Source organism: Streptomyces xantholiticus, assembly GCF_014651015.1.
Taxonomy (GTDB): Bacteria; Actinomycetota; Actinomycetes; order Streptomycetales; family Streptomycetaceae; genus Streptomyces; species Streptomyces xantholiticus.
On sequence record NZ_BMWB01000008.1, the window covers coordinates 1 to 57,158 of the forward strand.

The following is a 57,158-nucleotide window of genomic DNA, read 5'->3' on the forward strand; positions in this document are numbered from 1 at the left end:
ACCGCCGAAGAAATCCTCGAATCCCTCGCCCGCTTCTGCCGACGGATCTCCGGCGCAGGACACTAGACGGCATCGGCCAGTTCGGGCAGGCCCACCAGTTCCAGCAGGGCGAGCAGATCGGATCCGGCGTTGCGGAGCCGGAGCCGAGTGCTCTGCCGCCGCGCGGTGAGGTGCAGGCGGGCGAGGGCGTCCACGGTGGCCAGGTTCACCTGCTCGAGTCCGCCGATGTCGCAGAACACCTCGTCAGGAGGAACGCCGCCCGTCCCGTGGTGACGGAGCAGGCGGCTGAGCTCCTCGCAGAGGCGCGAAGCATCGCCGGGGGTGATCCTCCCGGTGATGCGCATGACAGCAGGCTCTATGGCGTCCACGTCAGGATGACCGCCGCCGCTCGGGGAACTCATCGCGGCGGCGGGCAGGACCCGGGCGGGACCGGCGGTTCGCACCGGTCCCCTTCGACCGCGGCAGGTCAGGCGATGCGGTCCAGCACGATGGGATTCGCGGTGAAGTCCGCGCCGGACTCGGCGATGTCGTAGGCGGCGTGCAGGGACCGCAGCGCGTAGTCGAACTTCTCGGGCGTGTCCGTGTGGAGCGTCAGCAGCGGCTGGCCGGCGGTCACCGTGTCGCCCGGCTTGGCGTGCAGCTCGACGCCCGCGCCGGCCTGGACCGGGTCCTCCTTGCGGGCGCGGCCGGCGCCGAGGCGCCAGGCGGCGATGCCGATGTCGTAGGCGTCGAGGCGGGTCAGCACGCCGGAGGCCGGGGCGGTGACGACGTGCTGCTCCCGGGCGACGGGCAGGGTGGCGTCCGGGTCGCCGCCCTGCGCGGCGATCATGCGGCGCCACACGTCCATCGCGGAGCCGTCGGCGAGGGCCTTCGCCGGGTCGGCGTCCTTGATGCCGGCGGCGTCGAGCATCTCGTGCGCGAGCGCGAGGGTGAGTTCGACGACGTCCGCGGGGCCGCCGCCCGCCAGGACCTCGACGGACTCGCGGACCTCGAGGGCGTTGCCGGCGGTCAGACCGAGCGGCGTGGACATGTCGGTGAGCAGGGCGACCGTCTTCACACCGCTGTCGGTGCCCAGCGCGACCATGGTGGAGGCCAGTTCGCGGGCGTCGTCGATGTTCTTCATGAAGGCGCCGGTGCCGACCTTGACGTCGAGGACGAGCGAGCCGGTCCCCTCGGCGATCTTCTTGGACATGATCGAGGAGGCGATCAGCGGGATCGCCTCGACGGTGCCTGTGACGTCCCGCAGGGCGTAGAGCTTCTTGTCGGCGGGGGCGAGGCCGTCGCCGGCCGCGCAGATGACCGCGCCGGTGGTCTCGAGGACGTTCAGCATCTCCTCGTTGGAAAGCAGGGCCCGCCAGCCGGGAATGGACTCCAGCTTGTCGAGCGTGCCGCCGGTGTGGCCGAGGCCGCGGCCGCTCAACTGGGGCACGGCCGCGCCGCAGGCTGCGACCAGCGGGGCGAGCGGGAGCGTGATCTTGTCGCCGACGCCGCCGGTGGAGTGCTTGTCGGCGGTGGGGCGGGAGAGCGAGGTGAAGTTCATCCGCTCCCCGGACGCGATCATGGCGGCGGTCCAGCGGGCGATCTCGGTGCGGTTCATGCCGTTGAGGAGGATGGCCATGGCCAGCGCCGACATCTGCTCGTCGGCGACCTCGCCGCGGGTGTAGGCGTCGATCACCCAGTCGATCTGCTCGGGGCTCAGCTCGCCGCGGTCCCGCTTGGTGCGGATGACGGAGATGACGTCCATGGCATTTCCTCCAGGTTGATCTGCCCGCGCTCTACGCGCATAGAAAGAGGGTAAGGGCGCGGCCCTTCCGCCGGCAGCGGAAGGGCCGCGAGGTGTTGCTCTTGCTCAGTCGAGATGGCCCGGCCCGAAGGCGTGCGGCAGCATCTCGGAGAGCGGCAGGACCCCGGCCGGGGTGTCCAGCAGCAGTCCGGGGCCGCCGAACTCGTACAGCAGTTGTCGGCATCGGCCGCACGGCACCAGCAGCTCGCCCCGGCCGTCGACGCATGTGAAGTGGGTCAGCCTGCCGCCGCCGGTGGACTGCAGCTGCGAGACGAGGCCGCACTCGGCGCACAGCCCGAGCCCGTACGAGGCGTTCTCGACGTTGCAGCCGGTAACCGTACGGCCGTCGTCGACGAGGGCGGCGACGCCGACCGGGTAGCCCGAGTACGGGGCGTACGCGTGCGACATCGCCTCGCGCGCCAGCGCCCGCAGGGCGTCCCAGTCGAAGCCGTCGTCCGCCGTCACTTGCCCTGGCCCTTGAAGTACGGCTGACCGTTGGCCTTGGGCATGCGCAGCCGCTGTGCGGACACCGCCAGCACGAGCAGCGTGGCGACGTACGGCGCGGCGTCGACGAACTGGCTCGGCAACTCGTCGGTCAGCGCGTACCAGGTGAACAGCAGCGCGGAGAACGCCGCGGAGACCACGGCCTGGACGTACTTCTTCTTGTAGAGCAGCCAGAACACCGCGATCAGCAGCAGGATGGCGAGCAGCAGCAGCATCGCGTGGACGTTCATCGCACCGCCGCGCAGCTTGAGGCTGTCGGTGAAGCCGAACAGGCCCGCGCCCAGTGCCATTCCGCCCGGCATCCAGTTGCCGAAGATCATCGCGGCGAGACCGATGTAGCCGCGGCCGCCGGTCTGGCCCTCCTGGTAGATGCCGGTGATGATCGCGAGGAACGCGCCACCGAGGCCGGCCAGACCGCCGGAGACGATCACGGCGATGTACTTGTACTTGTAGACGTTGACGCCGAGCGACTCGGCGGCGACCGGGTTCTCACCGCAGGAGCGCAGCCGCAGACCGAAGCTGGTGCGCCACAGCACCCACCAGGTGCCGGGGACGAGCAGCAGCGCGACGACGGTCAGCAGCGACAGGTTGGTGACCAGGCCGCCGAGGACGCCGGCCAGGTCGGACACGAAGAACCAGTGCTTGGCCTGGAGGTCGCCCAGGGCGTCGGAGAGCCCGGGGATCGTGATGCGCTCGATGGCGTCGATGCGCGGCGACTGCTTGGAGGAACCGCCCTCGGTCTCGGCGAAGGTGAAGTTCGACAGATAGCGGGTGAGGCCGGTGGCCAGGATGGTGATGGCGACGCCGGAGACGATGTGGTTGACCTTGAAGGTCACCGTCATCACCGCGTGCAGCAGACCGCCGAGCGCACCGCCGACGATGCCCAGCAGCACACCGGTCCACGGGCCCCACTGGTAGCCCGCCCAGGCGCCGAACCAGGTGCCGAGGATCATCATGCCCTCGAGACCGATGTTGATGACGCCGGCCCGCTCGGCCCACAGTCCGCCGAGGCCGGCGAGACCGATCGGCACGGCGAGCTGGAGCGCGCCGGAGACCTGGCCGATGGAGGTGAGGTCGTTCGCGCCGCTGATGACCCGCACCAGCGAGAACAGGGCGAGTCCGCCCGCGATGATCAGCAGGATGACGGGCAGGGACAGCTTGCGGCGGCCGCCGCCCTTCTTGGGCGCGGTGTTCGCCATGGAGACGGTGCTCGTCGACTCGCTCATGCCGCCACCTCCTTCTTCTTCCGGGCCTGCGCGGCAAGCTCCTCGCCGACCTTCTGCTGCTGACGGCGGAGCCCGTACTGACGGACCAGTTCGTAGGACACGACGACCGCGATCACGATCAGGCCCTGCATGATCAGCGCGATCTCCTTCGGATAACCCTCCAGGCCGATGCCTTCCGCCGTCTTGTCCAGGAAGGCGAAGAGCAGTGAGGCGAAGAAGATGCCGATGGGGTTGTTCCGGCCGAGCAGGGCGATACCGATGGCGGTGAAACCGACACCGACCGGGAAGCTCAGGCTGTACGTGTGGGTCTGGCCGAGCAGCATCGGCATGCCGGCCAGGCCCGCCATGGCACCGGAGATCAGCATGGCGGTGAGGACCATCTTCTTGGCGTCCACACCGCTCGCCTGGGCGGCGGACTCACTGGCGCCGGTGGCGCGCAGGTCGAATCCGAAGCGGGTGCGGTTCAGCACGAACCAGTAGACGATGCCGAGCGCGAAGGCGACGAAGGTGAAGCCGTAGATCGTGCCGCCGTCCAGCGCCAGGCCGGGGAACCAGCCGGACTCGGCGATGATTCCGGTGTTCAGGTCGTTGGAGCCCTCCGGGCGCACACCGAGGTTCGCCGGCAGGATCATCCAGGCGATCAGGCTGGTCGCGATGGCGTTGAGCATGATCGTGGAGACGACCTCGCTCACCCCGCGCGTGGTCTTGAGGACGCCCGCGATGCCGGCCCAGGAGGCGCCGACTGCCATGGCCACGAGCACGATCAGCAGGACGTGCAGCGGACCGGGCAGTTCCACCGCGGCACCGACGACTGCGGCGAGCATGACCGCGAGGCGGTACTGGCCGTCGACGCCGATGTTGAACAGGTTCATCCGGAAGCCGATGGCGACGGCCAGGGCTGCCAGGTAGTAGATGCCGGTCTGGTTGACGATCAGGACCTGGACGTCCGTGAACTGGATCTGGTCGATCATCAGCCGGTACGGCTCGAGCGGGCTGAGGTTGGAGAGCAGCAGCACCACCGCGGTGAGCAGGAAGGCCACGACCAGGGCGAGCGCCGGGCCGGCCAGGCCCAGGATCAGCCGGTCCTTGTCGAACTTCTTCATCGGCTCTCACCGTTCTCGTCGTGCTCGAGGTGGCCGGACGTGGCACCGGTCATGGCGGAGCCCAACTCCTCCGGGGTGATCGTGGCGGGGTCGGCGTCGGCGACCAGACGGCCGCGGTACATCACACGCAGGGTGTCGGAGAGTCCGATGAGCTCGTCCAGGTCTGCGGAGATCAGCAGCACGGCCAGACCCTCGTGGCGCGCCTCGCGGATCTGGTCCCAGATCTGCGCCTGCGCGCCGACGTCCACACCGCGGGTGGGGTGCGCGGCGATCAGCAGCTTCGGCGCGTGGCTCATCTCACGGCCGACGATCAGCTTCTGCTGGTTGCCGCCGGACAGCGAGGCGGCGGTGACCTCGATGCCGGGCGTGCGCACGTCGTACTCGCGCACGATGCGCTCGGTGTCCTGGCGTGCGGCCTTGAGGTCGAGCAGCCCCTTCTTGCTGTTCGGCTTCTCCGTCACATGGCCGAGGATGCGGTTCTCCCACAGCGGGGCGTCCAGCAGCAGGCCGTGCCGGTGCCGGTCCTCCGGGATGTAGCCGATGCCGCCCTCGCGGCGCTTGCGGGTGGCCGCGTGCGAGATGTCGGCGCCGTCGAGCGTGACGACACCGGCGTCGGGGTCGCGCATGCCCATCAGGGCCTCGATGAGCTCGGTCTGGCCGTTGCCCTCCACACCGGCGATGCCCATGACCTCGCCCTTGTGGATGGTGAAACCGATCCCGGCGAGGACCTCGCGAACCACGCCGTCCGGGTCGGTGGCCGTGAGCCTGAGGTCCTCGACCTTGAGCATCGGCACGTCCGTGACCGTCGACTCCCGGGTCTCCGGCGACGGCAGCTCGGTGCCGACCATCAGCTCGGCGAGCTGCTTGGTCGTGGTGCTCCTCGGGTCCGCGGTACCGACCGTCGTACCGCGGCGGATGACCGTGATCTCGTCGGCGACCGACAGCACCTCGCCCAGCTTGTGCGAGATGAAGATGACGGTCAGGCCCTCGGCCTTGAGCTCGCGCAGATTGTCGAAGAGCGCGTCGACCTCCTGCGGGACGAGCACGGCGGTCGGCTCGTCGAGGATCAGCGTGCGGGCGCCGCGGTAGAGGACCTTGAGGATCTCGACGCGCTGGCGGTCGGCGACGCCGAGCTGCTCGACGAGGACGTCGGGACGCACCCCGAGGCCGTACGCGTCGGAGATCTCCTGGATCTTCCTCCGGGCCCTGGCACCGATGCCGTACAGCTTCTCTCCGCCGAGAACGACGTTCTCCAGGACGGTGAGGTTGTCGGCCAGCATGAAGTGCTGGTGCACCATGCCGATGCCGAGGGCGATGGCGTCGGCGGGGCTCGAGAAGGTGACCTGGTCGCCGCCGACGGTGATGGTGCCCTCGTCCGGCTTCTGCATGCCGTAGAGGATCTTCATCAGGGTCGACTTACCGGCACCGTTCTCACCGACCAGGGCGTGCACGGTGCCCTGGCGGATCGTGATGTCGATGTCGTGGTTGGCGACGACGCCGGGGAAGCGCTTGGTGATGCCGCGCAGTTCTACGGCGGCAGGAGGGCTGGACGCGTTGATGACGCACTCTCCTTGGCGGGAAGGAGCGGGAAGGCAGGCGGAAGGGGCGGGCTGTGGTGGTCATGGGGGCGTGGCGAAGTTATCGCGCCGGAACGCCCTCTACGCGCGTAGCGCTCCCGAATACCAAAACCCGGGGGCCGGAAACCGGTCCGCGGGCCGTGGGGCTCACGCCCCGGGCCCGCGGACCTGCGGTACCGGCCGCTCGGTTACGGAGCGGTCTTGACCTTGATCTTGCCGGCGGTGATGTCGGCCTTGGCCTTGTCGACCGCCGCGATGACGTCCGTCATCTTGGTGAAGGCCGGGTTGGAGCGGGCCAGGGCGACGCCGTCGTCCTCGAGGCCGTAGCGGATCTCACCGGTCTGCGGCTTGCCGTCCTGGACCGACTTGATCAGGTTGAACACGGCACCGGAGACGTTCTTGGTGACCGAGGTCAGGATCTGGTTCTTGTAGGCGGCCAGACCCTTCTGGTTGTACTGGTCCGAGTCGACGCCGATGGCCCACTTGCCGGCCTTGGCGGTCGCCTCGATCGAACCGGAGCCCGCGAGACCGGCAGCCGCGTAGATCACGTCCGCGCCCGCGTCGAGCTGGCCCTGCGCGGCGGCCTTGCCGAGGTCCGGCTTCGAGAAGCCGCCGAAGTCCGGCGGCTGCGTCAGGTACTGGACCTTGACGTTGACGCCCTTCTTGGTGTCCTTGACGCCCTGGACGAAGCCCGCCTCGAACTTCTTGATCAGCGGGGTCTCCACACCGCCGATGAAGCCGACGGTGTTCGTCTTCGTCACCTTGGCGGCGGCGACGCCGGCCAGGTAGGAGCCCTGCTCCTCGTTGAACACAAGGTTGGCGATGTTCGGGCCGGTCTTGGAGGTGTCGTCGATGAGACCGAAGGTCGTCTTCGGGAACTTCGGGGCCACCTCCGCGATGGCGGGCGCGTAGGCGAAACCAACACCGATCACGGGGTTGTTGCCGGCCCGCGCCAGCGCGGTCAGGCGCTGGATCTTGTCCGGGTCGCCCTCACCCTCGCTGGGCTCGGCGTCGTTGCCCTCGATGTCGAGTTCCTTCTCGGCCTTTTCCAGGCCCGCGAAGGCGGCGTCGTTGAACGACTGGTCGCCGCGGCCACCGATGTCGTACGCGATGGCGGCCTTGCCGCCCTTGTCGTCCGAGCCGCTGGACTCGGACGACGACTTGCTGCCACACGCGGTGGCAGACAGTGCGAGAGCCGCGGACGCGATGCCCACGGTGGCGATCCTGGTGATCCGGCGCACTGGGGGGCTCCTTTAAACCTGACCGAAAGCGCCACTTCCGGCGCTGGGTTCGCGGCGATCGTAACGCGCGTAGATGTCAGTTAAAGACCCGTTCATCAGTCGTTATCGGATCGTCGCGAAGCCCTTTGGGATCGGCAGCCAGGTTATGCCCCGGCCACGGCCTCGCCGCGTCCCGGCGTGTCGCCCGGTCGGGGGCCCCTGGGGCGGGCGCGGGGCCCGCCCGCGTTGTCGGGCGGGGCCCGGGCCGGGTGCGTGGCGTTCTGGGGGCGGGCGGCGGGCCCGGCAGGCGGGGCCCGGGCCGGGTGCGTGGAGCCCTGGGGACGGGCGCCTCCGGGCGGGCGCGGGTCCGGGGACGCGCCCTGGGGGCGGGCGCCTCCGGGCGGGCGCGGGTCCGGTGGGCGGCGTCCGGCATCCGGGCGCCGGATCTGGGGCGGGGCCGGCCTGTGCGTATTACCTGGGGGGCGGGCCCGCGTTTTCCGGGCGGGGCCCGAGTCCGGTGGCCGGTGTCCGGGTGCCGCTCCGGGCCTGTCCGGTCTCTCGCGCCCCCCTGAGCCCCCGGTCCGGTGGTTTCGCTCCCGCAGGTAGATCGGTACGGGTGGGGAGATGCCCCCTTGCCGAGACCGGGCTCCGTACCCGTTCCGGGGGCTCCGCCCCGCACCCCCGCGCCCCCTTCGGGCGGCGCGGGAGGTATCGCATCCCGTCCGGGCCCTGGATACCGAGCGAAGCCCGATACCGGGGCGGATCCCCCGAAGCACCGTGCGGAGCGCGTTGGCGGGTCCGGACGGAGCCCGTTTCGGCCAGGGGGCGGGGTGGGCGCAGGCCCGCCCAGCGGAACCTGCTCCGGACCCGCCACGAAGGGAACGCAACGCCCCCGGATCCGACCCGGCGGGTCAGAGCGGCAGGCGCGCGTCCAGGACGGCCGCCGCCGTGAAGAGTTCGACGCCCACCGCGATCGCCGACTCGTCGACGTCGAAGTCGCCCCGGTGCAGGTCGCGGCGGACCGTGTCGCCCGGCACGCGCACGCCCAGGCGGGCCATCGCGCCCGGGACGTGCTCCAGGTACCAGGAGAAGTCCTCGCCGCCGAGGCTCTGTTCGGTGTCCTCGATCGCATACGATCCGCGCCGCGCCGTCTGCGCGTCGCGCAGCAGGTCGGTGACGACGGGGTCGTTGACGACCGGCGGGACCCCGCGGACGTAGTTGATCTGGGACTTGGCCCGGTGCAGCGTCGCGATCTCGTCGATGGCCGCGTGCACCAGGTCGGGCGCCTCGCGCCACCCCGGCAGGTCGAGGCAGCGGACGGTGCCGGAGAGTTCGGCGTGCTGCGGGATGACGTTGCAGGTGTGCCCGGCTTCGATGCGACCCCAGGTCACGGCGAGGCCGGACCGCGCGTCGACGCGGCGCGCGAGGAGGGCCGGCACCTCGGTGACGATCTTGGCCGCCGCGGTGACCAGGTCGGTGGTCAGGTGCGGGCGGGCCGTGTGGCCGCCGGGGCCGTCGAGGGCGACTTCGAGGCGGTCGCAGGCGGAGGTGATGGGTCCGGGCCGCAGCCCGATGATGCCCGCGTCGACCTTGGGGTCGCAGTGGACGCCGATGATCTTGTTGACACCCTCGAGCACGCCGGACTCGATCGCGTCGGCCGCACCGCCTGGCAGCACCTCTTCCGCGGGCTGGAAGATCAGCCGGACGGGCTGCGGCAGGGCCCCCTTCCGGTCGAGCTCGGCGAGCACGAGCCCGGCGCCGAGTGCGACGGTGGTGTGCACGTCGTGGCCGCAGGCGTGGGCGCGGTCGGGCACGGTGGAGCGGTAGGGGACGCCGGTCTTGGTGTCGGGGATGGGCAGGGCGTCGATGTCGGCGCGGATGGCGAAGAAGGGCCGTACGACGCCAGGAGCCGGCGTACCGATGTCGCAGATCAGGCCGGTGCCCGCAGCGAGGACCCGGGGCTTGAGCCCGGCCTGCTCGAGGCGCGCCTTGATGACGGCGGTGGTGCGGAACTCCTGGTTGCCGAGCTCGGGGTGCATGTGCAAGTCGCGCCGGAACGCGATCAGTTCGGCACGCAGCGACTCGGACAGCGTGCCGGGCAGTGCGATTGCGCCGGGCCGTTCGACTTCTTCTGACTCGCGGGACATCAACTGGTTCACCCAGTGAAGGGTATGCCCCTTCTCGCCTCAACTGCCGTGCGATCAACAAAACATCAGCCTCATAGGGGACAGGATTTTGGTCACACGGCGATTGGTTGCCTTTGATAGTGGGTAAACTCACGCGACTCGCTATTGAGTCGATCTTCCCCTTTCAGGCGGTGTCCGTCCGCTTACTGCGGCCTCTTCTCGGCTCTTCAGGCCGGTGCCGGCAGCCGCTGCACATCACGGGCCGTGCCCGTGACCCCGGCCAGGAAGCCCTGGGCGCGCGGCGAGGCGCTTTCCTTGAGCCATTCGGGCGCAACGTCGCAGACCGCCACCTTGATGCCCGTGCCCGCCAGGGCCAGCGGCAGGGTGTGGACGACGGTGGAGGGAAAGCTGAGGACCGTTGCTCCGATCGGGCCGCGCCGGGCGATCAGCTCGAGCGGCAGCTCCGGGCGGACCACCTCCAGGCCGGTCTCCACGGCGAGCCGGTGCAGTTTGTCCGCATTCTCCCTGCGGTGCGCGAAGTAGCGGGTGGCGCCATGGGTGCGGGCGAGTGCGGAGACCGCCTCCAGGTACTGCCCGAGATCGATGACGCCGGTCTCCACGAGGGAGGTGCCGACCAGGTCCGCGCCGCGGGTGATGGTCGGCGGGCCGAACCGGGAACGGGTCCAGGCGAAGACGTTGCGGGTGACCGTGATCCCCGGCTGCGGTTCGACCGGCATGGAGGTGAAGACCTCGACCGACCGGTCCTTCGACGGGCTGAGCCGACGCCGCGCCAGGAACGTCACCGGCGCGAGCACCAGCTCGCGGGGCCTGCGGCGGCCCCCGCGCCGGTGCCAGCGCACCAGCTGTTCGCCACGGGCGACCTGGGCGACGAACTCCATGGTCGCGGTGCCGTCGTCCACGACGGTCACGTCCTTCCTGCCGACCAGGGTCAGCAGGAGCTGTACGTACCGGGAGAACGGGTCGCCGATGACGATGCGCTCGGCACGGCGCAGTACCGGGGCGAGCCGGCGCAGCGTGCGCAGCGGGGCGCCCGCCCCGCCGCGCGCCTCCTGCCAGCGGACGGTGAAGCCGGCGTCACGGGCCAGCTCGGCCATCCGGCGCAGCTGGCCGCGGGACATGGGGTCGGTTGGCGACAGCACGACCACGATGAGGCTGTCGGGCCCGGGCGCGACCGGCGCGGCGTGGGCCCACTCCAGGACGTTCAGGAGCTGGACCGGACTCTCGACGAAGGCGAGATTCACTGGTTGTCACCTCGTGATGCCGGGCCGGCCTGCGGCCGGGTCCGTGGCTGACCGCCCCGGAGGGCGTTGGTTGCTTGCGGTCCGCGTGGCCGCGGGGTCCGGGGGCCTGCCCCGGACCCGGTGACACCCGCGCGAAGCGCGTCCGCGCGGTCGTCAGACCGCGGCCGGCTCACGGTCGCCCGCCTCGGCCACGACACCCGCGACGCGGCGCAGCTTCTTCATGGGGGCGAGTTCGGAGTCGTAGACCTTCTTGACACCGTCGCCGAGCGCCTCCTCGATGGTGCGGATGTCGCGCACGAGGCGGGTGAGGCCCTGCGGCTCGACGGAGGCGGCCTGGTCGGAGCCCCACATGGCACGGTCGAGCGTGATGTGGCGCTCGACGAACGCGGCGCCGAGGGCGACGGCGGCAAGGGTGGTCTGCAGACCGGTCTCGTGGCCCGAGTAGCCGATCGGGACGTTCGGGTACTCGCCCATCAGGGTGTTGATGACCCGCAGGTTGAGCTCCTCGGCCTTGGCCGGGTAGGTCGAGGTGGCGTGGCAGAGCAGGATGTTGTCGCTGCCGAGGACCTCGACGGCGTGGCGGATCTGCTTCGGGGTGGACATGCCGGTGGAGAGGATGACCGTCCTGCCGGTGGCGCGCAGTGCGCGCAGCAGCTCGTCGTCGGTGAGCGACGCGGAGGCGACCTTGTGGGCGGGGAGGTCGAACTTCTCCAGGAAGGCGACGGCCTCGGTGTCCCACGGGGACGCGAACCAGTCGATGCCGCGCTTCTTGCAGTGCTCGTCGATCTGGCGGTACTCGTCCTCGCCGAACTCGACGCGGTGACGGTAGTCGATGTACGTCATCCGGCCCCAGGGGGTGTCGCGCTCGATGTCCCACTGGTCGCGCGGGGTGCAGATCTCCGGGGTGCGCTTCTGGAACTTGACCGCGTCGCAGCCGGCTTCGGCGGCGGCGTCGATCAGGGCGAAGGCGTTGTCCAGGTCGCCGTTGTGGTTGATGCCGATCTCACCCGTGATGTAGACGGGGTTGCCGGGGCCGGCGGTCTTGGTGCCGAGGGAGCGCAGACGGGACGTGCTCATGGGGGTGGTTCCTTACTTCTTGGGGGACATGGGGGTGGATTCAGGGGTGTTGAGCGTCGGGCCGAGGAGCCAGGCGGCGATCTCGCGGATCGCCCCCTCGCCGCCGGGCGTGGCAGTGACGGCACGGGCGGCGGCGCGTACGGAGTCGTGCGCACTGGCGACGGCCACGGGCCAGCCGACGAAGTCGAAGCACCGAAGGTCGTTGACGTCGTTGCCGACGTAGAGCACCCGCTCGGGTGCCAGGCCCCGCTCCTCGCACCACTGCTTGAGTGCGAGGTCCTTGCGGTCGATGCCGTGCAGGACGGGGATCCGGAGTTTGCGGGCACGGGCGGCGACGACCGGGTTCTGCTCGGTGGACAGGATCAGCAGTTCCAGGCCGGCCTTGCGCAGATGGGAGACGCCGAGGCCGTCGCCGCGGTGGACGGAGACGATCTCGCGCCCGTCGGCGTCGATGAACACGCGGTCGTCGGTCTGTGTGCCGTCGAAGTCGAGGACGACGGCGTCCACGTCGGCGCGTCCGGGCACCGCGGCGGTGTCCAGCAGCGGCGCGAGCGCGCGGGCGCGGGCCAGGTCGTGCGGGTCGTCGACCTCGAGGACCCGCGCCGGGTCGGTGCGCACCAGCGCGGTGCGGCCGAAGAAGCGGTGCCCGGCTTCGCGGAATCCGGGCGCTGACATGGCGTACGCGGCGCCGGTCTCCAGGAAGTCCTGCGGGCGGTCCTGGCGGCGGGGCCGGAACGACGAGTCGTGGTTGACGCCGTAGCCGGTCCCGGTGGCGGTTTGCGTGGCGGTGTCGACGAGCACGGCGGCACCGCCGCCGGCCCGTTCCGCGCTCTTCTCCGCGGCGTCGGCCGCCTCGTCGGTCTCGCGCCACACGAAGCCGTGGAAGGGCGCCACGGTCACTGCGCTGTCGGCGCCGTCCAGGACGACGGCGCGGGCGACGCCCTCGATGTCCTCCCTGGCGATGAAGGGGCTGGTGCACTGTACGAGCAGCACCACGTCGACGGGCGCGCCGTGCACGGCCTCGTGGGCGTCCATGGCGTGCAGTACGGCCGACTCGCTGGTGGCGGTGTCCCCCGCGATGGCCGCGGGCCGCAGCACGACCTCGGCGCCTGCGCCGCGGGCGACGGCCGCGATCTGCGGGTCGTCGGTGGAGACCGCGACATGGGTGACGAGCGGGGCGTCGAGGCAGGCGCGGACGGCCCGCGCGACGAGCGGTACGCCGCCCACCGCGGCCAGGTTCTTGGCCGGGACGCCCTTGGATCCACCGCGGGCGGGGATCACGGCGAGAACGGTCATCGGTGGCTCCAGACGTTCTTGACGCTCTTGGCTCTTCTGGCGGGGCTCTTCTGAAACGTGGATGTCGGGGGTCACAGCTCGCCCATCCGCCGGATCACGGGCGCGACGCGCTGCACGCCGTGGCGGTACGCGCCGCGCGCCACCTCGCGTACGGCGTCGCGCACCACCCGGCGTACGCCCGTGACCTCGGCCTTCGGGGCGGCGCCGGCCAGCGGAGTGCCGTCAGGGGCGAGGTGGTGGCGGGCGAGGAGGGCCGGCAGGTAGCCGGGCGCGGTGGTCGGCGTGTAGTACGGCGCCGGTGCGGGCAGCGCGGGGACGAGCAGCAGCTCGGCGACCCGCTTGCGTGCCTCGTCGAAGGCGCTGTCGTACGAGCCGTCCGCCGCGACGCCCTGGCGCGAGAGCCAGCCGGCGTCGGGGGTGGGACGGTGGCCGCCGTCGAGCTGGTCCCAGGAGGCGAGCAGACCGGAGCCGAGGAAGTGGTGGTTGCCGAGGGCCTCGCGCACCCCGAGGTCGGTGAGCACGGCGGTGGGAATGCGGCGGTGCAGCGCTTCGAGCGCCGCCGTGGACGACACGGTGACCAGCAGATCCGTGCGGTCCAGTACCTCGCCCATGTGCCCGTACACCAGGCGGAAGTTTGGTGGCAGACCGCCGGGCAGCCTGTCCGCGAGCTTCTGGTACGGGAGTTCTTCGAGGTGGGTGGTGTGCTCGCCCGGCTTGGAGCGGAGCTTCAGCAGCACCTCGCGGTCGGGGTGGCGCCGGGCGTGCTCCACGAGCCTGCGCAGCAGGTACGTACGGTCGGCCCGGGACTCCGGCACGGACGGCTGGACGGCGAAGACGACGGTGTCGCGGCCGTCCTCGGCCTGGTACGGCGCGCCGCCGAGGAAGGGCAGCGCCGCCTCGGTGACGGCACAGGCGTCGGCGCCCACTCCCTCGTACACGGCGCGGAACCGCTCCGCATCGTGGCGGGAGTTGGCGAGGACGACATCGGCGCCGTGGCGCAGCAGCAGCCCGTCGGACAGCTTCTCGTAGACGACACCGACGTAGCCGGTGACGACGACGGGCCGGCGTTCGAGACCGAGTGCGGCGAGCCCGTGCAGCATGGCCTGGACTCCACCGCCCACGAGGGCGAGCACGACGACGTCGTACGTCTCGTCCTTCATCGCCCGCAGGAACTCGTTCCCCGTCACCTCGCGCAGATCGTCGGCGCGGACACCCACTTCCGCGAGCTGGCGGGCCGTGGGTGTGGCCCGGCCGCGCAGCAGAAAACCGCTCAGCGCGACGGAGGTGCTCGGTGCAATGCGGCGCGCGGTGAGCGCGCCCCATTTCCACCGGGTGTCGGAGTCGGCGAGTACGGCGACCCGTACAGCCTCGCTGGTACTTGTTGGCACGTCGAGGACGTTAGAAAGCCATTTGGTTTCACGGCCCAACTCGACTGCAACAAAGGGTTAACAGAGCGTCTACGGACGGCGAAGCAGGCCGGGAAACGGATGGGTTAACAAGCTGGCCGCCTGGCGTTCACCTGACATCCTTGTGTGCGTCGATGCGAATGACGCGTGGCCGCCTAACCTCACGCAGGTGGTTAAGCTCTCCGTCATCGTGCCGTTCTACAACGTGCAGACATATGCCCCCGACACACTGCGAAGCCTCATGGCGAATGCCCGCGCCGACTTCGAGTTCGTGCTCGTCGACGATTGTTCGACGGACGGGACTCCGGAGATCCTGCAGCGTGCGGAGCGTGAGCTTCCCGGCGCGGTCCTGGTCAGACACGAGCGGAACGGTGGTCTGGCCACCGCCCGCAACACCGGCCTGGACGCCGCGAACGGGGAGTACCTGACCTTCCTCGACGGCGACGACTGGCTGGCGCCCGGCCACTTCGAGCACCTGCTGGCCGCCATGGAGGACCTCGGGTGCGACTTCGTCCGTACCGACCACGTGCAGTGCACCGGCCGGTCCCGCTCGGTCCACCGGGTGCCGGTCGGCCGGCGCGGCGAGGTCCTGCGACCGCGTGACGTGATCCTGCCCTCCGACCGCTCGACGGCGGTCGACTACCCGTACGCCTGGGCCGGGATGTACCACCGGCGCCTCGTGGACCGCGGACTGCTGCACTTCACGCACGGCCTGCGCACCGCGGAGGACCGGCCGTGGATCTGGCGGCTGCACCGTGAGGCGGACTCGTTCGCCGTGATCAGCCACCTGGGAATTTTCTACCGCCGAGGTATCGCGTCGTCGCTCACCCAGATCGGCGACATCAGACAGCTCGATTTCATCAAGGCATTCGACCAGGTGATCGAGGAAACTGCGAATGACCCCGAATCGGACCGTCTGTTGCCGAAGGCCGTTCGCACCTACTGCGCCGTCATTTCCCACCATCTGGGATCCGCCGAAAGGTACGAACCTGCTGTGGCACGGAAATTGCGGACGATGAGCGCGGCCGCACTGAAGCGTATGCCGCAGGACGTGCTGAAGGAGGCGCTCGACTCCATGGACGCCGAACGCGCCTCGCGGCTGCGCAGGGCGCGCAGGCGCCCCGCTCCTCTCTCCGTGGAGGCGGCAGCCTGATGGCCACGACGCAGATCTTCTTCGCCTCCTCGCTCTTCGGCGCCGCCACACTGGCGGCCGCGATCGACAGCGGCGCCTTCGCCGACGCCGACCGCCGGCTGCTGCTGGTCTCCAACAACGCGGCGAACCCGGAGACCACCCCCGCCCTCGACGAGATGGAGGGCTTCGAGCGGCTGCGCGACCGCTTCGACGGGCTGCTGTCCTGGAACGAGACCATCTCCCCCTTCCATCCCGGCGGTTGGGCTCCACGCGGCGACGACGTGCCGCTGTGGGAGCGGTATCTGCGCCGGCTGTGGGACCTGGGCGAGGACCGGATCGAGCTGGCGGTCGAGTCCATCCAGGTCAACCCGGCGCTGGCGATCGCCCAGCTCTTCCCGGACGCGGCGCTCGACGTGTACGCGGACGGGCTGATGAGCTACGGCCCCACCCGCAACAAGATCGACCCGCTCGTCGGCGAACGGGTGCGGCGACTGCTGCACCTGGACCTGGTGCCCGGTCTGAGGCCACTGCTGCTGGCGGAGTTCGGGGTGCAGCCGCAGCTGGTGCCGACGGAGGCCTTCGTCAAGGTCGTCGGCGAACTCTCCGACGCGGTGCCGGACGCCTGCGCGGGCGTGCCGGAGGGGCCTGCGCTGCTGCTGGGCCAGTATCTGGCGGCGCTGGACATCCTCTCACCGGCGGAGGAGGAGGAACTCCACGTCCGCATGCTGGCGGGCGCGGCCGCCCTCGGGCACCGCCGGATCGTCTTCAAGCCGCACCCCACGGCTCCGGCCGCGTGGACGCGGACGCTGGAGCGCCGGGCCGAGTCCCTCGGGGTCGAACTCACCGTGCTGGCACGGCCGCTGCTCGCGGAGGTGCTGTTCAAGCAGATGCGTCCGGCGCTGGTGGTGGGGTGCTTCTCCACGGCGCTGTTCACCGCGGGCACCTTCTACGGCGTCCCGGTCGCCCGGATAGGCACGGTGCCGCTGCTGGACCGGCTCACGCCGTACCAGAACAGCAACCGCGTACCGCTGACCATCGCCGACGCGCTGCTGCCCGACCTGGCGGCGGGCGAGGCGAGCACTCCGGCCGAGGCCGGCGAGGAACTCGCCGGCCTGCTCTCCGCGGTGGGCTTCGCGATGCAGTCGCAACTGCGGCCGGATCTGCGGCCGGCCGCCGAACGCTTCCTCAGGACCAGCCTGGACGAACGCACCGCGCGCTACTTCAAGCGACGCCGTCTCACGGTCCTCGGTCTGCCGGGCGGCGTCCCGGTGCCACGGGGGCAGGTGGCCCGCCGGGTGGTGCGGCGGGGGCGGCGACTCAAGCGGGTCCTCAAGCGGGTCGCGGCACTGGGCTGACGCGCCCCCCGCACGCTGCGCGGGGCCTTTCCCCCGCCCCGCCGCCGGCGGGCCCGCCCGCCGCGGCACTGGGCTGACGCGGTGCCGGGCTGACGCGGTGCCGGGCTGACGCGCCGCCACGCCGCCGGGGCCTTTCCACCGCCCCGCCCCTTCGACTGCGGTTCCGCCGCGTGGCGCGGGGCGCCCCCAGCCCCCTACCGCGCTCCGTGTGGTGTCCGCGGCCCGGAGGGCTGGATTTCGCTGCGTGAACATCGGCCCCGACTCGGGGCACTCCCCTGCACCTGGCGGCGTGGGAGGCACGCCCGCCCACGGCGGGCCGGGCCGCAGGGCGAATGCGAGGCGTGGTGGTCCGGGTGGGGTCCCCAGGGCCGCCAGGCCCGGGGAAGGAGCCCCGTGGAAGCGTCCGGGGCGGAGCCCCACCACGCGCTGTGGCCGTAAATGCGGCTACAGCGGAGAGGGGCTGGGCTGGAGAATCGGTCCCGCAGCGGAGCGTTACGTCCCGCTCAGCGACAGCTTCACCGCGAAGCCCAGGAACAGCGCGCCCGCCGCCGACGTCGCCCCCGCCGACAGCCGCCTCCGGCGGCGGAACGCGGCTGCGAGGTGCGTGCCCATGAAGATCAGCAGCGTCAGGTAGAGGACGCTCGCCGCCTGCGCCAGCGCGCCGAGCACCGTGAACGACAGGGCCGGGTATGCGTACGCCGGGTCCACGAACTGTACGAAGAAGGCGATGAAGAACAGGATCGCCTTGGGGTTGAGCAGGCTGATCACGAACGCCCGGCGGAACGGCCGCTCCCCGGTGGGGGCCTCGGAGACGACCTCTGCCACCCGCTCCCGCCGCGTGCGCCACATCGCCCGGGCCGCGCGCAGCATCCCGATCGCCAGCCAGGTCAGATAGCCGGCCCCCGCGTACTTGACGATCCCGAACAGCACGGCGTTCGCCTGGAGCAGCGAGGCCACGCCGGCGGCCGAGAGCACCATGAGGACCGTGTCGCCGCACCACACACCTGCGGCGGCCTTGTAGCCGGTGCGCACACCGCGGCGCGCAGCCACGGACAGCACGTACAGCGAGTTCGGCCCCGGCAGCAGAATGATCAGGACGAGGCCTGCGAGATACGTCGGCAGATCGGTGACACCCAGCATGGGCGGAAGTGTCGCACACGGGTACGACACTCCGCCCATTCGCCTCAGAACGCGTCGGTCGGGACGTACGTCCCCCACACCTCGCGCAGCGCGTTGCACACCTCGCCGACGGTGGCGCGCGCCTTCAGCGCGTCCTTCATCGGGTAGAGGACGTTGTCCGTGCCCTCCGCCGCCTTCTTCAACTGCGCGAGCGCCGCGTCCACGGCGGCCTGGTCGCGCTCGGCGCGCAGCTTCGCCAGCCGCTCCGCCTGCTGTGCCTCGATCGCGGGGTCGACGCGCAGCGGCTCGTACGGCTCCTCGGTGTCCAGCGTGTAGCGGTTGACGCCGACGACCACGCGCTCGCCCGAGTCGGTCTCCTGGGCGATGCGGTAGGCGCTGCGCTCGATCTCGTTCTTCTGGAAGCCCCGCTCGATGGCGTTGACCGCGCCACCGAGGTCCTCGACACGTTCCATCAGCGCGAGCGCAGCCGCTTCGACGTCGTCGGTCATCTTCTCCACGACGTACGAGCCCGCGAAGGGGTCGACGGTCGCGGTGACGTCCGTCTCGTAGGCGAGGACCTGCTGCGTGCGCAGGGCGAGGCGGGCGGACTTGTCCGTCGGCAGCGCGATGGCCTCGTCGAAGGAGTTGGTGTGCAGCGACTGCGTGCCGCCGAGAACGGCCGCGAGGCCCTGCACGGCGACCCGGACGAGGTTCACCTCGGGCTGCTGGGCGGTGAGCTGCACGCCGGCCGTCTGCGTGTGGAAGCGCAGCATCAGCGACTTCGGGTTCTTCGCGCCGAACTCCTCCCTCATCACCCGCGCCCAGATGCGTCGGGCCGCACGGAACTTGGCGACCTCTTCGAGGATGGTCGTCCGGGCGACGAAGAAGAAGGACAGCCGGGGCGCGAAGTCGTCGACGTCCATCCCGGCGGCGACCGCGGTACGGACGTACTCGATCCCGTCGGCGAGCGTGAACGCGATCTCCTGCGCGGGCGAGGCACCGGCCTCCGCCATGTGGTAGCCGGAGATCGAGATCGTGTTCCACTTCGGGATCTCGGCCTTGCAGTACTTGAAGATGTCCGCGATCAGCCGCAGCGACGGCTTGGGCGGGAAGATATACGTGCCGCGGGCGATGTACTCCTTGAGCACATCGTTCTGGATGGTGCCGGTCAGCTTGTCCGCGGGCACGCCCTGCTCCTCACCGACCAATTGGTAGAGGAGGAGAAGGAGGGCGGCGGGGGCGTTGATCGTCATCGACGTGGAGACCTTGTCCAGCGGGATCCCGCCGAACAGCACCCGCATGTCGTCGATCGAGTCGATGGCGACGCCGACCTTGCCGACCTCGCCGTGCGCGATGGCGGCGTCGGAGTCGTGGCCCATCTGGGTCGGCAGGTCGAAGGCGACGGAGAGGCCCATCGTGCCGTGGGCGATGAGCTCCTTGTAGCGGGCGTTGGACTCGACCGCAGTGCCGAAACCGGCGTACTGGCGCATCGTCCAGGGCCGGCCCGTGTACATCGACGGGTACACACCGCGCGTGAAGGGGTACGCACCGGGCTCGCCCAGCTTCTCGGCCGGGTCCCAGCCCTCCTGGTCGGCCGGCCCGTAGACCGGCTTGATGGGCAGTCCCGACTCGGACTCGCGCGCCATGTGACTGTGCCTCCCGCTGAACCTACTGACAGGTAACAAATGCTGCGACGGACTGTAGCGGCGGGCGGGCGACGGATGGAGCGCCGTGCGCTGGGACCTTGCTCACAGCCGCGCGCCCCACGACCCGCCGGACAGCCCCTCACCGTGTCACGTCTGTCCCCCAACTGTTACCCCCATGATGCCCGCGATTGCGCAACCGGGCCGGACGGGAATTTGTCTCACCAGTACACAGATACCCGTGGGGGGCGACATGTTCAGAAAAAATGCCGGGACGAGAACGCTGGCCGCTGCGGCCGCGGTGCTCGTGGCAGCAGTGACGGCCGGCTGCAAGGCGGAGGCTGCGACCGACGCACCGACCGCCGACAGCAAGCCGAGCTCGGCACCGGCGGCCTCGGCGTCGCCGACACCGTCCGCCTCGCCGTCGTCGTCCCCCTCGGAGTCGTCGTCCCCCTCGGAGTCGCAGAAGCCGTCTCCTTCGGCCTCCACGACCCAGCCCGCGCCCAAGGTGCTGATGGCCCCCGGCGCCAAGGGTGAGCAGGTACGGGAGCTGCAGGCCCGGCTGGCGCAGATCGGCTGGTTCGACGACAAGCCGACCGGCACGTACGGACCGGTCACCACGACCTCCGTCAAGGGCTTCCAGGGCAAGCGCGGTCTGCCTGTGACGGGCAGCACGGACACCGTCACCTGGCAGCGGCTGCTGGGCATGACGACGAAGCCGACGCGTGCGGAGCTGGACGGCAAGGACGTCAACAAGCCGAAGGCGAAGCTGGATGCGCGCTGCATGACGGGCCGGGTGATGTGCATCAGCAAGACCACCCGCACCCTGTCCTGGATGATCGACGGCAAGGTGCTGTCGACGATGGACGTGCGCTTCGGGTCGCAGTACACCCCGACCCGGGAAGGCGTGTTCAACGTGGGCTGGAAGTCCCGTGACCACGTCTCGACGCTCTACGACACGCCCATGCCCTACGCGATGTTCTTCAGCGGCGGCCAGGCCGTGCACTATTCCTCGGACTTCGCGGCCCGCGGCTACAACGGGGCCTCGCACGGCTGCGTCAACGTCAGGGACAAGGGCGCGATCGCCGCGCTGTTCGACCAGGTGCGGACCGGCGACAAGGTCGTCGTCTACTGGTGACGGTCCTGAGTGGGGAGGGCGCGGGCGGGACCGGGGGAACGTGTCCCGCCCGCGCCATTTGCGCTGAGCCGTAGGTACGGGGGGAACCCCGGCTCGTTGCGCCGCCGATGACCAGTCGGCTCACTATCTACTGCGCCATGGCCCGGAAAAACGTCACACCCTGCGCGCCTCTCGGGAAAAGCGCTGGTCAGAAGGGCTGTACGACCGCACTGAGGGAAAGAGCGGTGGAGGTCACCGACGGCGTCACGGCCGCGGAAGGTGCCGGGACGAGGGACCAGGAGACCTGCGGGGTGGCGGGGGCCTGCGGAAGATCGTCGCCGCCCGCGTCGCGGTCGCCGTCACCCGAGCCGCCGGAGTCCTTGTCCCCGTCGCCGCCGTCGTTGTCGCCTTCGCCGTTGTCACCGCCGGAGCCGCCCGAGCTGTCGGCATCGCCGGCTCCGCCGTCGGCGGAGTCGCTGCCCAGCAGCTCGTCGCAGAACCGCTCAACGCGTGTAGCACCTTTGGCGGTCGCCTCCAGCGTGCGCTTGCGGTCCTCCGCGATCCGGCCGCTGCGGTAGTCGCGGCAGGCCTCGACGGTCTTGCGGTAGAGGTCGCCCTTCCTGGCGGAGCCGTCGCCGCCCTGCGTGGCTCCGCCGTCGTCGACGGGACCGCCGGGAGTGGCGTTGCCCGTATCGGTGGGTGACGGGGTGGCGCTGTCGACGGGCGGCAGGCCCGGAGGCGTGCCGGTGGCGCCGGGCGACCGGGAGTGCGAGCCGGTCCCGCCGACGCTCTGCGTCGGAGAGCCGAGCGGCCCGGGGGTCGAGGCGGCCGAGACGGAGGAGGCGGGCGTCGGACGGTCGTCGTCGAAGGTGGGGAGCACACCGCTGCCGGCCGCGACGGCCACGCCGCCGATGGCGCAGCCCGCGAGAGCTGCCGCGATACCGAACCGCAGGGGGCGTGCGAGGCCCGTGCCTCGGCCCGGCCGGGCGTCCGGGGCGACCCGTACGGTCCCGAGCGAAGTCCCTGCCGATGCCCCGACGTCGGCCCTCGCCTTGCGGAACGCGGCCATCGCGGCCGCCTCGCCGGGCAGTTCGCCGTCGTCATACCGATAGCCGGGGTCCGTCGCGCTTTCCAGGGCGGCGAGGAGCCGTGCGGCCTCCGTGCGGGCACGTTCGTCCGCGGCCTCGACAGTCTCACCGCGCAGCAGGCGCTCCGCCGCGTCCCTGTCAAGCCACTCGTACCGCTCGTCGGCCATCACATGTCCTTCTGCGTCCGCAGACGTGAATGCGTCACACCGGCGGGTGCCGTCGCTCCGGGACGCGAGTCGCGCTGGGAGGGCAGGCCACCGAGCTCCGGAGCCGTCTGCGCAGGGCCCTCCCCGCCCCGGCGTGTGGTGTCGCGGGGGCTCCCGTCAGCGCTTTCGAGCGCCGTCACGCCGTCTGCTCCCAGCAGCTCCGCGAGCCGTTTCAGGCCTCGGTGCGCCGCGGTCCGCACGGCGCCGGGCCGCTTTCCGAGCGTCTTCGCCGCGCTCTTCGCGTCGAGGCCGACGACGACCCGCAGCACGACCGCCTCCGCCTGGTCCTGCGGCAGCTGGGCGATGAGCGCCATGGTGCTGCTGGTGGAGATGGACTCCATGGCCTCGTCGACGGTGTCGGAGTCTGCGGGCCTGCCGGTCAGTTCCGTCTCGTCACCGCCGACGGCGGGACGGCGGCCCCGCATCCGTATGTGATCCAGAGCACGGTTCCGGGCGATCCGCGCGGCCCAGCCGCGGAACCTGTCGGCGTCCCCGCTGAATCGGTCGAGGTCCCGGGCGATCTGCAGCCACGCCTCCGATGTGACGTCCTCGGCGTCGGCATCGCCGACCAGAGTGCGCACATAGCCGATCAGCCGCGGATGCACCGCGCGGTACACAGCACGGAAGGCGTCCTCGCCCCCGCCCTGAGCCGCGAGCACGGCGGCGGTCAGCTCCGCGTCGTCCCCCAGCACTACCTCAACCTGTCGTTCCGAACCGCAGCTGGTCATCACTGCCGCGTCACCGTACGCGAACCAGCACGCTACGTTGTTTCCCGGCCCCGCGTCCACGCCTTGTACAAGTTGCAACGACTCTGCCACTCAGCGCGGTGTGACAGAAACAGCACTCTCGGCGCTGAGGGTAGTACGGGGTGCCACTGCACCCCCACACGAACGACGACCGGGGCCTCTCCTGTGGGGGGTGGCGGCCCCGGTCGTCCTTCATGTCCGGGCCGGTCGGTCCGGCGGGGGCCGTCAGCCGATCGCGATGCGCGGATGTGCGGAGGGCTGGACCCAGCCCATGAACCTCTCCATCGTCGCCCGCGGCACGGAGACGCAGCCCGCGGTCGCACCGCTGCCGTTGACGTGCAAGAAGATCCCCGCGCCGCGGCCGGGCACGGCGGGCCAGCGGTTGAAGTTGATGACGAGCGCCTTGGCGTACTGCGTCGGATAGTTGATCAGGTGCTCGCTGCCGCGGTCCCCGGACTCGGTGAGCGGGAAGTCCGCGCCCTCCTCGGTGTGCATCTGGTTGTAGAACTTCGACTCGGGGTCCTGGACCCACCAGTGGCTGTCGTTGACCTTCGTATACGGCATGGCGGTGCCGCTGGACTCCACACCGAAGCCCTCGGTGATCGTGTACGTGCCGGACGGCGTGGTGTACGTGCTCTGCTTGCGCGTCGAACCGGGGACGACGCCGTTCGACCCGACGCGGCCGGCAGTCGTGGAGAACTGCGCCTTCCAGCCGGAGGAGCCCTTCTGCCAGGCGGTGACGGTGGCGTACGAGCCGCTGGCCTTGACGGTGATGACCTGGGTGGCGTTGCCGACCTCGACCGGCACGGGGAAGTCCGGCGCGGCGGCCGGCGCGGCCGACTGCTGCGATCCGCCGCTCCCGCTGCCACTGCCCGAACCGCCGCTGCCGGACGCGCCGGTGGCGGTAGTCCCGGGGGACGCGCCACCGGACGCCTTGGCGGAGGCCGAGGCGGAGACGGACGGGGACGCGGAGGCGGACGCCGATGCCGAGGCGGAGGGGCTCGGCGTCGTGGACGAACCGGACTGGTCCCCGGCCTCGCTCACCGCCCCGGGCGAGACGGACGCGGCGGCGTCGGCCGACTCCTCGCCTCCTCCACAGGCCGACACGAGCGACATCGCACCGACCACGGCCAGCACGGGCGAGAACTTACGGGAAGAGCGCAGCACAGGAAGATCCTTGGCTCGACGGAACGGCGCGGCGGGAAGGGCCGCGCTGAGGCGGGCAGGTTATACATCGCCGCATCGGCCGAAATCCAGGCGCAGGACATAGCGGACAGGGGTGGGCTGACCGGGTGTCAGCGGTGGCGGATACGGTCCGGGCCATGAGCTTCCATATGCACCTGCGTGCTGTACAGGAGTCCACGATCGAGGGTTCCGACCATGCCCGGCTGGTGGATTTCATGGCCGCGGCCTGGGACTGGGACGTCCGGCGGGCCGAGCACTCCTCGGGTGTCGCGTACTCCATCGAGAAGGACTTCGCCTCGGTGAACGACCTCTGCGCGGCGGGCGCGGCGCTGCCCGAGGGGTTCGACGGGGCGTGGGAACTTCCGGTCTTCGGCGGGCGCGTCTTCCACGACCCGGCGAGCCCGGAGGCACCGTTCGCCGTCCTGGACCCGGCCGGCACGGTGTGCGCGGCCGCCTTCCTCACGGCCGTGCCGTTCGACACGCTCTGGGACGTGGCCGGTGCGAAGCTCCGGGACGGGTTCGGCCCCGGCTGGGACGCCGACGAGATCAAGGGAACGTACGCCGGGTACCACACCGGCCTGCGCATCTTCTACGAACGCGCCGCGGCGTCAGGCCACGCGGTGGTCAAGGCGTTCTGGTACTGAGGCGCCGACAATGACGGCACGCACCGCAGGAGGGGGCGCGGGCAGGGGCGGGGGCGCGGGCAGGGCGCGGGCGACCGTCAGGATGCGGCCCCCAGGGGCGGTGCGCCGACCACCGGCGCCGCGCAGATCAGCGGGAACGGGATGTACGCGTACCGGCGCCGGGGAAATCCGTCGGCGGCCGCACGATCGGAGACCACCGGTACGGTTCACCGCATGACACACGAGTGCGACCTGGGCGGGTCGTCGGCGGCCGGCGTCGAGGACCGGCAGGCGGCCTGAACGGCTGAGCGGCAGCCGTTGGTCGGATCGTTCGTCTTCACCACAGACGTGCAGTAGCCGGCCCCGGGGGCGGGGCGGGCGCCGGCAGTACGACGGCCGTCGTGGGAAGGGCGTCCCCGTCACGGGCGGTCAGCACGCTGAAGCCCGCGTCCGGGAAGACCAGTTCCGCTTCCCGGTCCAGCACCCGCAGCCCCGCTTCCGTAGCCTGCGCCCGTACGTCCCACCGCGGGCGCCCCAGCAGCGGCACGCCGTCGTGGCCGACGGACGTACGCCCCGTGAAGGCGATCCGTACGACGGTCTCGTCCGCGGCGTACGACAACACCACGCCGGAGAAGAACGTGTCCTGCCAGGCAGCACCGAACTCCGGGACGGAGCCGATGCCGGGGCCGAGCAACCCCCGCATGGCGCTGCGGCCCGCGCCCAGCCGCACCGGGCCGATGCCCCGGTGTGGAAGCACCACCGCTTCTCCCGGGCCCGACCGCCCCTCAGGTCCCTCGAAGAACTCGAAGGCGTCGAGCGTCGTGGGCACCCCACAGAACCGCACGCTCTCGAACCCGTCCGTATCCCGGGCCGTCCCTCCCAGAGTGACGCCCAGGGCGGGCAGCGCCCACCCGATGCTCCCTGCTTCCTCCTCGGCCACCACCTCGTGCCCGGCGTCGCGGAGTTCGCCGACGACCTCGTCCTCGGGCCGCCCGAGCAGCCGCACCCCGTGCAGGGTGACGGGGCCGGGCGAGGCGATCTCGATCGCGTGCAGCAGGTCGGCGCCGTCGTACTCGAGGAAGACGCAGGACTCGTCGGCGTACATGTCCGTCAGGGGCGCGTCGGCGCCCCGCCGGAACGCGGAGTCGGGCTCTCCGCGCACGGCCCGCACCGAGGCGCGGGACTGCCCGAAGGCCGCACCGGCCACGCCGGTGAGGGGAACGATCTCCATGTCAGCGCACGCCCGCCGGAAGCTCGATCTTCCCGTCGTACGGGCCCTGGTTCTCCTCGCCGACCTGCTGCTCGAAGGTGATGTCCTGCCCGTTGTACGGAATCAGGAAGCCGAAGTCGAGGCGGTGGCTCTTGATCCGGTACGTCTTCGCGTCAAGGACCAGCACCTCCTCCAGGCCGGAGAGGGTCAACCGGTCGTCCTGCACCGCGATGCCGGCCTCGCGCAGCTGCTCGGCCGTGGGGTCGAACTCGCGCTTCGCCTTCTTCGCCCACGCCCTGTCCTGGACGGCGCTCAGCTTCTGCCTGCCGCTCGCGACGCGGAGTTCGACCGTGCCGTCTCCCGCCTCGGTGACCTTCACGTCGTCTCCGGAGGCCTGCGCGTAGATCCGGAACTCGTCGACGACCGAGACCGGGTCCTCGGCCTTGTTCCGCATCTCGGGGTCGGCGGGGGACACGGCCTTCCAGGCGCCCCCGTCCTCCTTCAGATACCCCGCGTCGCCGATGACGTAGAGCTCCTCGGACTTCTTCTTCCCCTTGCTGCTGGTGCTGACGCCCTGCGAGTGCAGTGTCGCCGTCCCCATGCCGCGCCTGACGGTGCCCCGGTAGGTCGCGGCGCTCTTCTGCCCCTGGAGCGTCAGACCCTCCTCTCCCGTCACGGAGAAGGTCCAGGCGGACTCCGCCGCCATCGCCTTCTCGGCGAGGTCGAGGAAGTCCTCCGCGGACTCGGGCGCCGGGGACGACGGCGCCGCCGCCTCCCGGCCCCCCGACCCGGCCGGCTCCTCCGCCTCCGCGCCGCAGGCGGCCAGCGAAAGAGCGAGCGGGAGGGCGAGCAGGACGGTGCGTCCGGGGCGAGTTCGCATGGGCCTTTTCCTTACGTCACGACGGGCGGCGCGGACTGTACAGCAGCGCCCGGCCCTGATCACCCCGGCGGACATTCGTGACGTCCGGACCCGTCACGTCAGGTGGATCCTCAACTCTTCGTCGTGTTCCACGTGCCCGACCACGACCCCGGTGACCGGGTCGCCCGCACCGGGCCGGATCACCACCGAATCGTCGGCCGGGTCCTTGCGCATCCCGGCAAGGTCCGCGACCACGCCGTAGCGCCGCACACCTTCGACGGCCACGAATACGCCGAAGGCGGCGACACTCTCGACGGTGCCCCTGACCTCTGATCCGACGGGGTGCTTCAGCTTCGCAGCGGCCCATTCCCGATGTGTCACGGCGACGGCGCGCTCTCGTAGCTCTGGAACCAGTGGGTGTCGAAGTAGCGGGCCGTCGAGAAGGGGTGTTCCCGTTCGGTGAGCATCCGGTGGACGAACTCGGCGGTCGTGCCGTCGAACCGGACCCACGAGTCGGGGATGTCCTCGGTCACGAGGACGGGCCACTTGTCGGGGTCGGCGTCCTCGGTGAGCCAGTAGAACTCGTCCGCCTGCTCGGAGCTCGCCCACTTCAGCAGCCCGCCGGCGGCCGGATACACCTCGTACGGCCTCCACAGCTCGCTGCCGCGCGTCCTGGCCCACTCGCCCAGCCACTCGGTGTGCCGGACGATGTCCCCGCTCTCGAAGGCCGCGTCGGGTACCTGGAGTTGGAGGAAGCCGTCGAAGGCGCCCGCCCCGAAGATCTCGGCGAGCCGCTTGTAGTCGCTCGGCAGCGCGGTCCCGAGCCGGGTCTCGACCGCCGCCCAGTCGACCGTGCGCACGCGGGTCGTGTCCCATCCCGTGACGGCGACGACCCCGTCCACCCAGGAAGTCTCGTCCGCCATGTCCGCTGCGGGATCCTCTCGTTCCGCGACCAGCGCCACGAGCCGGACGCCGTCGCCGTCGCCGTCACGAGCCTTACCGCAGCCGATCCATCGGTCCGCGTAAGCCCATGCGCGCATCTCGACGATCCGCTCGCCGAACGGCGTCAGCAGCGGGAGCCCGGTCCGCCCGGTCACGGTCGGGTCGGCGTACCCGTCCATGGCGAGGTTGCGCGGCTGCCCGTACCGCCCGCCGAGCTCCCCCAGGAGCTCCGGGAGGCCCACCTCCGCCGACGGTGCCAGGCATACGTGCCCTGCCGGATGCCCCGGCTCCGCACACACCAGGTCGCCGGTGCCCGGGGCGGCCAGCCGGTGGACCGCCGAGAGGAGTTCGTCCAGGCGGAGTTCTTCCCGTTCATCCATGGCGGACATTGAAGCGGGCGGGGCTGACATCGACCTGGGCGGGCAGGCCGAGATGTCGCTCCACCACCGACCCGCACGCCCGACGCTCCTGCTCCCCGCGGGCGACGACGACGTGTCCGACGACGCCGCCGAACGCCCGACATCCGTCCTACGAGCCGTTGTCGGTGTCGAGGACCCCGAAGCGCTCGCCGCCGCGCTCCTCGACGGCCAGGGTGCATCCGGCACCGCGACCCGGACCACGACAGGGGACGGGGTCCGGATCGACGACGGCCCGTACTCCCACCGGAACCCTGCCGACCGCCTCGCCCTGCCGACCGCCTCGTCCCTGCCGTCCGCCCGACTGGCCCGGGTGTCGGCCGCGCCGGCCTTCCGACTGCCAGGTCGCCAGCTCGCACCACACGGTCTTGCTGCCGGGCCCCTGTTCCACACCCCACCGCAGGGTCAGCGCGTCGAGCAGCGCCAGACCGCGGCCCGACTCGTCGTCGGCGGTGGCTTCGCAGAGGACGGGCAGAGCATGCGGGTCGGGGTCGGTGACCTCCAGTCGCGTACGGCCCTGCTCGCAGCCCACCTGAACGGTCACGAGTACGCCCTCACCGAGGTGCCGGACGACGTTCGCCAGCAACTCACTCGCACAGAGCTGGAGATCGGCGCACGGACCGCCCATGTACGCGCGCAGGGCGCTGCGCACCCCGGCAACGGCCTGCGGGGTGGCGAGCAGTGCCAGGGTCAGGGGTGGTCGCATCACGCGGCCCCCTTGCGGAGGGCGGCCACCAGCGCACGGGCGGTCAGCAGGTTGCAGTTGCCGAGCGCGATGAGCGGCCGGTTCGGATAGCGAGCGGCGAAGGTCGGCAGGTCGACACCGAGGGACGGCAGCGTGATGCCGTGTGCGGCGAGGGCGGCCCGCAGCTCCTCGGCGCAGGTCTGGGCGTCGGGCTGGTCGTGCATGGGGTTCACACCTTCCAGTGCGCTCTGTGACGAATCACTCACACACTGCCCACCAGGGGCGTAGCTTGAAAAGTGTTCAGGCCCCCGGCTCTGAACTGCACCAATTCGTGGGAGATGTTGGTACGCGCCCGGGAACGCCGGGAACCGGGCGGTAAACGGGACCAGGGACGGTGGACGATGGGGCAGCGCAAGGACATCGACGGCTCGGCAAGCGTCCCGACCTTCTACGGCAGCGAGTTGCGCTGGAAACGGGAGGAGGCCGGGCTCACCCTCCAGCAACTGGTCGAGGGCAGCTTCTACGGCCCCAGCCACCTCAGCGAGATCGAACGCGGCACGCGCCGGATGCCGGCGGAACTGGCCGAGCACGTGGACGAGGTGCTCGGCACGGACGGCTTCTTCAAGCGCCGCTGCGAGGACGTGCGGAAAGCGAAACGGCGGGGCCACGCGAGCTACTTCGAGCGGGTGCTTGAGGCGGAGAAGCACGCGGAGACCATCGAGGAGTGGTGCCCGACCCTGATCCCCGGCCTGCTCCAGACCGATGCCTACGCGCGGGCGGTGGTGCGGTCGGCGCACCCGATGGCCCTTGACGAGGCGGTCGAGGAGAAGGTGAGCGCCCGGATGGCGCGGGGCCGAATCTTCGAGGACGACCACACAAAGCCGGACTACTGGGCGATCCTGCCCGAGTCGCTGCTGCGCCAACCGATCCTTCCGCCGGAGCAGACGGCCGAACAGCTGGAGCGCATTGCGGCGCTGGCACGCTGCCGCCGGATCGTTCCCCAGATCCTTCCGTGGAGCTGCGGGCCGCACCCCCTGATGCTCGGCACGGCCAAGATCATGACCTTTCCCGACGCCCCGCCACTTGTCTACACGGAGGCGCAGTACAGCGGAGACACCATCGACGATCCGGCCCTCGTGAAGCAGTACCGCAAGGCATACGATCGGCTCAGGGCCGCCGCACTGCCGCCGGAGGCGTCCCTCGCCCTGATCGAGCAAGCGGCTGAGGATGTTCGAAATGGCAAGCATCAGCATTGACTTGAGCACCGCCGTCTGGCGCAAGAGCACCTACAGCAACGGCGACGGCGGCGACTGCGTCGAGGTCGCCGAGGCCTTCCCCGGCGCCGCCCGCTGGCGCACGAGCACCTACAGCAACGGCGACGGCGGAAACTGCGTCGAGGTGTGCGACGCCCACACCGGTGTCGTCCCCGTCCGCGACTCGAAGGTCCCGAGCGGCCCGGTCCTCACCGTTCCTGCCCCGGCCTGGTCGTCCTTCGTCAACGCCTTGAAAGACGGGGTCGTCGGGGCCGCGTAAGCCGAGGGTGGGTCAGCCGATGGGCTGGAAGAAGGGACCCTCGGGAGCGAAGTTGCGCGAGCAGACGCCCACGTCCTCGCCCCTCACATACGCCAGCATCCAGTCGCCGAACGACATGTCGTACTCCAGGAACTCCCCTTCGTCGCTCTCGTAGACGAAGACCGACCACGCCTCGGGCGCCTCCTTGGGGACGCGGAAGAACATGGTCTCCCCCGATGCGGCCGACCCCCAGGGGAACAGCTCCCCCGGGCCGGTACCCACCGGCTGGGTCACCATGTCCTCCGGTGCGTGTGCCCAGGCCTCGATGTCCGACCTGATCAGCCGTCCGAGATTTCCGTGCGCCACACCCGGATGAGTCGTGTGCACCTGATTGTTGATCAGCACCGGCCCGTAGGCGTCGCAGAACTCACGGAAGTCGTCGGGAAACACGATCCCGAGCTCTCCCTCGAGCCGGTGCCAGGGAGCCGGGTCGGACCACCCGAACCGCGGCTCCCCCAGCAGCGCCCTGATGTCGTCGAAACTGGTGATGATTCGCTCCCCTGGACGGTGTACCGGCGGCCGGGCGGGCCGGACCCGCCCCGATGCGGACTACCACCTGCCGGCGCTGATCACATACGCGCCGATCGCGGCGGCTGCGGTCGTGAAGAGGACGACGACCAGCCGGGCCGTCCAGTTGTCCTCCTCGATCGCCATCTGGATCGTTCGCCAGAACTGGCTTCCCATAACGCCTCCTTGGCATCGTGCGGTCTGTATCCGCGCGAAGACCAGTCGGCTCACCCGCTACTGCGCCCAGACCCCAAAAAACGTCACACGACGGAGACGGCGCACCGCCATCCTCGGCAGGATCCAGGCTCCATGACCAGCCCGCGGAATCGGGCCACGGGAGTCATGAGCCGAGCAGCGGCGGGTCTGGCACGCTTCTGCCCATGAAGGACGACCTGATCGCCACGCAGACTCCCAAATGCCGCGTCACCGAACCCGAAGCGGCCATTGCGGCGCTGGAGCACGCTGCTCCCGGACTGCCCGATTTCCGCCGGCCGGAGAGTGCTGCGATCGACTGGGCCGTCGTCGAAGGGGGTTTGGGCACCGCGCTTCCCTGCGATTACAAGTACCTCGCGGAGTGGTACCCGCCCTTCGCCGTCGGAGATTTCCTTCTCGTCCCTCTTCCCGAGCCGGGCAAGGAGCACCACGCCCTTCGCGGTATCCGCGACAGCCTCGAAGTACTTGCCGACGCCTGGCTGGAACCCCGCATCGGTCTGCGAGCTCATCCCGCACCTGGCGGTCTGCTGCCGTGGGCGGAGTCGGACGAGAGCGACAAGTTCATGTGGAGCACCACCGGAGACTCCCCGCAGGACTGGATCGTCACGGTCGCTTCCCGTGGCGGAGGGTGGTGGCACTACGCCGGCGGCGCAGTTCAGTTCCTCGCCGAGTACTGCGACGGGACGCTCGAACCCTGGGCACTGCCGCCGGTCGCCCCCGAAGTGACCCCCTGCTGAGCAAGCGGCAGAGGGTCCGGACCTGGCCGGACGTCCTGGCAGCCCTTCGGTGATCACTACGCGACGGACCGTGGCTCGCCTTTCGCATGACGAAGCGTTCCCAGCGGCTCCGACCAGTCGGTGACCCGGCGCTCGGTGGCGGTCCCGGTGGGCGAAGTGAGCATGGATCGACGGGGTGGCGATGCCGATCTCGCGCCCGACCGGCGCCCGCAGCTGCGCCGTCCAGGCCCGCCGAAGAGGCCGGTTGCTCTACGGAACCGGCCTCCGACGTTCTCCTGCATGAGCTCTACCGGGGGCAGCTGATCAGGCGCACGGCCGGCGCGGAGACGACCTGGACGTGCGGGACTTCCGGGAGCCGGATGTTGACGAAGCCGCCTTCGATCGCGAAACGGACGTCGTCGGCGCGGGTGACGCGACGACCGTCGGCACCGCTGAGCGTATAGCCGTCCATGAGTTCGATGGAGCCGGTACGCCAGTCGCGTGTCATGCGGCGACCTCCGGGAAGTCGAGGTCGGGCCGAGCCAGGTGATTGAAGTAGTTCGACAGCGTGTTGAGCGCGACATGGGCGACGATCTCGGCCAGTTCGGCGTCGGTCACCCCGGCCTCGCGGGCGTCGGCCAGCATCCCGTCGTCGACCCGGCCCTGGGTGCGCATGATGTCGTGGGCCAGACGCAGTACGGCATCGGCGTGCGGGTCGGAGTCGTCGGACGCCTGCCGGGTGCGGGCCAGCTCCTCGTGGGTCAGGCCGAGCCTGCTGCCCCGCAGGGTGTGGGCACTGACGCAGTAGGTGCAGTGGTTCTTCTGTGCGACCAGCAGTGCGAGCTGCTCTCGAAGGCGGGCCGACAGGACGCCTCGGGTGAGGTGGTCGCGCATGGCCAGGTAGCCGGCGAGGGCGGCCGGGCCGTTGGCGAGCGCCGCATAGAGGTTGGGCACGCGGCCCAACTGGCGGCGGGTCGTCTCGAGCAGCTCCGAGGCGTCCTCGGCGAGCTGGGGGATTCGTGGCACGATGGCTCCAGATGGTACTGATCGGTTCCGTCTTGCAGAGACGGTACTGATCGGTTCCATTTCCCGTCAAGACCGGGATACGGTGGGTTCATGGCCACCAGAGCACGCGAACGCCTTCTCGACACCGCCGAGGACCTCTTCTACGCCGAAGGCATCCGGGCGGTCGGAGTGGAGCGCATCCTGGCCGAGTCCGGGGTGGGCCGGGCCTCCTTCTACCGCCACTTCGCGAGCAAGGACGACCTCGTCGTGGCCGTCCTGCAGCGGCGGGACCAGGCCTGGCGCGCCTGGCTGGCCGAACGGGTGGCAGCGCTGGGCGGCGAGCCGCTGGACGTGTTCCACGCTCTGGCCGAGCGATTCTCCCGCGCCGACTTCCGCGGCTGCGCCTTCATCAACACCATGGCGGAGACCGCCGACACCGGCAGCCCTGCCTACCGGGTCGCGGCCGAGCACAAGGAGAGCGTCACGGCCTATGTCGCCGGCCTGCTCGCGGACAGCGGCCACGCCGAAGCCGAAGAACTGGCACGGCAGTTCGTTCTGCTGATGGACGGGGCGATCGTCACCGCGCTGCGGGAACGGACGACCGCCCCCGCCCACGAAGCACGTGCCATGGCGGCAGCCATGCTCGGCACCTGACGTCCCGGCAATGCGGCTCCCAGGGATCGAGGGCGCCGTCGACCGCCGCACGCCCAGGGGCGGAACCTGCGGAATGGGCGAACGCCCCGAACCGAACAAGGAACGGCACATGGTCAGCATCAGCCACGAAACACCACAGGAAACGCGCACGCGGCTGCGCCGAGTGCTTGCAGGGGCCCTCTTCAAAGTACTGCCCGGGCACTGGGCCTACCACGAGCACCCCGCAGGGCCGATGCCGCAGCCGTCCGCCGACGCGCTTGCTCTGGTGCGCGACGAGGAGAGCTGGTCGGTCCTCGAGCCGGCGCAAGGTGACGAGGCGGAGATCTTCGGCGTCTTCTCCTTTCACTTCCCGGCCGCAGCGGACAACAGCGGCTTTGTGGGCTGGCTGGCCGGCGAGCTCAAGGACCACCTCGGCACAGGCGTGGCCGTGCTCTGCGGCTACAACTCCGCGCAGGGCGGCATTTACGACTACTGGCTCGTCCCCGCACGACTTCTGGGCGAGGCCGTGGCGCACGTGCGGAGCATGACGGCGGACGGCGATGAAGACGGCCAGTAGACGGGGTGCCCGGGCGGGTGGGCCGCGCAAGCGGCCGAGACGGGTGCGCGGCCGACAAGGCGTACGCGTGCCGCCGGACGAGCCACCGGCACCACCGAGGCAGGACCGACGCGACTGGCATCGCACACGGCTACTTGGCATCTTTCGTCTGTCGCGCTTCGACGAGGGATGAACTGACGATGTCCAGCGCGCGAGGATGGTCCGCGCGGACCAGGGTCCGCGCGGCGTGGCGGACCACATAGCCCATCTCGCGCGGATGCCGGCGCCCAGAGGCCCGCCACCGCTCAAGGGTGTCGAGCGCCAGGTTCGGGTCCTTCTTGGAGATGTCGTTGACGTGGTTGGCCACGGACCGGGTGACGTAGCGGGTGGGGTCTGCGAAGAGCCGGTCGAGGAGCGGAATGCCCACGTCGTAGGGCAGCGTCAGGTTCCGTGCCCAGGGGAGCCGCGGTCGCGTGCCCTCGCTGCACAGCCGACGTACGTGATAGTGCTCGTCCTCCGTCCAGACCAGCAAAGCTGCCAGCACTTGGTCCGGGAAAGCGTCGAGGAAGCGCCGGATTGCGAACTCGGCGGAGAACCGTGTGGTGACCTCGCGGAGCGCGGCGAGCGAGAACTCGAGGTCGGCGACGGTGCAGCCGCGCCGGGCGATGTACTCGGCGTACGGCGCGTAGATGAAGTCACCGAAGTCGCCGTCGGAGAGGGCCGGGTCGGCTGCGGCGGGCAGCGAGCGCACCAATACGCCCGCCGCCCGCCGGAAGTCGTGCGGCAGATTCTCCTCCAAGCACGTGGCAATCCAGTCGATGCGCGCCTTCAGCTCGAGCTCCGGGAACCGCGCAACGACGGCCGCGACGAACTCGTCCCTGCGGAATGCCGGGTCCACGCTCACAATCTCCCCGGCCATCAGCTCGACCTTCTCGCGCGTGAAGAGCTGGTCCTTGAGGAGAATCCGCGCCGCCGTCATCCGTAGCTCTTCAGGACCTCGTAGACGCGGAGCGAGCCGTCGCCGTCCATGATCGAGAAGAATGCGGCACAGACGTCGCTGTTCTGCTCCGCCTCGACGACCCGGTCGATCGACTCCAGGTCGCGGAAGAACACGAGGTCGGCGTAGCCGCTGCCTGCGCCGTCCTTCACGAGGACCCGCCTGATGATCCCGTCCTGCTTGCTGACGAACTCCTCCTCGAACCGGTCGGAGGCGCTGATCAGGGCGTCCTCACAGACGCCCGCTCTGAGCACGAACGGTGCCAGTGCGATGTGCATGTCGGTCTTCTCCTTTCGCGGTGAGACCGACGATAGGAAGCAACCTGTCATTCTCTGGCATATTTGGGCGATGGGTGGAGATCAGCCCCGGGAGAGCCGGGTCCTGCGCCTCGACAAGCTCAAGGCACTGCTGGCGGAGCGCGACAGCACGACGGCTGCCGACCTCGCCGAGGAACTCGGGGTCAGCATGCGCACCCTGCACCGTGACCTCGCCCTGCTGCGGGAGATGGGGGTCCCCGTCGAGGGCGACCGGGGAACCGGCGGTGGACTGCGCCTCGAGCCCGGCTGGTCGCTCGGCCGGGTCCACCTCAATGAGTCCGAGGCGCTCGGCCTGCTCCTCAGCCTCACCATCGCCGAGAAGGTGGGATCTCCGCTGTTGCTGGACGACCTGCGCTCGATCACCCGCAAGGTCGCAGCGGCGTTCGCGCCGACGCAGGCACGCCGGATCCTCGCGCTGCGTCGGCGCATCCTGATCGGGCAGGCCGCATCCGTGCAGGTACTCGCCGGCTACACCCCACCCCGGCCGGCGGTGACGAAGGCGCTGCTCGACGCATTTGTGCGACGTCGCACCGCCCTGGTGCGCTACGAGGACCGGCACGGCGCGGTCACCACGCGCGAGATCGAGCTCCAGTTCCTGTACTACAGCCTGCCCGTCTGGTACGCCCTGGCGTGGGACCTGCTTCGGGACGACATCCGCTCCTTCCGCATCGACCGGATCCGGGACGTCCGGCTGCTGCCCACCGAGTTCCGGCTGCGGCCGCCCGACCCGTTCCTGGCGGCCGGTGAGGCGACCGCGCGAACCATGTGAACGTCGTCGAGACGGCCGGGTACGGTCCCGGCCACACGGCTACTCGCCCTCATCCGCGTCGCCCACGCCGCCCCTGGCGACCTATGGCGGTTCCAGGGCTCGCCGCCGGTCAGTTGTCGCGCGGGGCGTACATGATGGCCGTCATTCCAGCGAGGCAGGTGAGAGCGCCGATGGCTTCGTGGCGGTCGGGCGTAGCCGCCGGCGACCATGCCCCGGGCGATTGGCCCGGCGACGACCCCTACTTGCAACGAGCCGCACAACCGACAGCTCGCCGGATCTTCATCTGCAGATGCCAACCAGACGTAGCTGCACTCCATCTCGCTGAACGAAACGCAGGTCGGGTCACTGACTACGCGACGGAACCGAGGTGGCCTTCCAGGACGGTCCGAGGAATCCGGGGGCGGTCCCACAGGGCGAGGAGTTCGTCGGCGAGGGCCACGATCGGGAACGGGTGCCGATCGCCCTGCACGTCGATGGCGGCAGCCGACAGGCTGCGCGGTACGGCTCCGGCGTCGAGGAGGACGCGCCACTCGTCCGGCCCGAGTTCCAGGAACTCCAGTCCTGTCAGCTCGGCGATCTCCAGCGGGTCGGCCAGTGTGCCCGGGCAGGCGGTGAGGGTTCGCAGACGGGGCAGCCCGACGACGGGAGCGAGACTGAGCGGCTCGCCCTCCCATGCACCGATGCGCAGGACCTCCAGCGCGGGGTGGGCGGCGGCCTGCACACTGTCCAGACTTCGAATGTTCACCCAGGCCACGACCGGCGGCTGGTCCCAGCGACGGCCCCCGCGCTCCTCCCTGCGCCGGTCCATCACCAGGTCGGTGAGGGAGTCGGCGAGCAGCTCGGCGCCGATGTACTGCTCGTGGTCGAGGATGATGATCTGCGCGGAGTGTCCGCCCGGGCCCGGTGTCAGGTCGACCGCGATCCGGTCGCCGCCGCCGCTGTCACCGAAGACGATCCAACCCGGTGAGCCGACCAGACCCTGCACCGCGGCGTCGGGCGGGGTGACGGCCGCCGATGCCGCCGCGAACCGCCACGGGCACGGACGGGACGCCACATCGGCAACGTACAGCTCCTCCAGGGCGAAGAGTTCGCAGCCGACTGCCCTGGAGATGCGTTCCGCCGCCTCGTAGTCGTCGCCCCAGTCCTGCCAGTGCGCCCGCACCACGCGGTACAGCACCCTGAGCTCATCGGGCAACGCGATGCCGAGACGTGCTTCCACCGCGGCGATCTCCGCCTCGGTGGCGCCGACGGCGCCGGGAAGCCGCTCGCGAAGCGTGCGCTCCAGGAGCGCCAAGTCGACCGATGGGGCAGGCACCGCACCGGGCACAGGATCGGGAAGGCGGCGCCAAGGCTCGGGGACGGCGTCCTCGGCCAGGATCAGCGAACCCGGGTGCGAACTGCCGATGCCGGGTTCCACGGCGGGGCTGGAACCGAGCAGGTGGAGCACGGCCTTCCCGGCCGGGGAGATCTCCGCCACGAACGAGATGTCGTCGACGCCGTTGTCCACGAGCGCGCTCTGCACCCGCTTCACCGCGGCGAACTCGTCCTGCATGTCCTCGACCTGGGCCGCCCGTCCCGGACGTGGACGCGGCCGCCGCAGGGGCACGCTCCAACTGCCCCGGCCGATCCGGCCCGCCACATATCCGCCCGGAGCAGCGAGGCGCTCCGCGTCGGAGGCCCTCAGGAGCCTCAGCAGCGGCTCCCAGGTCGCGAAGTCGTGTATCGAGGGCAACGGTGGCCTCCGGTCGTTCCGTTGAGCGCAAGGGAAGTGAGTATCGAGCAAAGCCGCCGACCCGGCCGCCGTCGGGACGGCTCAGTCGCCCGAGTATCCGAAGATGCCCAGGTGGGTCGGCTCGTCATCGGTGTACAGGACGACGTACACGCCGGTCCACCGCATGCGGCACTCGTCGAGCACGGTCTTCTCGGACGCGGGCGGCAGCCCGATGGCCGCATACGCCTGGGCAAGCACCTCCTCGAAACGGCCGGGCGTCGGCCGGTCGGTGCCGGAGTGGTGCACGATGCGGTCGTGCACCAGCGGACGCAGCGTCCCGTAGTCCTCGACGTTGCGCGGCGACGGGGGCGGCCGTCGAGTGGACGACGCGCTGGATGTCGAGGATCGAGTGGGTCCCTTCTTCACCCATGAATTCCTCGTCCGCCCACAGGTCCTCAAGGCGCCGGTAGGTGTCGTCGCCGCCGTAGAGCTCCTGGAAGACCTGCGCGTGCAGAGCCGCCAACGACGCCTCGGCACTGCCTTCGTACGGAGTGACGTACTCCCAACCACTGGCACCCATCGCGCCGCCCCTCCCGTTGAACTGTGAGACCGGCGCCACCTTAGAGAAGGCCACTGACACTCGCGCCTGTTCGGCAGTGCGGCAACACCCTTCAGCGCTGCCGGGACGGTCCACGCGCGGCTTTCGGCCGGGTGTCGAGGAGCCCGCACAGCACTACGCCCGTCACCAGAAAGCCGGCCATGGCCGACAGCAGCGCGACCTCCCCGTACGAACGAGAGGTCAGCCGGAGGGCGAGGGCCGCACCGGCGGACTCCGTGGGCGATCCGCTCATATGTCGACAGGCACGACGGCACCGTCCCCGTCCTGTGGGTGCCGAGGGCCAGGCCGGGGTGACCCCTCAGCGAAGGCGCCACCGGTCGACCTGCAGCACCGACTTCATCGAGACCGGCGACACCTTGGAGCAAGATCCTGTCGGCACGGTGGTATCCCCAGTCACCAGGACAGGAGATACCACCGTGTTCATTCTCAGGGCAGGGGTTCGTAGAACGGCCCGTCAGGCGCCCGGTTGCGAGAGCACAACGTCACGTCCCGCCCCTTGAGATAAGCCAGCAACCATTCGCTGAACGTCATCTCGTAGAGAGTCCAGGCCGGACTGTCGAACTCCTGGACAACAACACGCCAGGGCGACGAGGGCCCATCGGGAACGCGAAGGAATACTGCCTCCCCCGTCGTGGCCGTGGCCACCGGCATCAGTTCCCCGGGCTTCGCTCCTGCCGGACTGGGCAGGAACTCCGCCATGTCCTCATCGCGCCAGAGCTCGAGATCCCTCCTGATCATCGTTCCCAGATCGTGCAGAAGATGGACGGCGGGGTGATTCAGATACAACTGGTTATTGATCTCGATCGAACCGTATGCGTTCACGATCTCGCGGAAGTCCGCCGGGAATTCGATACCGAGTTCCCGCTCCAGTCCGATCCATGGCGCCGGATCCGACCAGTTGAACCGGGGTTCGCCCAACAGGGCCTGTACCTCTGGAAGCGTTGACACCACTGGAATCCTTCTGGCATGTGCGGCCGACGCCGCTCTTGGAGTCGATCACGGTACAGGAGGAACTCCACCGGATTCCATGGGTCCGCATACATCCAATCACCCTCCGCCGGCCGGATCAGCACCGACGGGTCGTCGGCGTCAGCACATCAGTTGTCGTCGCCGCAATCGGGCTTGAACGTCGCACCGAGGTCGTACTGAGCGATCCCGGAAGGTTGGAAATCAGCGTCCGTGAGCACTCTGTAGAGGAATTCCGACGTGGACGTGTCGTACCGGCGCCAATCGTTGTCTTCGGCTCGCGCGAGGATGGGGTACTCACCGGGCCGCTGGGCGTCGATCAGCCAACAGTACTCATCCCCCCATTCCGTGGTGCCCCAGGTGATGAGGCCTTTGCCTCCCGGTGCGTAGACCGAGTAGGGATCCACAGCGGAAACGCTGCCGTACCTTGGGTCTCGATCGACCGCAAGGTCCCCTCGCCACTGCGTAAGGAGGTCGCAGGAGGCATCCTCGTCACGCGCGAGAAAAAAGACGGAATCAGAGAATACGCCGCCACCGAAGGCCTCGAAGAGCTCTTTGTGGTCCGTCGGCAGCGGGACCCGCAGCTCCTCATCCACCGCTGCTCAGTCGACAGCAATCCCCAGGGGCTCCCACCCCGTCAGCTCGATCAGACGCTGGACCCACATACGGCAATCTTTCAGTGCAGTGCCCGTCCATCTCCACGAGCGTCGTGGGTTGCCACCGGTGAAGGCATATCGGTTCCCGGTGTAGGGATCCGAGCCGAGGCCCATTTCCGCGAGGGCACCGTTGTACATGTCCCGGCTGATGAACCGGTTGAGTCCGGGTTGCGGCTACGCCTCGACCGTCGGCCGCCGCCCTTGCCGGGAAGCCCATGTCGTAGGTGCCGGCGTGGGCGTCCCACCGCTTGGAGTTGTACGCCATGGCCCGCTAACGCGGCAGCACTACCCACGTCCTTGAGCCCCGGGGTGGCCTGCGGCGTGGCTTCACAGATCCCCCACCCTCCGCCCCACGCATCACACCTGACGGTGTCAAGAAACGTTCAAGCGCAGGACATTATCCACTTCCATCCGACTACTCAGATCGAGCGGATCGTGGCCGCCAGGGTTCCGGTAGCTGAGTTCTCCCTCACAAGTCCAGGCGCCGTCCTCTCCCATGAACCATTCGGGCTCGCCCCACATGGTTCCCCCTTCGGCCAACAAGCGAGCCAAGTCGTTCGGGTCCCCCGTTGCCCCTACGTGGTCAAGCGCCCAGGAAAACTTCCGTGCTGCACGATCCGTGTTACGGGCATCCGAGTACATCGGAGCCAAGAGAAGCAATCTCTGGGCCTTCTCGCGGCTTCCCCCAGCAGCGTCAGAGATCGACTCAAGTTCGTCCCAGGAGATACCAGGCCCCATGAAGTGCCCCTCAACTGCCGCAATTCCAATACAGTACTTCCCCCCTACCGGGGTCGACGACATAGTCAACACCGTCGTCGTCTTCGAGATTCCGAAACACGACCACAAGGGCACTGTCATTGCCCACTGGGATCCTGAACGTTGGCCAGGCGTCTTCTCCTTTCATATTTCGATGCGCCTCAAGCGCATCATCTTCGGTACCTTCAAAGACTTCAAAAACAAGGTCCTCGTCCTCGATGCCCTGCGACAGGAAGTAAGCCGGCCAGAACCCTTCGGTTGAGAGGAAAGGAAATCCATCGACATGCGGGATGCCGCCGTCCGGTTCCACGCCGAATCGCCCATATCCACGAACATGCAGACTCATCTAATCTCCTGGACGGTCAACACATGGCTATTCACCAGTGTTGGGTAGCTGACGCTGTGACAGCAGCAGGGGCGTCCTGATCTGAGAAGATCGGCTGCTGAAGTCGGATGTGAGGCCTGAGCAAGGACACGCTTCTGGCGAGTGAGCGTACAGGGTGGGGCCCTGGGCTGCCTGGGGCAGCCGATGGGAAGGCACTGGTCAGGCAGCAGGAGCAGTGCCGGTGCGGAAGCCTGTGGACATTGCCCACATGTCCGCGGAGCGGGTCAACATGGGCATGCCCCCGATCCCGCACTTCCGGGACAGCGGCGTATCGGCAGCCCTTGGCCATTCGCTCTCCAACGGGCAGAGGTGGGCGTCCTGCCAGCAGGACGCCCACCTCTTTCACACCCCATCCACAGACTTCAGGAACGGAACCCTGATGTCTCGTCCCAAGGGATTCCGTGCCATTCCGTCAAGGCGTAAGCCATGAGGCGGTCATTGAACATAGGATCCGTCACCCCACTGAGAATAGTGATCAACATCAGATCCTTGCCCCGGGTGGCATCTTCTCCCAATGCGGGACGTGCTTCCTCGAGGAAGATGTCGAGAATCTCACCCCCGACGCTCACTTGGACGTACTGCTCGAGGACCGGTTCGGCAGGGCGGGAAATACGTACCGTGCTGCTCGCCCAGCCCTCTCCTTCCTTCACCTCACCGCTGGAGACGTCCACATCCTCGTCGCGCAGGTGAGTCAGAAGAACGTTCAGCGCCTCCATTGGAGATCGCCCTCCCGACTCCCCGAGGGCGCCGCACTCGAAAGCCATTCTTCACTCCTCCGCACATCAGTCGTCAAAAACATAGTCAAGGCACCGGCGGCCGTGCCGGGATCGCTGGTGGGGGTCGTCCGGGCGCCCACAGCCGGGAGGGACAGCACCAGCAGGAACAGCGCGACGGCGTACAGACCTGCGTGGCCACTCCGCGCAACCAGAGGCCGGCTCTCGCACCCGGCGCCCCGGTCGTGGCCTCCTCCCCGTTCCTTCCACAGCGGGACCGCCCCTCCCGTGACCACCTCGACGCTCACATCCATGAGTTGCTTGAGGTCCACCGTGCCAGACCCCACGAGCACCCGAGAAGTCGCCTGAAACCCCGAAGCCCCCGCCCGGCGAAGTGATCACCGGGTCAGGGGTTCGTAGTCCGCGGGAATTCGATACCGAGTTCCCGCTCCGTTCGATCCATGGCACCGGCCCCCACCAATTGGAGCCGGGTTCGTCCAACAGGGGCTTGCCGCGGGTCCTGGGGTAAGAGCCAGGTCTTGAGGGAGCCACGGACAGCGAGAAGCCCCGCCGGAGACCGGCGGGGCTTCCCGTTCCATCGCCGTGACGCTAACGATCCCGATCGGCACCGATGCACGGCTGCGACGCACAACTCACTCGATCACTCGATCGAGTTTGTGGACTCGCGCGCAGGTGCCAGTATCCGACTCGATGTCCGCGGTCCTCAGTCGATAGACCGCGGGCTCGACGTCCACCAACAGAAGTTCATCCGCGCGGGCGTCCGTCCCGGGCAGTGCGGCGTCGAACACGGCCAATCGGCCGTTCACCTGCACGACCGGGCCGTCCTCCCACTCGTTCACGAAATCGATGCCCCCACGCACGACCTCGACGAGTCGAGAATCACTGGGAGCCGCGATCCACTGAACAATGGCATGGAACTCGTCCATATAGGTTGTCGGAGCGGGAATATCGTTGATCGCCAACGCCGGGCAGGGTGCTGACGGCTCTCCGAACGGCACCAGCCCGGTGTAGCCCTCGACCTCACAGGCGTTGTCGTAGTCGGAATTCGTGTAACCACCCCAGAGGCGCCTCAGCGATTCCTCCACGACGATCACCGGTCCGCCCTCCGACTCAATCCATGCGAGGCTCATGGCGCACTTCCTCCTAATATCCGAGTTCCTTGGCGATTCGATCGTAAATCGGCCTCATGATAGGCGCCAACTGCCTCGCCCATCCAGCCTGTTCCCTGCTGCACTTGAGGCACTGCGGATACAGCCGCTGCGGGAAACCGTCGGGCACCCAAGAACTGATGGGCTGATGGTCAGGAACGTACCCCTTCTTCGAGCCGAAGGGGAAGATGATTCCGCAGGTATGGCACCCGAATCGGCTGCCGATCTCGTTGATCTGATCCCTTTCCCCGCCCGGAGATTCGTCGAACTTCTGCGACTTGCTCTTCGCCGGGATCGATTCGGCCGCGTAGGGACCGATGGGACAGACTACTTCGGCATCGGACCGGTTCTTCTTCTTGGCATTGTGCACCAGAACCGGCGCATCGCCGGCCATCACGTAGTACGTGTGCTGGCCTTCCACGGTGATGTTGTGGACGCGCTGCGTGCGGTGTGCCTCATCCACTGCTGTTACCTGCGCCCAGGCACCGGAAGCCGTCTGCAGCCACATGCCGGGCTCGAGTTCACCCGCATCGGCCCACGTGCCGAAGTCAGGCAGCCAGAAGGGGTGCTCGTCCGTCGCAGTAATTGTGGTGGGCTTGACGCCACCGTCCTTGCCATCGGGGTCGATGGTGAGCGTGACCAGGTGCTTGACACCATCACCGGTGATGGTGTCGGTCACCTTGCGGGCCTGCAGTTCGCCGGTCTCCGGGTCGGAGGCCACGACGTACTCGCCCTGCTTGAGGTCCTCGATGTTCTTCGTGGACCCGTCGACCATCAGGACCTTGGTGCCAGGGACGAAGCTGTTCTGCGTCGCAGGCTTCTTACAGGAACTCCTCTCGCCGTCCTTGGGCTTGGACTCCTTCTTGTGCTTGGGCTTGGACTTGGGCTTTGCCTTCGTCTCGTCCTGAGGCTTCTTGTGCTTCGGCTTGGCATTGGACGCCTTGTTGCTGCCCTTGATCGCGTCAGCAGCCTTCGCGCCCTTCTTGGCGTACTTGGCCGCCGTCGCCGCCGCGCCGATACCCGGGATGGCCGCCGCCATCGACAGCGCCGCGTCCTCGTAGTTGCCCTCCGCCGCGTACCACACGCCGTTGGCAACATCCGCGACCTCGCCGATCACCGGCACCATGCCCGCCACGTCCAGGGCCGCGTGGCCCACGTCCGAGAGGGAGATGTCGATGCCGAAGAGGTGGCCGTCGAGCTCCACGAAGGAGATCGGGTTGCCGCCGGCGAACGCGTAACGGTTGCCCGTGTACGGGTCGGTCGCCAGGCCCATGTCGTCCAGGGCGCCGCCGTACATGTCACGCGTCAGGAACCGGTTCAGGCCCGGGTCGTAGTTCCGGAAGCCCATGTCGTACGTACCGGAGCCGTCGTCGTGACGTGCCGCGTTGTAGCGGTAGTCGTTGTACTGCTCCTTGTCCGGGTTCGCAGCGTCCGGCTTGTCCGCGCCGGTGAACTGCTTCTCGTCGTCGGAGCCGTACGCCGAGTATCCGTACGTCGCCCGGGTGTTGCCGTCGTCCTTGGTGATCGCCTCCACGTCACCCTTGGGGTGGTAGAGGAACTGCGAGTACTCCTTCGTCGCATCGGTGTTGTGCTTGATCTGGGTCAGCTTCTGGCCCCACGGGCTGTACTGGTAGGACTTGGTCGCCTTGCCGGCAACCTCCTCCCGCAGAACCTTGGACTCCATGCCCAGGTACGTGAAGAGCGTCGTCTTCCCGCCCGTCCCGGACGTGGTCTCCTGCGCCGTGCGGTCGAACGCGTCGTAGACGTACGACGTCGTCTTCGCCGCCGCACCCGTGCCCGCCGTGTGCTTGGAGATCCGGTCGAAGCCGTCGTAGGTGTACTTCTCCTGCACCGACCCGTTCGACGAGACCGTGTCCAGGCGGCCCAGCGGGTCGTAGTTGTACGTGGAGGCAACACCGCCCGCGGACGTCTTCAGCAGACGGTTGCGGTCGTACGTCGACGTGGACACGACCGTGCCCACCGTCTGCTCGACGATGTTGGAGTTGCCGTCGTACGTGTACTTCTCCGTACCCGCCGCATCACCGGTCTTGGTGACCGTGTCGATCCGGTCCTGCGGGTCGTAGACGAACGTCGAGACGGTGTCCAGGTAGTCCGCCGCGTTGTCGGCGTTCATGACCTTGGACGTGTCCTTGGAGCGGTTCCCGTTCGGGTCGTACTCCAGGTCGTGCGAGGCGACGACGGTGCCGGTGCTCTTCTTCTCCACCTGCGACTTGACCGCGCCGTTGAGCCAGTAGGCGTAGTCGACGGTGTTCCCGTTCGGCTTCGTCTGCTTCAGCGGCTGACCGCGGTCGGTGTAGGTGAAGGTGGTGATCTGCTGGTTGCCCGCCGTCGGCGAGTCCGCGTTCGTGATCTTGTTGATCATGTCACGGACGTCGTACTCGGCCTTCGACCACGTCACGTCGTGCGTGGTCTCGACAGGGTTGCCGTTGACGTCGTAGGCCAGCGCGGTCGTGTTCTTGACCGTCGTGCCGAGCTTCTCCTCGACCTTCGTGAGCTGGTTGAGCTCGTCGTAGGTCATCGCGTACGCGTCGGCCTTCGCGCCCGGCGAGAGGTCCTTGACCTCGGCCAGCAGACCGTTGACGTCGTACCGGTAGGTGAAGTCCTTCTTCTCGTTGTCGGTCTCACCCGTGTTCGAGCGGACCAGCTTCACACCATCGGCCACGACCGTGCCGTCGGCCAGGTCGGACAGGGTGACCTTCTGGGTGCCGGACTCGGTGAAGGAGTACGAACCCAGCGAGACCCACTCACCGGAACGAGTGGTCTGGTTCACCGGCTTGGTGACCTCACCGCCCGCGTGGGTGATCTTGAATGGTGCATTGGTCGCCGCGCCGGTCACGGCACCGTGCCGGACAAAGACCTCGTACGTGCCGTCCTGCGGGATGTTCAGCTGCCAGGTGAACGAGTCCGCGCCTGTGCCCTTGGGGTGCGTACGGACGTCGTAGCCCCACTGGCCCATGGCCTGCGAGGCGCCCCAGCTGCCCTGCGTCGCCGTGTTGTGGACGTCGCTGGAGTCGACGACCACGACGTGGTTGCCGACCGGGATGCCGTCGTCGGAGCGGGCCTTCTGGTTGCCCGACGGGTAGAAGTCCCAGGTCATCGTGCGCTGCGACGAGCCGCCGGCCGAGGTCAGCGTGTTCCTCGTCTGCTGGCCGAGCGCGTTGTAGTCGTACGACGTGGTGATCTCGAACGGGTCCTTCGCGGACTTCGTCCACCCGTTGTCGTAGTAGGTGTACTCGGTGTCGTTGCGGACGCTCTGCCCCTGCGACGGCGGCGCGGAGACACGCTCCAGCTGACCGACCGAGTCGTAGAAGAAGAAGGTCTTGTCCGGGGTGGCGTACTTCGTGTTGTCCTTGTCGAAGGGGCGCAGCTGCTCCTTGACCCGGTTCAGCTCGTCGTACACCGTCTCGGAGGTGAAGTCGGTCGCGTCGTCGGTGGTCTCGACGCCGCGCGGGCTGATCTCCTTCGTCTGGTTGCCTACCTCGTCGTACTCGAAGCGGGTCGTCCGGTAGGTGATGACGCCGGAGCCGTCCTTCGAGTACGGGACCTTGATCTCCTTGACCAGGCCACGCCGGTCGAAGACCGTCTCCGTGGTGTTGTTCTCGGCGTCCGTCGCCTTGGGCGAGCGTCCGTCGAGGTCGTACTCGACGGTCGTGAACTTGCCGGCCGCGTCCGTCGTCTTCGTGACCCGGTTGTTCAGGTCGTAGGTGTACTTCGTGGTGAAGTCGGCGGTGTCCGCGGTCGCGTTCTTCTTCGGGTCGACGACGGTGACCAGGTTTCCGACGTTGTCGTACTCGCTGGAGACCTTGTCACCCTTGGCGTTGACCACCGAGACGGGCTGGTAGATCTCGTCGTAGGTGTAGGTCGTGGTGTAGTCGCCGACCGTGGCCGTCAGGTTGCCCTTGGGCTCGGTGACGGTCTTGACGTTGCCGACCTTGTCGTACGTCGTGGTTGTGCGCCGCTCGGGGTCCGTCGTGAGGTCCTTCGGCGCGAGCGAAGCGGTGACCTGGTCGGCCTCGTCGTACACCGAGGACGACTCCGCGCCGCTCGGAGTGAAGACCTTGAGCAGGTTGTTGTTGGCGTCGTACTCGGGCGCCGGGGTGGTGATGTAGACGCCTGCCGCCTGGTCCTTCGGCTGCTTCTGCTCCAGCGGACGGCCGAAGTAGTCGTAGGACTGGGTGACCTTGGCGCCCTTGGCGTTGATGACCTCCTTGGTGTTGCCGCGCTCGTCGTAGACGAAGTTGGTGGAGTTGTTCAGCGCGTCCGTGATCTTCGTCGGGTAGCCGTGCGGGCCGAAGCCGAAGTACGTGGTGGCGTGGCCGTTCGCGTCGGTCTGCTTGGTGGGCTGGCCGTACGCGTCGTACTCGGTGGTGGCGGTGTAGTCACCGGCGGTCGCCGAGGCGACGCCCTCCGGGTCCGTCACCGACGTCTGGTTGCCGAACTGGTCGTAGCCGAACTCCCAGACGTTGCCGAGCGGCGAGGTCTTGCGCCACAGGTCGGCGGAGTAGCCGTCGATCCGTGTCGTGTACTCGAACTTCGTCGCGTTGGCGGGGTACGTGGCCGGGTTGCAGTAGTCCGTCGGGTTGAACTGCGTCCAGGACTTGGTGACCTCCGCGTCCCACGTCCGCAGCGGGTAGCCCGTCTTCGGGTCGTAGCAGGTCGCGGTCTTGGCGCCGTTGGCCGCCTCCATGTAGACGACGTTGTTGTCCGCGTCCCAGCTCAGCTTGGTGGTCTGGGCCTTGGCGTTCGTCATCTGCACCGGGCGCGCGAAGTCGTCCAGGACGTGGTCCGTGGCGCGCGACTCGGCGTCGGTGACCTTGGTGTCGGTGAACTTCGTGTTCAGGACATTGGGCTTGTACGCGAAGTTCGTGGCGAAGTTCCGGCGATCGGTGATCGTCTTGGTCCACCAGTGGTACTTCGGGTCGTCACCCACCTGCGGCGCGTAGTACGCGAAGGAGGTCGCGTTGCCCCGCGGGTCTGTCGCCTTGACCAGCTTGACGTTCTTGTTGCCCTGCGTCGCGTCGTAGGTGAACTTGAACACCTTCGGCTGCGTCCAGGCCTCACCGTCGACGATCTGACCGAGCAGACCCTTCGTGGTGTAGTAGAACGTGATCTTCCGGCCCGAGATGTCCGTCATGGACTTCACGTGGTCGTAGATCTTCGAGTTGGTCAGGTTGGTGCCGGAGACCTTCGCGCCCGTGTCGTCGATGTACTGGTAGGACGCGTCACCCTTCTTGTAGTACTCGAGGGTGAGGGTCTGACGGCCGGCCGGGTCCGTGATGTAGGTCAGGAACTTGGTCGGCTTGTTGTTGGACCTGCGCTCCTCGTACGTGAACGTCTGCGTGTTGCCGTCGTTGTCGACAGCGGACGTCATGTAGCCGTCGCAGCCGAACAGGAACCGCGTGCCGTCGGGGCGCGTGAGCGTCCAGGCGTCCGGGACCGGGTCCGCGGTCGGCTTGCAGTCCAGGCCCGACTTCTTCGTCAGCTTGAAGTGGACGCCCGCGGGGGCCTTCCACACGCTGTTGACGCTGTCCCAGCGGAAGACGTGCGTGGTGCCGTCGCCGTCGGGGAGGCGGATCTCGGTGGGGTTGGGGTTCGGGTGGAAGTCCAGCGGAGCGCCGAGGCGCGTCGGGCCGGAGACCTGCGCCGACCAGCCGTGGCCCAGGACCGTGTCCGAGGTGTCCAGGGTGTTGTAGGCCAGGCGCGCGAAGGTGTTGAGACCGCGGCCCGGGTTGTTGATGGCGTTGTACTGCCACACGCCGTTGCCGGACGCCAGGTTGTTCATGAAGCTCGAACCGGCGCCGGTGTTCTTACCCGTGTACGAGTAGAACTTCTCCAGACCCAGCGTGTTCGACGTCGGGTCCTCGACCGCCACGTTCTGCTTCAGCGAGGGAATGCCGCCGGTGCCGGCGGACAGCCAGGTGCCGTCGGCGATCTTGCGGACGTCCCAGCCCAGCATGTACTCGTTGCGCTTGTTGCCCGAGTCCGAGTTGATCGGGGTGGCGACCTTGGCCTGGATCGTGGCCGACTTGCCCGGCAGCAGGGCCGGGATCGGGGTCTCCAGCTGGTTGCCGCCCGTGGTCACGTCCGTGCCGTCGGGGAGCTTCCAGGTGTAGGACAGCTCGCGCTCACCCGCGGCCCACGCCGAAGCGGTGGTGTTGGTGACGGTGAACTCCACGGTGTACGTGGTGTTCGGCGTCATCCGCGCCGGGGTCGTGGGCGCGTAGTACGTGTCCTCCGTCGTGGAGTCCACGTAGATCACGCGCAGCAGCGGGCGCAGCTGGGGGTCGGGGGCGGCGGAGGACAGGAAGATGGAGCGTTCCTGCGGGCCGGCGGTGGACTCGTCCTTCAGCTTGATCAGGGTGCCCTTGTTGCTGGTGGGCGTCTTGACCCAGCCCTGGGTGAGGGACGTGGCGTCCCACCAGTGGCGGCCCAGGTCGGTGTTGAACGCCGGGACGTAGTCGGAGACGACGGAGGAGTGGTCACCGCCGGGCGTGGTCCACGCGGTGGTGGAGTTGGCGTTGTTCCAGGTGGCCTGGGTCTCGGTGAAGTCCCTCGTCAGCCCGTGCAGGTTGTACTGGGCCTTGGACGTGGCGACGTCGCGCGTGGTCATCGTGGACCACAGGAAGACCCGGCTCTCGAGCACCGTGGCGGTGGTGGGGATCGTGGTGGTGGGCCACTTGATCACCGAGCGCGTCTTGCCGTAGGTCGCCGAGTTGTTGCCGACCGTCAGCCAGTCCTGGCCGACCGTGCCCTGCTCGATGGTGTTCAGGTTGGTCGTCGGCTTCAGCGAGGACAGCGTGGTGTCGGTGACACCGGCGCCGGCCTGGATGAGCCGCATGGTGCGACCGGCCTTGGGGATGCCCACCACGCGGGTCGGGGAGCCCAGTACCTGGCCGTCGGCCGTCTTGACCGCGATCTGGTAGTAGTACGACTTGCCGATCTCCGCGCTGCTGGAGTCCGGCGTCGGAACCGCGGTGGTGTCCGTGTAGGTGGTCGCCGTCTTGGCGATCGGTGCGACCAGCGTCGCCGCGGAGGGCGTGAACACCTGCTGCGTGGAGCGGTGCAGCTGGTACTCGACGATGTCGAGGTCCGTGTCACCGGTGGTGTTCTTGTACGCCGCCCAGGACAGCTCCGGTCCGGTGCCGTGCACGACGGTCGGCGAGTTCAGCGAGGTGCCGACCTTGCCGAAGGTGACCGTCAGGCGCGGGATCGTGGACGTCTCGCCGCCGTAGTCGTAGTCCCCCGCCTGATACTGCGGGCCGCCCAGCGGCGCGGTGGAGGACTCGTCCACGGCCTTGATCACGAAGCCGTAGTTCGGCGAGGTGCCCGAGACCCACTTCTGGACGGTGTCGCCGACCCGGAAGTTGTGCCACTGGTTGTACTCGCCGATGTCCTTGCGGATCTGCGCCGGGTTGACCAGCCGGACCGCGTCGGCGATCGTCCGCTTGGTCGCATCACCGGTGTCCCCGAGGACGATCTTGCCGGTGTTGCCCTTTGCGAAATCGATCTGCGTGGTGCCCAGCTGACGCCAGCCCGTGGTGCCACTCGCCTGGTTGACCGTGAAGTTCGCGGTCGGCTCGGCCGACGTCACCGTGTAGGGGGCGGCCGTTGCACCGTCGGTCTGCACCGGGGTGTGGACCTCGACCTTGTAGTCCGCGGCATCGACGATGTTCGGCTGCCACGTGTACGACTCACCGGTCGCGGTGTTCTTGTTGTACGCGTAGTCACTGCCGTAGCCGGTACCGGTCAACCGCGGCCACTCACCGACCGCCGCCGTACCGGTGTCACCGTCGTCCATCAGGACCGTGGTCGCCGACTGCTCACCCACGAACGTACTGGTGTTGTTCCAGTTCGCCCCGGCCTCGGTCCACGAACCCGTCGCCCGGCGGACCTCCACGTCCACATTCGTCGAACCCGAGGTGTGAACCTGGTCGAAATACAGCGACAACTGCGCCGTGTCGACCTTCGACCCGGCCGGGATCTCATCCAGCGGGAACGAGATCAGCGACCGGGCGATCCCCGTGCTGCTGGTCTTGCCCGCCGACATGTCCCACGTGCTGTTGAAGTTCGTCGTCGGCGCGTCCGAACGCACCATGACGTCCTGCGACACCGAAGCAGACGGCGCGATCGTGATCGTCGGGTCGATCACCACCGGGTACTGACGCTCCGGCGCCGCCAGCCACTTCTCGTCCGGAGTGACCGTCAGCCGCCACTGCTTCCCGTGCCGGGACAGCTCCTGCGCCACCTTCGCGCTGTAGGAGGTGCCGTACGGAGACGCCTTGTCCTTCTTCGCGTCCGTCATGAACGCCGGAGGAATCACCAGCACCGGATTCGCCGGATCCTCGCCGAACAGGGCGATCGAACCGTCGCCCTGCTCCTTCGGCTCCAAAGAACCCGCGTCCAGCGTGAAGGTGAACTTCACCGGCTCGGCAGGCTTCTCGGCCAGGGTGATGTTCTCCTTCACCCGGCCCCGGCCCACCCGGTAGGCGACGTCCGCACCCGACGCCAGGCCCTTGTAGGTGACCGTGTCACCCTTCACCGACGGCGCGACACCCCTCGCCGCACCCTCCAGCCCGAGCGTGACCGCCTGACCCGCAGCCGTCTCGAACCGCACCAGCCGCGACGGGTCCTTTCCGAACCAACTACGCCCGGTGTTCGTCGTGTTCGCGAACTCGAAGCCCTTCGCATCCGACGCACGGACCGTCGTGTCGATCGGCTTCCACGACCCGCCCGACCGGTACGACAGCGGCTTCGCCGACAGCTCCGCCTCGATGCGCCCGTCCGACATCTGCCAGAACCGCGCCTGCGGCGTACGCCGCTCCGTCAGTTCCTTGACCCGCTGCGCCGGCGGCAGCTTCTCGCCCTTCGGCAGCTTCTCCCGGCTCGGTATCTCGAGCTTTCCACCGACCGGAGGCTTCGCGTCCTCCTTCTCGTCCTCGTCCGAGAACCAGCCCGCTATGGTGTCGACAACGCCCTTGCCGTCGTCCTTTTCTGGCCCTGACGGTGGCGCCGCATAAGCGACCTGCGGCAACAGCGTTCCCGCCACCGCCGACACCACCAAACAGGAGATGTATCTCCTGTATGGAACTTTCACGTCATTACCTTTCCGCACTGCGGGGCCGAATCCCCGCAGGCGGAAGGGATCCGCAGACGGAAAAACGGCACGCCGAGTAAGCCCCACCGGGGGTTTCCGATGCAGCCTGAATCCGTGCCGCTCTTGTGCACGCGAGCAGGGATCGGACCAGCTCACGAGCGCGGCAGGGGATTATTGATCATTGAAGTGACGCCGCGTCAAGTCCACGGACATTCAGGGCAACGCACGAACACCCCGTCGCTTCACCCCTTTTGTCCAGTCGCTCGCGCGGCGCGCCGCGCGTGGTGTATAACCGCCCGGTTCGACGTCACCCGATCCAGCCGACTCACCGAAAGCCGGGCCCCGTTCATGTCATCCAAGGAATCCACGGAAAGCGCAGAGCCGGAGGGAATGTCCGACGAGACGCCGGACACGGAAACCGCGGAAGCGGAAACGACCGGCGTGGAAGCGGCCGGCGCGCAAGAGGCTCGGGCGGAAGCGAAGGAAGAGCGAACGCCGGACACCGGGACGGTGAACGAGAGTCCGAAGAAGGGCGCCGGCGGCGGTCGGGCGGGAGTGGCGATCGCAGCCGTCCTGCTGCTCGCCTGCGGCGGCCTCGTGGGCTACGGCGTGCTCGACACCGAGGAGAAGCCGAAGCCCCCGGCTGTGCCGACCGCCTCGGTGACCTACGAAGTCACGGGCGAGGGCCCGGTCGAGATCTCGTACCTCGCCCGCAGCGAGGACGGCACGGCGACCGTCGTCCGGGATGCCGAGCTTCCGTGGAAGAAGACCGTCCAGGTGCCGCTGGGCAAGCCGCCGACCATCGCCATCGTCCTCGGCCAGAAGGGCGGCCAGGCGGCCTGCACCCTGGCCATCCGCGGCGTACATGTCCAACGTGCCACGGCCATGGGTGAGTTCGGTCGTGCCACCTGCGCGGGCGAGCTGCCCGCCGGCGACAACTGATCATCGCGCACACGATGCGCGTACGAGGTTTACGAGGGATGGGCATGAATCCGAGAGGGACTCGCGCGCGGCGGGCGAGAAGAGCACCGAAGGCCGTTTGGCTGGCAGCGGGGGCAGTGGTCCTGGCGGGCACGGGGGTGACGGCCGTCGCCGTCACCGGCGGCTCCGAGAGCACCGGCGCCGACGACAACTCCCGTGCCGCGAAGGCCCACACACTGGCGCTGGACGGCAAGGACGCGAAGAAGCGCGAACTGCCGCGCACGCAGACGCAACTGTTCTCGCTCGTCGGCGTCTCCTGGGAGGACAGCGCCGACGACTTCGAGGGCACCGCGCAGATACGCACCCGCAGCGCGGACGACGGCACCTGGACCGACTGGCGCGATCTCGACTTCGACATCCGGGCCCCGGAGTCGGAGGAGGGCGACGCCTCGGGCGTCCGAGGTGCCTCCGAGCCCCTGTGGGTGGGACCGTCGGACGCCGTCGAGGCCCGTGTGGCGGCCGGCGGCAAGGAGACCGCGGTGCCTCAGGCCCTGCGGCTCGACATGATCGACCCGGGCGGGACGGACACCGGCAGGGGACAGGGCAAGGAGAACGGGACGAGCAAGCCGTCCGCCGAGCCCAAGAAGACGGACACCGCGGCACCGAGCCCCTCGTCCACCGGCGGGGGCACCGCGCCGAGCACCGCCCCCGAGCCGACCGGAGCTTCGTCGGAGCCGACGGAGGCACCGGCCACCGATCAGCCGGTCTCGCCCACGGCGCCGGCCCCCTCCGAGGAGCCGATCGAGGAGCCGCAGGAGCCGACGGCCGAACCGAGCGCCCCCGCCCCGAGCCAGGAGCCGACCGCTCGGCCCAGCGCCCCGACCGAGGACCCGACGGCCCCGACGCCTCCGGTCACCGAGGAGCCGCAGGAGCCGACGGCCGAACCGAGCGCCTCCGCCCCGAGCCAGGAACCGACGGCGGAGCCCAGCGCCGCTCCGACCGGCGAGCCCACGACGCAGCCGAGCACTCAGCCCGATCCGGCCGAGTCGACCGGACCGACCGCTCCTGCCGCACCGTCGATCGTCAGCCGGGCCGACTGGGGCGCGGACGAGTCGCTCGTCGCGGACCCGCCCTCCTATCTGGACAAGGTCGACGCGGTGTTCGTCCACCACACCGCCGGCACGAACAGCTACGACTGCACCGAGTCGCCGGCGATCATCCGGGCGATCCTCACGTACCACGTGAAGACCAACGGCTGGAACGACATCGGCTACAACTTCTTCGTCGACAAGTGCGGAACGGTCTTCGAGGGCCGCGCGGGCGGTGTGGACAAGCCGGTGCGCGGAGCCCACACGTACGGCTTCAACGGCTACTCGTCCGGCGTCTCGCTCCTCGGCGACTACGAGAACGGCGGTACGCCCACTCCCGCGGCCAAGCAGGCCATCGCCGACATCGCCGCATGGAAGCTCGGCCTGCACGGCGTCGACCCGGAGGCAGAGGTGACGCTCACCGCGGCCGGGGACACGGGCGTCTACAAGACCGGCGAGAAGGCCACGCTCAACACCGTCTCGGGCCATCGCGACGGATTCGCCACGCTGTGCCCGGGCGCCACGCTCTACTCGGCGCTGCCGGAGATCCGCCGCACGGCGGGTGCGTCGGTGTACGCGCACTGATCCCGCACGGCCCGACGGCCGCCTCCCGCCCCAGTGGTGGGGGGTGGCCGTTTCTCGTGTCCGGCCCGGCGGCCGGACGTACCGCGCCGCCTCAGCCCGTGACGCGCGCCCGGCGCGAGACCGCGGCGCGCAGGACGCGGCGGCCCTCGGTCGACACCTCGAGCGCATGGCGCAGGCCGTTGCCGCCGGGCGGTTCGGCGAGGATCTCCAGGATCTGCGCCTGGCGCCGCAACTCCCCGGCCACCAGCGGCCCGGCGCCCTCCGCGTCGCCCTCCCGGCAGCGTTCGAGGGTCTCGGGCGCACAGTTGCCCATGTCGAACCGGCGGTGCACCTCGAGGGCGGCGACGGAGCAGCCGTCCGCCCATTCGCGCAGCGGCTCGGTGGCCCAGTCGGAGGGAGCCGCGCCGAGCATTCGGCGCACCAGGGCGGCGTCCTCGTCGTCGAGGGACGTGTGCTCCAGGGCGCGGCGCGCCGCCGCGAGTTCGCCGGCCCAGTCCTCCTCGCCGCCGGCCAGTCCGGCCCAGAGCGGGCGCAGGGTGTCGTCCTCCGCCGCGAGCAGCGGCAGGCAGCGGTCGAGACACGCGAGCCCGCTCGCGGCCAGGCCACGCTCATCCGCCTCTGCGATGAGTGCCGTCAGGCTCTTGGAGGTCATACGGACACCTTCCGTAGCGGACGAAGTACTTGCCCTTGTACCTGTCTCTACTGCGTCCGATGGCGTGTTTACGTCACAGCGTGGCCGGAACGTTACCCCCGACGCAATGCGTTCGCGCACAAATGCGCCACACCTCTGTTACCTTCCATTCACAGGAACTGGGCCCGCGCCAGGCGCCGTTGACCCGTCCTGACGTGACCGCGGTGTGAGCCCGCACACCCCCGGGCGGACTCACACCGCGACGGTCCGTCCCCGGCTGCGCGGCCGGGAATCGTCCCCGTCATCCGAGCTTCTGTGCCAGCTGCTCGAACGACTGCCAGTTCCGCTCCGGCTGCCGCGGGTCCCACAGTTTCTGGGCCGTCGCCTGCAGCGGGCGGCGGATTCCGGCCGCGACCTGGTCCTGGGTCTGCGCGTTCGCCAGGTCGCACCAGACGGCGAAGCGGCCGCCCAGGATCTGGGCCGAGTACTGCTGGGGCACCGCCTCCGTGCCGCGCAGCACCAGCGGTGTCCACTGCTCGTAGATACGCCGGCCCGTCGGGTACGTGAACTGGTTGGGCTCGCCGAGCACGTAGTAGAGGAACTCGTCGTTGAGGTTCACCACCCGGCGGCCCTCGGCCAGATACTCCTCGGGCTGGCGCGCCCCGATCTCCTTCCCGGTCCAGTACTCGACCTCGATGCCCTTGTCGGCGGTGACCTTTCCGCCGCTGAAGAAGCCGTCGTTCCATGCCTTGGGCGTCTTCCTCGCCTCGCGGACCACCGCGGCGCGGTCGTTCAGCCAGCCCTCCGCCAGGTCCTCGATGGTGGCGCCCGCGCCGTACTTCTGGCGGGCGGCCTGGGCCAGCTGCGGATAGGAGGCGGCCGGGTCGCTCACGGTCAGCGCCTGGTACTCGTCCGCGCCGACGTGGAACCAGGCGCCGGGGAAGAGCGCGGTGTACTCGCGCAGCAGGTCGTCGACGATCCGTGCCGCGTCAGGCTGGGAGATGTCGATGGCGCCCTGCCTGGCCACGCCCTGGGTGTTGCGGAGCTGGAGCTGCGGGTGCGCCCGCAGCACGGCGCCCAGGTGCCCCGGTGAGTCGATCTCGCCGAAGACCGTGATGTGGAGGCGGTCGGCGAGCGCCAGGATCCGGCGGACCTCGTCCTTGGTGAGGTGCTGCTCGGAGACCACCTCGGGGTGCGAGTCGGACTGGATGCGGAAGGCCTGGTCGTCGGAGAAGTGCAGGCCGAGCTGGTTCAGCTTGAGGTCGGCCATCTCACGCAGCCGGTCCTCGATCCACCCGGCCGTGAAGTGCTTGCGCGCGATGTCGAGGTTGAGTCCGCGCTGCGGACGGTCCGGCCGGTCGCGTACGACACCCTCCGGCATCGAGCCGCCCGAGCGCACCGCCTGCTTCAGGGTCCGGGTGCCGTAGAAGACCCCGGCCTCGTCCGGCCCGGTGATCCGTACCCGACCGCCACCGGTGGTCAGCGTGTACGACTCGGCCGCGCCGTCCCCGGCGAGAGCCAGTTCCACGTCGCCGGCCCTGGCGGCGACCGCGCCCCGGTAGGTCAGCTTCAGCTCCTGGGCGAGGAGCCTGCCCTCGTCGGACAGCGCCTCGCTGCCCTTCGCGACGACGACGCCACTGTCGCCGGTCCGG

General features: G+C 69.2%; 52 protein-coding genes and 1 pseudogene (1 of these 53 running past the window's edge). 12 read left to right on the forward strand and 41 right to left on the reverse strand.

The window, feature by feature from the left end:
* Window positions 1-62: 62 nt before the first annotated feature.
* The 12 genes from IE198_RS14615 to IE198_RS14670 all read right to left on the reverse strand — a co-directional run bounded on the left by IE198_RS14615 (window position 63) and on the right by IE198_RS14670 (window position 14,562).
* A complete protein-coding gene (locus tag IE198_RS14615) occupies window positions 63-344 on the reverse strand; it encodes an STAS domain-containing protein (RefSeq protein ID WP_229833934.1) in 282 nt (93 codons plus the stop codon).
* Window positions 345-466: 122 nt separating this feature from the next.
* The gene (locus IE198_RS14620) at window positions 467-1,744 is read right to left on the reverse strand and encodes a thymidine phosphorylase (protein WP_189886562.1); all 1,278 of its coding nucleotides are present in this window, start codon (window positions 1,742-1,744) and stop codon (window positions 467-469) included.
* A gap of 105 nt (window positions 1,745-1,849) precedes the next feature.
* Window positions 1,850-2,248 carry a cytidine deaminase gene (locus IE198_RS14625; RefSeq protein WP_189886563.1) on the reverse strand — a complete coding sequence of 133 codons (399 nt, stop codon included), beginning with the start codon at window positions 2,246-2,248 and terminating at the stop codon, window positions 1,850-1,852.
* A complete protein-coding gene (locus tag IE198_RS14630) occupies window positions 2,245-3,513 on the reverse strand; it encodes an ABC transporter permease (protein ID WP_189886565.1) in 1,269 nt (422 codons plus the stop codon). Before IE198_RS14630 ends, IE198_RS14625 begins: the two co-directional genes overlap by 4 nt.
* Window positions 3,510-4,616 carry an ABC transporter permease gene (locus IE198_RS14635; protein WP_189886567.1) on the reverse strand — a complete coding sequence of 369 codons (1,107 nt, stop codon included), beginning with the start codon at window positions 4,614-4,616 and terminating at the stop codon, window positions 3,510-3,512. The genes IE198_RS14630 and IE198_RS14635 overlap by 4 nt, the downstream gene beginning before the upstream one ends.
* Window positions 4,613-6,175: an ABC transporter ATP-binding protein gene (locus tag IE198_RS14640; RefSeq protein WP_189886938.1), complete on the reverse strand. Its 1,563-nt coding sequence runs from the start codon at window positions 6,173-6,175 to the stop codon at window positions 4,613-4,615. Before IE198_RS14640 ends, IE198_RS14635 begins: the two co-directional genes overlap by 4 nt.
* A gap of 206 nt (window positions 6,176-6,381) precedes the next feature.
* On the reverse strand, window positions 6,382-7,434 hold the full coding sequence (locus IE198_RS14645; protein ID WP_189886569.1) for a BMP family lipoprotein: 1,053 nt from the start codon (window positions 7,432-7,434) through the stop codon (window positions 6,382-6,384).
* A gap of 890 nt (window positions 7,435-8,324) precedes the next feature.
* The gene (locus IE198_RS14650) at window positions 8,325-9,560 is read right to left on the reverse strand and encodes an amidohydrolase (RefSeq protein ID WP_189886940.1); all 1,236 of its coding nucleotides are present in this window, start codon (window positions 9,558-9,560) and stop codon (window positions 8,325-8,327) included.
* 206 nt (window positions 9,561-9,766) lie between these two features.
* Complete coding sequence (locus tag IE198_RS14655; protein ID WP_189886571.1) at window positions 9,767-10,801, reverse strand: hypothetical protein; 1,035 nt, start codon at window positions 10,799-10,801, stop codon at window positions 9,767-9,769.
* Window positions 10,802-10,954: 153 nt separating this feature from the next.
* Window positions 10,955-11,878: an N-acetylneuraminate synthase family protein gene (locus tag IE198_RS14660; RefSeq protein WP_189886573.1), complete on the reverse strand. Its 924-nt coding sequence runs from the start codon at window positions 11,876-11,878 to the stop codon at window positions 10,955-10,957.
* A gap of 12 nt (window positions 11,879-11,890) precedes the next feature.
* Complete coding sequence (locus tag IE198_RS14665) at window positions 11,891-13,174, reverse strand: acylneuraminate cytidylyltransferase (RefSeq protein WP_189886575.1); 1,284 nt, start codon at window positions 13,172-13,174, stop codon at window positions 11,891-11,893.
* Between the two features lie 71 nt (window positions 13,175-13,245).
* Complete coding sequence (locus tag IE198_RS14670) at window positions 13,246-14,562, reverse strand: DUF6716 putative glycosyltransferase (protein WP_189886577.1); 1,317 nt, start codon at window positions 14,560-14,562, stop codon at window positions 13,246-13,248.
* 187 nt (window positions 14,563-14,749) lie between these two features.
* Here IE198_RS14670 and IE198_RS14675 point away from each other — a divergent pair, with 187 nt between their 5' ends.
* Together IE198_RS14675 and IE198_RS14680 are read left to right on the forward strand one after the other, a co-directional pair.
* Window positions 14,750-15,733 (forward strand): glycosyltransferase family 2 protein, encoded by a 984-nt coding sequence (locus tag IE198_RS14675; RefSeq protein WP_189886579.1) that lies wholly within the window; start codon window positions 14,750-14,752, stop codon window positions 15,731-15,733.
* Window positions 15,733-17,067: a polysialyltransferase family glycosyltransferase gene (locus IE198_RS14680; protein ID WP_189886581.1), complete on the forward strand. Its 1,335-nt coding sequence runs from the start codon at window positions 15,733-15,735 to the stop codon at window positions 17,065-17,067. Before IE198_RS14675 ends, IE198_RS14680 begins: the two co-directional genes overlap by 1 nt.
* Window positions 17,068-17,559: 492 nt before the next feature.
* On the opposite strand, the gene leuE is transcribed toward IE198_RS14680, so the two are convergent.
* Together leuE and IE198_RS14690 are read right to left on the reverse strand one after the other, a co-directional pair.
* Window positions 17,560-18,207, reverse strand: coding sequence for a leucine efflux protein LeuE (gene leuE, locus IE198_RS14685; protein ID WP_189886582.1), 648 nt, complete (start codon window positions 18,205-18,207; stop codon window positions 17,560-17,562).
* Window positions 18,208-18,251: 44 nt separating this feature from the next.
* Window positions 18,252-19,832, reverse strand: coding sequence for an acyl-CoA mutase large subunit family protein (locus IE198_RS14690; RefSeq protein ID WP_189886584.1), 1,581 nt, complete (start codon window positions 19,830-19,832; stop codon window positions 18,252-18,254).
* Window positions 19,833-20,082: 250 nt separating this feature from the next.
* Here IE198_RS14690 and IE198_RS14695 point away from each other — a divergent pair, with 250 nt between their 5' ends.
* Entirely contained in the window at window positions 20,083-20,967 is an 885-nt protein-coding gene (locus IE198_RS14695) for a L,D-transpeptidase family protein (protein ID WP_189886586.1), read from the forward strand.
* 187 nt (window positions 20,968-21,154) lie between these two features.
* Here IE198_RS14695 and IE198_RS14700 read toward each other — a convergent pair whose 3' ends face one another.
* The 3 genes from IE198_RS14700 to IE198_RS14710 all read right to left on the reverse strand — a co-directional run bounded on the left by IE198_RS14700 (window position 21,155) and on the right by IE198_RS14710 (window position 24,153).
* Complete coding sequence (locus IE198_RS14700) at window positions 21,155-22,201, reverse strand: hypothetical protein (protein ID WP_189886588.1); 1,047 nt, start codon at window positions 22,199-22,201, stop codon at window positions 21,155-21,157.
* Complete coding sequence (locus IE198_RS14705; RefSeq protein WP_189886589.1) at window positions 22,201-22,932, reverse strand: RNA polymerase sigma factor; 732 nt, start codon at window positions 22,930-22,932, stop codon at window positions 22,201-22,203. Before IE198_RS14705 ends, IE198_RS14700 begins: the two co-directional genes overlap by 1 nt.
* A gap of 279 nt (window positions 22,933-23,211) precedes the next feature.
* Window positions 23,212-24,153, reverse strand: a complete 942-nt coding sequence (locus tag IE198_RS14710) for a L,D-transpeptidase family protein (RefSeq protein ID WP_229833939.1) — start codon at window positions 24,151-24,153, stop codon at window positions 23,212-23,214.
* 155 nt (window positions 24,154-24,308) lie between these two features.
* On the opposite strand from IE198_RS14710, the gene IE198_RS14715 reads away from it, so the two are divergent.
* A complete protein-coding gene (locus tag IE198_RS14715; protein WP_189886591.1) occupies window positions 24,309-24,815 on the forward strand; it encodes a DUF1877 family protein in 507 nt (168 codons plus the stop codon).
* A gap of 316 nt (window positions 24,816-25,131) precedes the next feature.
* On the opposite strand, the gene IE198_RS14720 is transcribed toward IE198_RS14715, so the two are convergent.
* From IE198_RS14720 to IE198_RS14745, 6 genes are all read right to left on the reverse strand, one after another.
* Window positions 25,132-26,025 (reverse strand): hypothetical protein, encoded by an 894-nt coding sequence (locus tag IE198_RS14720; RefSeq protein ID WP_189886593.1) that lies wholly within the window; start codon window positions 26,023-26,025, stop codon window positions 25,132-25,134.
* A 1-nt stretch (window position 26,026) separates the two neighbouring features.
* Window positions 26,027-26,884 (reverse strand): hypothetical protein, encoded by an 858-nt coding sequence (locus IE198_RS14725; protein ID WP_189886595.1) that lies wholly within the window; start codon window positions 26,882-26,884, stop codon window positions 26,027-26,029.
* Window positions 26,885-26,977: 93 nt separating this feature from the next.
* A complete protein-coding gene (locus IE198_RS14730) occupies window positions 26,978-27,244 on the reverse strand; it encodes a hypothetical protein (RefSeq protein ID WP_189886597.1) in 267 nt (88 codons plus the stop codon).
* The gene (locus IE198_RS14735) at window positions 27,241-28,185 is read right to left on the reverse strand and encodes a hypothetical protein (protein WP_189886599.1); all 945 of its coding nucleotides are present in this window, start codon (window positions 28,183-28,185) and stop codon (window positions 27,241-27,243) included. Before IE198_RS14735 ends, IE198_RS14730 begins: the two co-directional genes overlap by 4 nt.
* A gap of 148 nt (window positions 28,186-28,333) precedes the next feature.
* Window positions 28,334-28,927, reverse strand: a complete 594-nt coding sequence (locus IE198_RS35195; RefSeq protein ID WP_229833941.1) for an ATP-binding protein — start codon at window positions 28,925-28,927, stop codon at window positions 28,334-28,336.
* Window positions 28,927-29,130, reverse strand: a complete 204-nt coding sequence (locus IE198_RS14745) for a hypothetical protein (protein WP_189886601.1) — start codon at window positions 29,128-29,130, stop codon at window positions 28,927-28,929. Before IE198_RS14745 ends, IE198_RS35195 begins: the two co-directional genes overlap by 1 nt.
* 177 nt (window positions 29,131-29,307) lie before the next feature.
* Here IE198_RS14745 and IE198_RS14750 point away from each other — a divergent pair, with 177 nt between their 5' ends.
* Window positions 29,308-30,162: a helix-turn-helix domain-containing protein gene (locus tag IE198_RS14750; RefSeq protein WP_189886603.1), complete on the forward strand. Its 855-nt coding sequence runs from the start codon at window positions 29,308-29,310 to the stop codon at window positions 30,160-30,162.
* Window positions 30,143-30,439 (forward strand): DUF397 domain-containing protein, encoded by a 297-nt coding sequence (locus IE198_RS14755; protein WP_189886604.1) that lies wholly within the window; start codon window positions 30,143-30,145, stop codon window positions 30,437-30,439. The genes IE198_RS14750 and IE198_RS14755 overlap by 20 nt, the downstream gene beginning before the upstream one ends.
* 12 nt (window positions 30,440-30,451) lie before the next feature.
* Here IE198_RS14755 and IE198_RS14760 read toward each other — a convergent pair whose 3' ends face one another.
* Both IE198_RS14760 and IE198_RS36120 read right to left on the reverse strand, forming a co-directional pair.
* Window positions 30,452-30,970 carry an SMI1/KNR4 family protein gene (locus IE198_RS14760; RefSeq protein WP_308426811.1) on the reverse strand — a complete coding sequence of 173 codons (519 nt, stop codon included), beginning with the start codon at window positions 30,968-30,970 and terminating at the stop codon, window positions 30,452-30,454.
* 57 nt (window positions 30,971-31,027) lie between these two features.
* Entirely contained in the window at window positions 31,028-31,162 is a 135-nt protein-coding gene (locus IE198_RS36120; RefSeq protein WP_268246478.1) for a hypothetical protein, read from the reverse strand.
* A gap of 203 nt (window positions 31,163-31,365) precedes the next feature.
* On the opposite strand from IE198_RS36120, the gene IE198_RS14765 reads away from it, so the two are divergent.
* On the forward strand, window positions 31,366-31,935 hold the full coding sequence (locus IE198_RS14765) for an SMI1/KNR4 family protein (RefSeq protein WP_189886606.1): 570 nt from the start codon (window positions 31,366-31,368) through the stop codon (window positions 31,933-31,935).
* Between the two features lie 286 nt (window positions 31,936-32,221).
* Here the strand turns inward: IE198_RS14765 and IE198_RS14770 are convergent, their stop codons facing one another.
* Window positions 32,222-32,422: a hypothetical protein gene (locus IE198_RS14770; RefSeq protein ID WP_189886607.1), complete on the reverse strand. Its 201-nt coding sequence runs from the start codon at window positions 32,420-32,422 to the stop codon at window positions 32,222-32,224.
* Entirely contained in the window at window positions 32,419-32,940 is a 522-nt protein-coding gene (locus IE198_RS14775; protein ID WP_229833945.1) for a carboxymuconolactone decarboxylase family protein, read from the reverse strand. Before IE198_RS14775 ends, IE198_RS14770 begins: the two co-directional genes overlap by 4 nt.
* A gap of 90 nt (window positions 32,941-33,030) precedes the next feature.
* Here IE198_RS14775 and IE198_RS14780 point away from each other — a divergent pair, with 90 nt between their 5' ends.
* Window positions 33,031-33,573: a TetR/AcrR family transcriptional regulator gene (locus tag IE198_RS14780; protein ID WP_189886611.1), complete on the forward strand. Its 543-nt coding sequence runs from the start codon at window positions 33,031-33,033 to the stop codon at window positions 33,571-33,573.
* A 109-nt stretch (window positions 33,574-33,682) separates the two neighbouring features.
* Window positions 33,683-34,129 carry a DUF6196 family protein gene (locus IE198_RS14785; protein WP_189886613.1) on the forward strand — a complete coding sequence of 149 codons (447 nt, stop codon included), beginning with the start codon at window positions 33,683-33,685 and terminating at the stop codon, window positions 34,127-34,129.
* Window positions 34,130-34,259: 130 nt separating this feature from the next.
* Here IE198_RS14785 and IE198_RS14790 read toward each other — a convergent pair whose 3' ends face one another.
* The gene (locus IE198_RS14790; RefSeq protein WP_189886615.1) at window positions 34,260-35,087 is read right to left on the reverse strand and encodes a hypothetical protein; all 828 of its coding nucleotides are present in this window, start codon (window positions 35,085-35,087) and stop codon (window positions 34,260-34,262) included.
* Window positions 35,084-35,383: a hypothetical protein gene (locus IE198_RS14795; RefSeq protein ID WP_189886617.1), complete on the reverse strand. Its 300-nt coding sequence runs from the start codon at window positions 35,381-35,383 to the stop codon at window positions 35,084-35,086. The genes IE198_RS14790 and IE198_RS14795 overlap by 4 nt, the downstream gene beginning before the upstream one ends.
* A gap of 70 nt (window positions 35,384-35,453) precedes the next feature.
* Here IE198_RS14795 and IE198_RS14800 point away from each other — a divergent pair, with 70 nt between their 5' ends.
* Window positions 35,454-36,191 carry a helix-turn-helix transcriptional regulator gene (locus tag IE198_RS14800; protein WP_189886619.1) on the forward strand — a complete coding sequence of 246 codons (738 nt, stop codon included), beginning with the start codon at window positions 35,454-35,456 and terminating at the stop codon, window positions 36,189-36,191.
* 109 nt (window positions 36,192-36,300) lie between these two features.
* On the opposite strand, the pseudogene IE198_RS36910 reads toward IE198_RS14800, so the two are convergent.
* The 10 genes and pseudogenes from IE198_RS36910 to IE198_RS14845 form a co-directional block, all read right to left on the reverse strand.
* A pseudogene (locus IE198_RS36910) lies at window positions 36,301-36,424 on the reverse strand (YnfA family protein); the annotation flags it as partial.
* A 116-nt stretch (window positions 36,425-36,540) separates the two neighbouring features.
* On the reverse strand, window positions 36,541-37,923 hold the full coding sequence (locus IE198_RS14805) for an SMI1/KNR4 family protein (RefSeq protein ID WP_189886621.1): 1,383 nt from the start codon (window positions 37,921-37,923) through the stop codon (window positions 36,541-36,543).
* A gap of 81 nt (window positions 37,924-38,004) precedes the next feature.
* Window positions 38,005-38,328, reverse strand: coding sequence for a hypothetical protein (locus IE198_RS14810; RefSeq protein WP_229833947.1), 324 nt, complete (start codon window positions 38,326-38,328; stop codon window positions 38,005-38,007).
* A gap of 245 nt (window positions 38,329-38,573) precedes the next feature.
* Window positions 38,574-38,753, reverse strand: coding sequence for a hypothetical protein (locus tag IE198_RS14815; protein ID WP_189886623.1), 180 nt, complete (start codon window positions 38,751-38,753; stop codon window positions 38,574-38,576).
* A gap of 194 nt (window positions 38,754-38,947) precedes the next feature.
* The gene (locus tag IE198_RS14820) at window positions 38,948-39,469 is read right to left on the reverse strand and encodes an SMI1/KNR4 family protein (protein WP_229833949.1); all 522 of its coding nucleotides are present in this window, start codon (window positions 39,467-39,469) and stop codon (window positions 38,948-38,950) included.
* 149 nt (window positions 39,470-39,618) lie between these two features.
* The gene (locus tag IE198_RS14825) at window positions 39,619-40,083 is read right to left on the reverse strand and encodes an SMI1/KNR4 family protein (RefSeq protein WP_189886626.1); all 465 of its coding nucleotides are present in this window, start codon (window positions 40,081-40,083) and stop codon (window positions 39,619-39,621) included.
* 808 nt (window positions 40,084-40,891) lie between these two features.
* Window positions 40,892-41,245 carry a hypothetical protein gene (locus IE198_RS14830; protein WP_189886628.1) on the reverse strand — a complete coding sequence of 118 codons (354 nt, stop codon included), beginning with the start codon at window positions 41,243-41,245 and terminating at the stop codon, window positions 40,892-40,894.
* Window positions 41,246-41,646: 401 nt separating this feature from the next.
* Window positions 41,647-42,000, reverse strand: coding sequence for a hypothetical protein (locus tag IE198_RS14835; protein WP_189886630.1), 354 nt, complete (start codon window positions 41,998-42,000; stop codon window positions 41,647-41,649).
* 650 nt (window positions 42,001-42,650) lie between these two features.
* Entirely contained in the window at window positions 42,651-43,148 is a 498-nt protein-coding gene (locus IE198_RS14840) for an Imm21 family immunity protein (RefSeq protein ID WP_189886632.1), read from the reverse strand.
* 13 nt (window positions 43,149-43,161) lie between these two features.
* The gene (locus IE198_RS14845; protein WP_229833983.1) at window positions 43,162-51,282 is read right to left on the reverse strand and encodes a golvesin C-terminal-like domain-containing protein; all 8,121 of its coding nucleotides are present in this window, start codon (window positions 51,280-51,282) and stop codon (window positions 43,162-43,164) included.
* A 1,509-nt stretch (window positions 51,283-52,791) separates the two neighbouring features.
* On the opposite strand from IE198_RS14845, the gene IE198_RS14850 reads away from it, so the two are divergent.
* Both IE198_RS14850 and IE198_RS14855 read left to right on the forward strand, forming a co-directional pair.
* Window positions 52,792-53,223: a hypothetical protein gene (locus IE198_RS14850; protein WP_189886636.1), complete on the forward strand. Its 432-nt coding sequence runs from the start codon at window positions 52,792-52,794 to the stop codon at window positions 53,221-53,223.
* A gap of 137 nt (window positions 53,224-53,360) precedes the next feature.
* The gene (locus IE198_RS14855; protein WP_229833955.1) at window positions 53,361-54,875 is read left to right on the forward strand and encodes a peptidoglycan recognition protein family protein; all 1,515 of its coding nucleotides are present in this window, start codon (window positions 53,361-53,363) and stop codon (window positions 54,873-54,875) included.
* Window positions 54,876-54,966: 91 nt separating this feature from the next.
* On the opposite strand, the gene IE198_RS14860 is transcribed toward IE198_RS14855, so the two are convergent.
* Window positions 54,967-55,527: a hypothetical protein gene (locus IE198_RS14860; protein WP_189886639.1), complete on the reverse strand. Its 561-nt coding sequence runs from the start codon at window positions 55,525-55,527 to the stop codon at window positions 54,967-54,969.
* Between the two features lie 280 nt (window positions 55,528-55,807).
* Window positions 55,808-57,158, reverse strand: the 3' portion of a protein-coding gene (locus IE198_RS14865) for a beta-N-acetylhexosaminidase (protein WP_189886641.1). Its footprint extends 257 nt past the window's final position; the window shows 1,351 of its 1,608 coding nt (coding positions 258-1,608); the start codon falls outside the window, past its right edge; its stop codon occupies window positions 55,808-55,810.

Bases quoted from the DNA above. Each gene is read 5' to 3' on its own strand.
- IE198_RS14695 (WP_189886586.1), top strand. From the start codon at position 20,083: ATGTTCAGAAAAAATGCCGGGACGAGAACGCTGGCCGCTGCGGCCGCG.
- IE198_RS14795 (WP_189886617.1), bottom strand. From the start codon at position 35,383: ATGCACATCGCACTGGCACCGTTCGTGCTCAGAGCGGGCGTCTGTGAG.
- IE198_RS14770 (WP_189886607.1), bottom strand. From the start codon at position 32,422: ATGACACGCGACTGGCGTACCGGCTCCATCGAACTCATGGACGGCTAT.
- IE198_RS14635 (WP_189886567.1), bottom strand. From the start codon at position 4,616: ATGAAGAAGTTCGACAAGGACCGGCTGATCCTGGGCCTGGCCGGCCCG.
- IE198_RS14755 (WP_189886604.1), top strand. From the start codon at position 30,143: ATGGCAAGCATCAGCATTGACTTGAGCACCGCCGTCTGGCGCAAGAGC.
- IE198_RS14700 (WP_189886588.1), bottom strand. From the start codon at position 22,201: ATGGCCGACGAGCGGTACGAGTGGCTTGACAGGGACGCGGCGGAGCGC.
- IE198_RS14750 (WP_189886603.1), top strand. From the start codon at position 29,308: ATGGGGCAGCGCAAGGACATCGACGGCTCGGCAAGCGTCCCGACCTTC.
- IE198_RS35195 (WP_229833941.1), bottom strand. From the start codon at position 28,927: ATGCGACCACCCCTGACCCTGGCACTGCTCGCCACCCCGCAGGCCGTT.
- IE198_RS14785 (WP_189886613.1), top strand. From the start codon at position 33,683: ATGGTCAGCATCAGCCACGAAACACCACAGGAAACGCGCACGCGGCTG.
- IE198_RS14765 (WP_189886606.1), top strand. From the start codon at position 31,366: ATGAAGGACGACCTGATCGCCACGCAGACTCCCAAATGCCGCGTCACC.
- IE198_RS14665 (WP_189886575.1), bottom strand. From the start codon at position 13,174: ATGACCGTTCTCGCCGTGATCCCCGCCCGCGGTGGATCCAAGGGCGTC.
- IE198_RS36120 (WP_268246478.1), bottom strand. From the start codon at position 31,162: ATGGGAAGCCAGTTCTGGCGAACGATCCAGATGGCGATCGAGGAGGAC.
- IE198_RS14830 (WP_189886628.1), bottom strand. From the start codon at position 41,245: ATGAGTCTGCATGTTCGTGGATATGGGCGATTCGGCGTGGAACCGGAC.
- IE198_RS14780 (WP_189886611.1), top strand. From the start codon at position 33,031: ATGGCCACCAGAGCACGCGAACGCCTTCTCGACACCGCCGAGGACCTC.
- leuE (WP_189886582.1), bottom strand. From the start codon at position 18,207: ATGCTGGGTGTCACCGATCTGCCGACGTATCTCGCAGGCCTCGTCCTG.
- IE198_RS14680 (WP_189886581.1), top strand. From the start codon at position 15,733: ATGGCCACGACGCAGATCTTCTTCGCCTCCTCGCTCTTCGGCGCCGCC.
- IE198_RS14800 (WP_189886619.1), top strand. From the start codon at position 35,454: ATGGGTGGAGATCAGCCCCGGGAGAGCCGGGTCCTGCGCCTCGACAAG.
- IE198_RS14845 (WP_229833983.1), bottom strand. From the start codon at position 51,282: ATGGTGCGTTCGGACGCGCCGACGACGAACTTCAACAGCACGTGGGAC.
- IE198_RS14725 (WP_189886595.1), bottom strand. From the start codon at position 26,884: ATGCGAACTCGCCCCGGACGCACCGTCCTGCTCGCCCTCCCGCTCGCT.
- IE198_RS14860 (WP_189886639.1), bottom strand. From the start codon at position 55,527: ATGACCTCCAAGAGCCTGACGGCACTCATCGCAGAGGCGGATGAGCGT.
- IE198_RS14745 (WP_189886601.1), bottom strand. From the start codon at position 29,130: ATGCACGACCAGCCCGACGCCCAGACCTGCGCCGAGGAGCTGCGGGCC.
- IE198_RS14735 (WP_189886599.1), bottom strand. From the start codon at position 28,185: ATGGATGAACGGGAAGAACTCCGCCTGGACGAACTCCTCTCGGCGGTC.
- IE198_RS14790 (WP_189886615.1), bottom strand. From the start codon at position 35,087: ATGACGGCGGCGCGGATTCTCCTCAAGGACCAGCTCTTCACGCGCGAG.
- IE198_RS14715 (WP_189886591.1), top strand. From the start codon at position 24,309: ATGAGCTTCCATATGCACCTGCGTGCTGTACAGGAGTCCACGATCGAG.
- IE198_RS14660 (WP_189886573.1), bottom strand. From the start codon at position 11,878: ATGAGCACGTCCCGTCTGCGCTCCCTCGGCACCAAGACCGCCGGCCCC.
- IE198_RS14720 (WP_189886593.1), bottom strand. From the start codon at position 26,025: ATGGAGATCGTTCCCCTCACCGGCGTGGCCGGTGCGGCCTTCGGGCAG.
- IE198_RS14835 (WP_189886630.1), bottom strand. From the start codon at position 42,000: ATGGAGGCGCTGAACGTTCTTCTGACTCACCTGCGCGACGAGGATGTG.
- IE198_RS14630 (WP_189886565.1), bottom strand. From the start codon at position 3,513: ATGAGCGAGTCGACGAGCACCGTCTCCATGGCGAACACCGCGCCCAAG.
- IE198_RS14690 (WP_189886584.1), bottom strand. From the start codon at position 19,832: ATGGCGCGCGAGTCCGAGTCGGGACTGCCCATCAAGCCGGTCTACGGG.
- IE198_RS14650 (WP_189886940.1), bottom strand. From the start codon at position 9,560: ATGTCCCGCGAGTCAGAAGAAGTCGAACGGCCCGGCGCAATCGCACTG.
- IE198_RS14840 (WP_189886632.1), bottom strand. From the start codon at position 43,148: ATGAGCCTCGCATGGATTGAGTCGGAGGGCGGACCGGTGATCGTCGTG.
- IE198_RS14615 (WP_229833934.1), bottom strand. From the start codon at position 344: ATGCGCATCACCGGGAGGATCACCCCCGGCGATGCTTCGCGCCTCTGC.
- IE198_RS14620 (WP_189886562.1), bottom strand. From the start codon at position 1,744: ATGGACGTCATCTCCGTCATCCGCACCAAGCGGGACCGCGGCGAGCTG.
- IE198_RS14815 (WP_189886623.1), bottom strand. From the start codon at position 38,753: ATGAGCGGATCGCCCACGGAGTCCGCCGGTGCGGCCCTCGCCCTCCGG.